54 protein-coding genes, 2 tRNA genes and 2 pseudogenes (1 of these 58 running past the window's edge) are annotated in these 57671 nt (G+C 48.8%); 37 read left to right on the forward strand and 21 right to left on the reverse strand.

Annotation, left to right across the window (positions count from 1 at the left end):
* Positions 1 to 42 precede the first annotated feature (42 nt).
* Positions 43 to 119, forward strand: a tRNA-Asp gene (locus MES37_RS01745).
* Positions 120 to 295: 176 nt separating this feature from the next.
* Positions 296 to 1099, forward strand: coding sequence for a 2,5-didehydrogluconate reductase DkgB (gene dkgB / locus MES37_RS01750; RefSeq protein ID WP_237929999.1), 804 nt, complete (start codon positions 296 to 298; stop codon positions 1097 to 1099).
* Here dkgB and yafC read toward each other — a convergent pair.
* Positions 1099 to 2009 (reverse strand): annotated as a pseudogene (yafC, locus tag MES37_RS01755) (DNA-binding transcriptional regulator YafC); the annotation flags it as partial. The gene dkgB and the pseudogene yafC sit on opposite strands and share 1 nt — an antisense overlap.
* Positions 2010 to 2113: 104 nt before the next feature.
* Between yafC and MES37_RS01760 the strand changes: the two are divergent.
* From MES37_RS01760 to MES37_RS01770, 3 genes are all read left to right on the forward strand, one after another.
* Positions 2114 to 3289, forward strand: a complete 1176-nt coding sequence (locus tag MES37_RS01760; protein WP_121814262.1) for an MFS transporter — start codon at positions 2114 to 2116, stop codon at positions 3287 to 3289.
* 150 nt (positions 3290 to 3439) lie between these two features.
* The gene (locus MES37_RS01765; RefSeq protein WP_064549333.1) at positions 3440 to 4243 is read left to right on the forward strand and encodes an endonuclease/exonuclease/phosphatase family protein; all 804 of its coding nucleotides are present in this window, start codon (positions 3440 to 3442) and stop codon (positions 4241 to 4243) included.
* Positions 4244 to 4314: 71 nt separating this feature from the next.
* On the forward strand, positions 4315 to 5082 hold the full coding sequence (locus MES37_RS01770; RefSeq protein WP_237930000.1) for a class I SAM-dependent methyltransferase: 768 nt from the start codon (positions 4315 to 4317) through the stop codon (positions 5080 to 5082).
* Positions 5083 to 5132: 50 nt separating this feature from the next.
* Here MES37_RS01770 and mltD read toward each other — a convergent pair whose 3' ends face one another.
* Complete coding sequence (gene mltD, locus MES37_RS01775; protein WP_064549329.1) at positions 5133 to 6491, reverse strand: murein transglycosylase D; 1359 nt, start codon at positions 6489 to 6491, stop codon at positions 5133 to 5135.
* Positions 6492 to 6561: 70 nt separating this feature from the next.
* Positions 6562 to 7317 carry a hydroxyacylglutathione hydrolase gene (gene gloB, locus MES37_RS01780; protein ID WP_064549327.1) on the reverse strand — a complete coding sequence of 252 codons (756 nt, stop codon included), beginning with the start codon at positions 7315 to 7317 and terminating at the stop codon, positions 6562 to 6564.
* Positions 7318 to 7353: 36 nt separating this feature from the next.
* Between gloB and MES37_RS01785 the strand changes: the two genes are divergently transcribed.
* A complete protein-coding gene (locus MES37_RS01785) occupies positions 7354 to 8121 on the forward strand; it encodes a class I SAM-dependent methyltransferase (protein WP_074388609.1) in 768 nt (255 codons plus the stop codon).
* On the opposite strand, the gene rnhA is transcribed toward MES37_RS01785, so the two are convergent.
* Positions 8069 to 8644: a ribonuclease HI gene (gene rnhA / locus MES37_RS01790; RefSeq protein ID WP_162303012.1), complete on the reverse strand. Its 576-nt coding sequence runs from the start codon at positions 8642 to 8644 to the stop codon at positions 8069 to 8071. The two genes, MES37_RS01785 and rnhA, sit on opposite strands and share 53 nt — an antisense overlap.
* On the opposite strand from rnhA, the gene dnaQ reads away from it, so the two are divergent.
* Positions 8598 to 9329, forward strand: coding sequence for a DNA polymerase III subunit epsilon (gene dnaQ, locus MES37_RS01795; protein WP_064549323.1), 732 nt, complete (start codon positions 8598 to 8600; stop codon positions 9327 to 9329). The genes rnhA and dnaQ overlap by 47 nt on opposite strands.
* A 133-nt stretch (positions 9330 to 9462) precedes the next feature.
* Positions 9463 to 9539: transfer RNA gene (locus MES37_RS01800), tRNA-Asp, on the forward strand.
* Positions 9540 to 9591: 52 nt separating this feature from the next.
* Here the strand turns inward: MES37_RS01800 and MES37_RS01805 are convergent.
* Positions 9592 to 11079 (reverse strand): NCS1 family nucleobase:cation symporter-1, encoded by a 1488-nt coding sequence (locus tag MES37_RS01805; protein ID WP_064549321.1) that lies wholly within the window; start codon positions 11077 to 11079, stop codon positions 9592 to 9594.
* Between the two features lie 225 nt (positions 11080 to 11304).
* Here MES37_RS01805 and hpxA point away from each other — a divergent pair, with 225 nt between their 5' ends.
* Together hpxA and puuE are read left to right on the forward strand one after the other, a co-directional pair.
* On the forward strand, positions 11305 to 12042 hold the full coding sequence (hpxA, locus tag MES37_RS01810) for an allantoin racemase (RefSeq protein ID WP_074388607.1): 738 nt from the start codon (positions 11305 to 11307) through the stop codon (positions 12040 to 12042).
* A 31-nt stretch (positions 12043 to 12073) separates the two neighbouring features.
* Positions 12074 to 13030 (forward strand): allantoinase PuuE, encoded by a 957-nt coding sequence (gene puuE, locus MES37_RS01815; RefSeq protein WP_064549319.1) that lies wholly within the window; start codon positions 12074 to 12076, stop codon positions 13028 to 13030.
* Positions 13031 to 13071: 41 nt separating this feature from the next.
* On the opposite strand, the gene hpxZ is transcribed toward puuE, so the two are convergent.
* From hpxZ to MES37_RS01835, 4 genes are read right to left on the reverse strand one after another with little or no spacing between them, the layout of a single operon-like run.
* Positions 13072 to 13455, reverse strand: coding sequence for an oxalurate catabolism protein HpxZ (hpxZ, locus tag MES37_RS01820; protein ID WP_064549318.1), 384 nt, complete (start codon positions 13453 to 13455; stop codon positions 13072 to 13074).
* A gap of 10 nt (positions 13456 to 13465) precedes the next feature.
* The gene (locus MES37_RS01825; protein ID WP_237930001.1) at positions 13466 to 14845 is read right to left on the reverse strand and encodes an AtzE family amidohydrolase; all 1380 of its coding nucleotides are present in this window, start codon (positions 14843 to 14845) and stop codon (positions 13466 to 13468) included.
* Entirely contained in the window at positions 14842 to 15030 is a 189-nt protein-coding gene (gene hpxX / locus MES37_RS01830) for an oxalurate catabolism protein HpxX (RefSeq protein WP_064549314.1), read from the reverse strand. Before hpxX ends, MES37_RS01825 begins: the two co-directional genes overlap by 4 nt.
* 10 nt (positions 15031 to 15040) lie before the next feature.
* Positions 15041 to 16627: a gamma-glutamyltransferase family protein gene (locus MES37_RS01835; protein WP_064549312.1), complete on the reverse strand. Its 1587-nt coding sequence runs from the start codon at positions 16625 to 16627 to the stop codon at positions 15041 to 15043.
* 115 nt (positions 16628 to 16742) lie between these two features.
* On the opposite strand from MES37_RS01835, the gene MES37_RS01840 reads away from it, so the two are divergent.
* The 5 genes and pseudogenes from MES37_RS01840 to uraH all read left to right on the forward strand — a co-directional run bounded on the left by MES37_RS01840 (position 16743) and on the right by uraH (position 21183).
* Positions 16743 to 17582, forward strand: coding sequence for a MurR/RpiR family transcriptional regulator (locus MES37_RS01840; protein WP_064549348.1), 840 nt, complete (start codon positions 16743 to 16745; stop codon positions 17580 to 17582).
* A gap of 273 nt (positions 17583 to 17855) precedes the next feature.
* The gene (locus MES37_RS01845) at positions 17856 to 19097 is read left to right on the forward strand and encodes a pyridoxal-phosphate-dependent aminotransferase family protein (RefSeq protein ID WP_064549310.1); all 1242 of its coding nucleotides are present in this window, start codon (positions 17856 to 17858) and stop codon (positions 19095 to 19097) included.
* Positions 19097 to 20350 (forward strand): annotated as a pseudogene (gene hpxK, locus MES37_RS01850) (allantoate amidohydrolase); the annotation flags it as partial. The gene MES37_RS01845 and the pseudogene hpxK, both read left to right, overlap by 1 nt.
* A complete protein-coding gene (uraD, locus tag MES37_RS01855) occupies positions 20333 to 20851 on the forward strand; it encodes a 2-oxo-4-hydroxy-4-carboxy-5-ureidoimidazoline decarboxylase (protein ID WP_237930012.1) in 519 nt (172 codons plus the stop codon). The pseudogene hpxK and the gene uraD, both read left to right, overlap by 18 nt.
* A complete protein-coding gene (uraH, locus tag MES37_RS01860; protein WP_064549308.1) occupies positions 20848 to 21183 on the forward strand; it encodes a hydroxyisourate hydrolase in 336 nt (111 codons plus the stop codon). The genes uraD and uraH overlap by 4 nt, the downstream gene beginning before the upstream one ends.
* A 2-nt stretch (positions 21184 to 21185) precedes the next feature.
* On the opposite strand, the gene MES37_RS01865 is transcribed toward uraH, so the two are convergent.
* Complete coding sequence (locus MES37_RS01865; protein WP_064549306.1) at positions 21186 to 21953, reverse strand: amidohydrolase; 768 nt, start codon at positions 21951 to 21953, stop codon at positions 21186 to 21188.
* A 109-nt stretch (positions 21954 to 22062) separates the two neighbouring features.
* Positions 22063 to 24507, reverse strand: a complete 2445-nt coding sequence (fadE, locus tag MES37_RS01870; RefSeq protein WP_121814252.1) for an acyl-CoA dehydrogenase FadE — start codon at positions 24505 to 24507, stop codon at positions 22063 to 22065.
* A gap of 213 nt (positions 24508 to 24720) precedes the next feature.
* Between fadE and lpcA the strand changes: the two genes are divergently transcribed.
* Positions 24721 to 25302 (forward strand): D-sedoheptulose 7-phosphate isomerase, encoded by a 582-nt coding sequence (gene lpcA / locus MES37_RS01875; protein ID WP_064516752.1) that lies wholly within the window; start codon positions 24721 to 24723, stop codon positions 25300 to 25302.
* A 169-nt stretch (positions 25303 to 25471) separates the two neighbouring features.
* Positions 25472 to 26239: a class II glutamine amidotransferase gene (locus MES37_RS01880; protein WP_064549303.1), complete on the forward strand. Its 768-nt coding sequence runs from the start codon at positions 25472 to 25474 to the stop codon at positions 26237 to 26239.
* Here MES37_RS01880 and dpaA read toward each other — a convergent pair.
* The gene (gene dpaA, locus MES37_RS01885) at positions 26210 to 26947 is read right to left on the reverse strand and encodes a peptidoglycan meso-diaminopimelic acid protein amidase (RefSeq protein WP_064549301.1); all 738 of its coding nucleotides are present in this window, start codon (positions 26945 to 26947) and stop codon (positions 26210 to 26212) included. The genes MES37_RS01880 and dpaA overlap by 30 nt on opposite strands.
* A gap of 486 nt (positions 26948 to 27433) precedes the next feature.
* Here dpaA and MES37_RS01890 point away from each other — a divergent pair, with 486 nt between their 5' ends.
* The 8 genes from MES37_RS01890 to dinB all read left to right on the forward strand — a co-directional run bounded on the left by MES37_RS01890 (position 27434) and on the right by dinB (position 34677).
* Positions 27434 to 28777, forward strand: coding sequence for a Na(+)-translocating NADH-quinone reductase subunit A (locus tag MES37_RS01890; RefSeq protein WP_237930002.1), 1344 nt, complete (start codon positions 27434 to 27436; stop codon positions 28775 to 28777).
* 3 nt (positions 28778 to 28780) lie between these two features.
* Positions 28781 to 30019 (forward strand): NADH:ubiquinone reductase (Na(+)-transporting) subunit B, encoded by a 1239-nt coding sequence (locus MES37_RS01895; protein WP_237930003.1) that lies wholly within the window; start codon positions 28781 to 28783, stop codon positions 30017 to 30019.
* Positions 30012 to 30806 (forward strand): Na(+)-translocating NADH-quinone reductase subunit C, encoded by a 795-nt coding sequence (locus MES37_RS01900; RefSeq protein ID WP_237930004.1) that lies wholly within the window; start codon positions 30012 to 30014, stop codon positions 30804 to 30806. The genes MES37_RS01895 and MES37_RS01900 overlap by 8 nt, the downstream gene beginning before the upstream one ends.
* The gene (locus tag MES37_RS01905) at positions 30799 to 31437 is read left to right on the forward strand and encodes an NADH:ubiquinone reductase (Na(+)-transporting) subunit D (protein WP_081908371.1); all 639 of its coding nucleotides are present in this window, start codon (positions 30799 to 30801) and stop codon (positions 31435 to 31437) included. The genes MES37_RS01900 and MES37_RS01905 overlap by 8 nt, the downstream gene beginning before the upstream one ends.
* A gap of 6 nt (positions 31438 to 31443) precedes the next feature.
* Positions 31444 to 32040 (forward strand): NADH:ubiquinone reductase (Na(+)-transporting) subunit E, encoded by a 597-nt coding sequence (gene nqrE / locus MES37_RS01910; RefSeq protein ID WP_064549293.1) that lies wholly within the window; start codon positions 31444 to 31446, stop codon positions 32038 to 32040.
* Between the two features lie 12 nt (positions 32041 to 32052).
* Positions 32053 to 33276, forward strand: coding sequence for an NADH:ubiquinone reductase (Na(+)-transporting) subunit F (nqrF, locus tag MES37_RS01915; RefSeq protein ID WP_064549291.1), 1224 nt, complete (start codon positions 32053 to 32055; stop codon positions 33274 to 33276).
* Between the two features lie 11 nt (positions 33277 to 33287).
* The gene (nqrM, locus tag MES37_RS01920; RefSeq protein ID WP_064549290.1) at positions 33288 to 33512 is read left to right on the forward strand and encodes a (Na+)-NQR maturation NqrM; all 225 of its coding nucleotides are present in this window, start codon (positions 33288 to 33290) and stop codon (positions 33510 to 33512) included.
* 109 nt (positions 33513 to 33621) lie between these two features.
* Complete coding sequence (dinB, locus tag MES37_RS01925) at positions 33622 to 34677, forward strand: DNA polymerase IV (protein ID WP_064549288.1); 1056 nt, start codon at positions 33622 to 33624, stop codon at positions 34675 to 34677.
* Positions 34678 to 34768: 91 nt separating this feature from the next.
* Here the strand turns inward: dinB and pepD are convergent, their stop codons facing one another.
* Entirely contained in the window at positions 34769 to 36226 is a 1458-nt protein-coding gene (gene pepD / locus MES37_RS01930) for a cytosol nonspecific dipeptidase (protein WP_064549287.1), read from the reverse strand.
* A 265-nt stretch (positions 36227 to 36491) separates the two neighbouring features.
* Between pepD and gpt the strand changes: the two genes are divergently transcribed.
* The 3 genes from gpt to crl all read left to right on the forward strand — a co-directional run bounded on the left by gpt (position 36492) and on the right by crl (position 38769).
* Positions 36492 to 36950, forward strand: a complete 459-nt coding sequence (gpt, locus tag MES37_RS01935; RefSeq protein WP_064549286.1) for a xanthine phosphoribosyltransferase — start codon at positions 36492 to 36494, stop codon at positions 36948 to 36950.
* Positions 36951 to 37062: 112 nt separating this feature from the next.
* Complete coding sequence (gene frsA, locus MES37_RS01940; RefSeq protein WP_064549285.1) at positions 37063 to 38310, forward strand: esterase FrsA; 1248 nt, start codon at positions 37063 to 37065, stop codon at positions 38308 to 38310.
* A gap of 57 nt (positions 38311 to 38367) precedes the next feature.
* On the forward strand, positions 38368 to 38769 hold the full coding sequence (gene crl / locus MES37_RS01945; RefSeq protein ID WP_064549283.1) for a sigma factor-binding protein Crl: 402 nt from the start codon (positions 38368 to 38370) through the stop codon (positions 38767 to 38769).
* Positions 38770 to 38815: 46 nt separating this feature from the next.
* On the opposite strand, the gene MES37_RS01950 is transcribed toward crl, so the two are convergent.
* The gene (locus MES37_RS01950) at positions 38816 to 39916 is read right to left on the reverse strand and encodes a porin (RefSeq protein WP_064549281.1); all 1101 of its coding nucleotides are present in this window, start codon (positions 39914 to 39916) and stop codon (positions 38816 to 38818) included.
* A gap of 294 nt (positions 39917 to 40210) precedes the next feature.
* Here MES37_RS01950 and proB point away from each other — a divergent pair, with 294 nt between their 5' ends.
* From proB to MES37_RS01970, 4 genes are all read left to right on the forward strand, one after another.
* Positions 40211 to 41314, forward strand: coding sequence for a glutamate 5-kinase (gene proB / locus MES37_RS01955; protein ID WP_064549280.1), 1104 nt, complete (start codon positions 40211 to 40213; stop codon positions 41312 to 41314).
* 10 nt (positions 41315 to 41324) lie between these two features.
* Complete coding sequence (proA, locus tag MES37_RS01960) at positions 41325 to 42578, forward strand: glutamate-5-semialdehyde dehydrogenase (protein ID WP_064549279.1); 1254 nt, start codon at positions 41325 to 41327, stop codon at positions 42576 to 42578.
* A 492-nt stretch (positions 42579 to 43070) separates the two neighbouring features.
* On the forward strand, positions 43071 to 45911 hold the full coding sequence (locus MES37_RS01965) for an autotransporter outer membrane beta-barrel domain-containing protein (RefSeq protein ID WP_064549276.1): 2841 nt from the start codon (positions 43071 to 43073) through the stop codon (positions 45909 to 45911).
* Between the two features lie 150 nt (positions 45912 to 46061).
* Complete coding sequence (locus tag MES37_RS01970; protein WP_064549274.1) at positions 46062 to 46682, forward strand: helix-turn-helix domain-containing protein; 621 nt, start codon at positions 46062 to 46064, stop codon at positions 46680 to 46682.
* Between the two features lie 33 nt (positions 46683 to 46715).
* Here MES37_RS01970 and ampH read toward each other — a convergent pair whose 3' ends face one another.
* Both ampH and MES37_RS01980 read right to left on the reverse strand, forming a co-directional pair.
* Positions 46716 to 47873 (reverse strand): D-alanyl-D-alanine-carboxypeptidase/endopeptidase AmpH, encoded by a 1158-nt coding sequence (gene ampH / locus MES37_RS01975; protein ID WP_121814247.1) that lies wholly within the window; start codon positions 47871 to 47873, stop codon positions 46716 to 46718.
* 171 nt (positions 47874 to 48044) lie between these two features.
* Positions 48045 to 48332, reverse strand: a complete 288-nt coding sequence (locus MES37_RS01980; protein ID WP_064549271.1) for a hypothetical protein — start codon at positions 48330 to 48332, stop codon at positions 48045 to 48047.
* Positions 48333 to 48765: 433 nt separating this feature from the next.
* On the opposite strand from MES37_RS01980, the gene lpxP reads away from it, so the two are divergent.
* From lpxP to sbmA, 3 genes are all read left to right on the forward strand, one after another.
* A complete protein-coding gene (gene lpxP, locus MES37_RS01985) occupies positions 48766 to 49692 on the forward strand; it encodes a kdo(2)-lipid IV(A) palmitoleoyltransferase (RefSeq protein WP_064549268.1) in 927 nt (308 codons plus the stop codon).
* A 56-nt stretch (positions 49693 to 49748) separates the two neighbouring features.
* Entirely contained in the window at positions 49749 to 50270 is a 522-nt protein-coding gene (locus MES37_RS01990) for an isochorismatase family protein (RefSeq protein WP_064549265.1), read from the forward strand.
* Positions 50271 to 50366: 96 nt separating this feature from the next.
* Positions 50367 to 51584 carry a peptide antibiotic transporter SbmA gene (gene sbmA / locus MES37_RS01995; RefSeq protein ID WP_064549263.1) on the forward strand — a complete coding sequence of 406 codons (1218 nt, stop codon included), beginning with the start codon at positions 50367 to 50369 and terminating at the stop codon, positions 51582 to 51584.
* Between the two features lie 36 nt (positions 51585 to 51620).
* On the opposite strand, the gene MES37_RS02000 is transcribed toward sbmA, so the two are convergent.
* The 3 genes from MES37_RS02000 to MES37_RS02010 are packed head-to-tail and all read right to left on the reverse strand — an operon-like array spanning position 51621 to position 54821.
* Entirely contained in the window at positions 51621 to 53156 is a 1536-nt protein-coding gene (locus MES37_RS02000) for a DHA2 family efflux MFS transporter permease subunit (protein ID WP_121814246.1), read from the reverse strand.
* 10 nt (positions 53157 to 53166) lie between these two features.
* Positions 53167 to 54345, reverse strand: a complete 1179-nt coding sequence (locus tag MES37_RS02005; protein WP_064549258.1) for an efflux RND transporter periplasmic adaptor subunit — start codon at positions 54343 to 54345, stop codon at positions 53167 to 53169.
* A gap of 20 nt (positions 54346 to 54365) precedes the next feature.
* Positions 54366 to 54821: a MarR family transcriptional regulator gene (locus MES37_RS02010; RefSeq protein WP_064549254.1), complete on the reverse strand. Its 456-nt coding sequence runs from the start codon at positions 54819 to 54821 to the stop codon at positions 54366 to 54368.
* A gap of 195 nt (positions 54822 to 55016) precedes the next feature.
* Here MES37_RS02010 and MES37_RS02015 point away from each other — a divergent pair, with 195 nt between their 5' ends.
* Entirely contained in the window at positions 55017 to 56126 is a 1110-nt protein-coding gene (locus MES37_RS02015; protein WP_064549251.1) for a DUF1615 domain-containing protein, read from the forward strand.
* Positions 56127 to 56174: 48 nt separating this feature from the next.
* On the opposite strand, the gene MES37_RS02020 is transcribed toward MES37_RS02015, so the two are convergent.
* Positions 56175 to 56498 carry a DUF2755 family protein gene (locus MES37_RS02020; protein WP_064549248.1) on the reverse strand — a complete coding sequence of 108 codons (324 nt, stop codon included), beginning with the start codon at positions 56496 to 56498 and terminating at the stop codon, positions 56175 to 56177.
* 273 nt (positions 56499 to 56771) lie between these two features.
* Between MES37_RS02020 and MES37_RS02025 the strand changes: the two genes are divergently transcribed.
* Positions 56772 to 57002 carry a DUF2754 family protein gene (locus MES37_RS02025; protein WP_064549245.1) on the forward strand — a complete coding sequence of 77 codons (231 nt, stop codon included), beginning with the start codon at positions 56772 to 56774 and terminating at the stop codon, positions 57000 to 57002.
* 3 nt (positions 57003 to 57005) lie between these two features.
* Here the strand turns inward: MES37_RS02025 and ddlA are convergent, their stop codons facing one another.
* Positions 57006 to 57671 carry the 3' portion of a D-alanine--D-alanine ligase gene (ddlA, locus tag MES37_RS02030; protein ID WP_121814243.1) on the reverse strand. The gene runs 435 nt beyond the window's last position, so 666 of the gene's 1101 nt are visible here — the last part of the coding sequence; its start codon lies beyond the right edge, outside the window; it ends in the stop codon at positions 57006 to 57008.

Here is a 57671-nt window from a genome sequence, read left to right on the forward strand (position 1 = left end):
AAAGCCAGACTGTGACATCTGGTGGTAGTAAAGAAATTCGGTGGAGCGGTAGTTCAGTCGGTTAGAATACCTGCCTGTCACGCAGGGGGTCGCGGGTTCGAGTCCCGTCCGTTCCGCCACTTATTAAGCCCTGAGTCTTTTGGACTCAGGGCTTTTTGCCGTCTAAAATTCACTGGAAATTTTCTTATTATTGTTAATTTCGCAAATATCTTCTGCATTTGGATCTCTTTTTTAGCAAAGTAATCACCTCCATAATCCTCGTATAACAAATATATATCCCCCAACGAGGTAAAAAATGACAATTCCTGCATTTGGTTTAGGTACTTTTCGCTTAAAAGACGACGTTGTTATCGCATCGGTAAAAACTGCTCTTGAACTGGGATACCGTGCCGTAGATACAGCTCAAATCTATGACAATGAACCTGCAGTCGGCCAGGCGATTGAAGAAAGTGGAGTGGGGCGTGATGAACTGTTTCTCACCACCAAAATTTGGATTGAGAATCTTGGCAAAGACCAATTAATTCCAAGTCTGAAGGAAAGTTTGCGTAAACTGCGTACGCCATACGTTGATATGACACTTATTCACTGGCCTTCACCGAATAATGCTGTTTCGGTAGAAGAATTCATGCAGGCATTGTTGGAAGCAAAAAGTGAAGGCTTGACTCGCCATATTGGTGTTTCTAACTTCAATATTGACCTGATGCAGAAGGCTATTGATACCGTTGGGGCTGAAAATATTGCAACTAACCAGATTGAGCTTTCACCTTACTTACAGAATCGCAAGGTAGTTGAATGGGCACAAGTGCAGGGGATTCATATAACGTCATATATGACGCTTGCCTATGGCAAGGCTCTGAAAGACGAAGTGATTAGCCAGATTGCACTGAAACATAATGCGACTCCGGCCCAGGTTATTTTAGCGTGGGCAATGCAGTTGGGTTACGCAGTCATTCCTTCTTCGACTAAGCGCGAGAATTTGCAAAGTAATTTACAAGCACAGGCTGTGCTTCTCGATACTGAAGATATGACTACTATTGCTGCTCTGGATTGCAATGACCGGCTGGTTAGCCCAGAAGGTTTGGCTCCTGAGTGGGATTGATTACCCATTACAGCCCCTGCGGGGGCTGTTGAACATGTTCACTCAGAAAATCAATGAACGCCCGTATCCGACTACTCACGGCCCGATCACTGTAATACACCGCGCTAAATGGCATCTCTACCGGCAGTAACTTATCAGCCAGTAATTCGACAAACTTCCCCTCAGCAATTTCCCTGTTAATCATATAGTCAGAAAGGCAGGCTATCCCATTCCCATTCAGGCAAAGTTGCTTGAGAGTCTCACCACTGTTTGAGGTTATTCCTGGTGTTATGTCATACCGTAACCCATCAGACTGTGCGACAGGCCATTTATTCAAACTCTCCGTCTCAGAAAAACCCAGGCAAATATGATCCTGAAGATCTTCTGCACATTGTGGTAAGCCATGCTGCGCTAAATATTCTGGTGATGCGATAATTTTACGGCGGCTGGTAAAAAGCGGTCTGGCTCGTAGAGTTGAGTCAGTCAAAGTACCTGCGCGTATAGCAACATCTACTTTGCGCTCAATCAGATTTATGAATGTTTCTGATGAAATGAGAGAAAGTGTCACATCCGGGTAACGTTCACGGAATGGTTTAATCAACGGCATTAAAAGATGTAGCATTACTGGTGTGGCAGCATCGATACGCAGTAAACCACGCGGGCTTTGTCTGGTTTCCATCAACTCATTTTCTGCGGTGGTCATATCTTGCAAGATCTGCTGTACGCGGCGGAAATAGCGCTCACCTTCCTCAGTCAAGCTCAACTGGCGCGTTGTACGATTAAGAAGTGTCACACCCAACTTCATCTCTAGTTTCTTTACCGAACGACTCACAGCTGAATTTGCTTGTTCGAGTTGCACTGCCGCACGACTGAAACTTCCGTTTTCCACAACGGCGACAAAAATTGCCAGTTCTTCAGAGGTGGCTTTCATTATTGCTCCTGAGACAAAATTGTATTGAGATTTTGCATATTTTTGTTATTTAACCACCTTGCCATACTGCGTGCCATCAAAAGACACCTGCTATGGAGTAAATCATGCCACTGGCACTATGGGCACTGACTATCAGTGCATTTGCTATCGGTACTACCGAATTCGTTATTGTTGGGTTGGTGCCAACAATTGCCGATCAACTTTCAATTTCACTACCTTCTGCTGGGTTACTGGTTTCAATTTACGCATTGGGTGTTGCCGTCGGAGCACCGGTATTAACTGCTCTGACAGGAAAACTCCCACGCAAACAGCTGTTGGTAGGTTTAATGGCACTTTTCACTGCAGGCAATTTGTTAGCCTGGCTGTCACCAAACTATGAAACATTGGTTGTTGCTCGTCTGCTGACGGGTCTGACACACGGAGTGTTCTTTTCAATTGGCTCCACGATTGCAACAAGCCTCGTACCTAAGGAGAAAGCTGCCTCAGCGATAGCGATTATGTTTGGTGGTTTAACCGTTGCCCTGGTGACAGGTGTTCCACTTGGGACGTATATCGGCCAGCATTTCGGCTGGCGTGAAACCTTCCTTGCGGTATCTGTTATCGGAGTTATTGCCTTAATTAGCAGCACTATTCTGGTTCCTAAAGATATCCCGATGCGAGCAGTCGCTAGCCTTAAAGATCAATTAAAAGTGATGACCCATCCTCGCTTGCTGATCATTTATGCGATCACTGCGCTGGGCTATGGCGGTGTGTTTACCGCATTCACCTTCCTGGCTCCGATGATGCAAGACCTTGCAGGTTATTCACCGGCGGCAGTAAGTTGGATTTTATTGGGCTACGGCGTTTCTGTTGCGATTGGCAATATCTGGGGAGGTAAACTTGCAGATCGCCATGGTGCAGTACCGGCATTAAAGTTTATTTTTGCTTCACTTGCTGTATTACTTTTAGTGTTTCAATTTACCGCGAGTTCACATGTTGGATCGTTAGTCACAGTGCTGATTATGGGGGTTTTTGCCTTCGGAAATGTGCCTGGTTTGCAGGTCTACGTGGTGCAGAAAGCAGAGGAATATACCCCAAATGCGGTAGATGTTGCCTCTGGACTAAATATTGCCGCATTTAATATTGGGATAGCATTAGGATCGATTATTGGCGGACAAACAGTGCAAAGCTTTGGTTTGGAGCAAACCCCATGGATCGGGGCGGTTATTGTCGCTGGTGCATTACTGTTAATTAACTTCAGTGGTCGGCTTGATACACGCCGTGAAATTGCTATCGGTTAACCTACGCGAGCCAGATTGTTAGCAATTACTTACGGTCTTGTTCAGCAATGGTTTGAATTGGTCGTTGAAACTCGACTCTAAAGTCCCTATAACTGAAAGACAGCCTTCGATGTGGAGGCTTCTTTGGTTACAGGAGTCATTAGTAAAAACGTGCGCAAAAATACTTATGCCATGAGATATGTTGCCGGTCAGCCAGCAGAACGCATTCTGCCTCCTGGCTCATTTGCGACTATAGGTCAGGCATTGCCGCCCGGAGAACCCCTGCCGAGTGAGGCATCATTAAAAGTATTGGTATGGAACATCTTCAAGCAACAGCGCGCAGAATGGCTTTCAGTGCTGCAAAATTTCGGGAAAGATGCCCACCTGGTTTTATTGCAAGAAGCGCAAACTACGCCTGAACTGGTTAGATTTGCCACCAGTAATTATCTGGCGGCAGACCAGGTACCGGCTTTTGTATTGCCTCAACATCCTTCAGGCGTCATGACGTTATCTGCGGCACATCCTGTTTATTGCTGTCCATTACGCGAAAGAGAACCGATTTTACGTCTATCTAAATCCGCATTAGTGACAGTTTATCCATTACCTGATGGGCGGCTGTTGATGGTCGTTAATATTCATGCTGTGAACTTTAGTCTCGGCGTGGATGTGTACAGCAAACAACTTGGTCCAATTGGCGACCAAATTGGTCACCATAACGGCCCAGTTATCATGGCAGGGGATTTCAATGCCTGGAGTCGCCCACGTATGAATGCGCTTTACCGCTTCGCTCGTGAAATGACATTACGCGAAGTGCGCTTCACTGATGATCATCGCCGTCGTGCATTTGGGCGCCCACTCGATTTCGTGTTTTACCGTGGTTTGAACGTCACAGAAGCCTCTGTTCTGGTGACTCGCGCATCTGACCATAACCCTCTACTAGTCGAATTCCGTCCCGGCAAACCTGAGCTGAAGTAAGGTTAGTCAGGTCTGCCATCGGGCAGACCTATGTGCTGCCCTTTCTTATCATCAACTGCAAGGACAAGACAATGACAACACAATCTCACCATGACAAAGTCGATCAGCAATTTGGCTCACAGGCTAGTGCCTATCTGACCAGTGCGGTTCATGCTTCTGGTCGTGATCTCGAACGCCTCAGTGAACGCCTGGTGGCATTTCCACAGGCTCGATTACTCGATATGGGATGTGGGGCCGGGCACGCGAGCTTTATTGCGGCAGCGCAGGTGAGGGACGTTGTTGCTTATGATCTCTCAGAGCAAATGCTGGCTGTGGTGAATGAAGCGACTAAAGCTCGTGGGATCAATAATGTTGAAACTCAGCAGGGTTACGCTGAAGTCTTACCTTTCGATGATTGCTCATTTGATGTTGTGATAAGCCGTTATTCAGCCCACCACTGGCATGATGTCGGTAAAGCGTTGCGTGAAGTAAGGCGCGTATTGAAACCTGGCGGTGTTGTCATTTTCATGGATGTGATGTCTCCGGGACACCCTGTGTTAGACATCTGGTTGCAAACGGTAGAAGCATTACGCGATACCTCTCACGTGCGTAATTATTCTAGTGGCGAATGGTTGAGTCTGTTTAATGACGCAGGGCTGAGCTCACAAAATCTGTTGTGCGACCGCTTGAATCTGGAGTTCTCAAGCTGGATTGCGCGGATGAGAACACCTGCAACACTTGCTGACGCTATTCGGATGTATCAGCAAAGTGCATCAGATGAAGTGCGGCGCTACTTTGAATTGCAAACGGACGGTTCGTTCACAAGCGACATTATCATGCTTGAAGCTAAACGAGTGTAAGTGATAAATAAAAAAGGCACCTAAAAGGTGCCTTTTTCTTTGATTAACAATCACGTATCAGGTGTAGAGTTGTTGCCAACGTACAGTGTTAGCTGATCGCCAGGTTTCAGATCGTCAGTATCATCGTTCCAGCGCAATACATCTTTAATGTTCACGCCGTGACGTTTTGCAATACTCGACAATGAATCACCCTTACGAACCTTGTAAGTGATGCTATCGTTTTTCGCTAAACGCTCATCGCCTTTTTTGACGCTAAGTGTTTGACCAACTTTGATATGTGCGCCGCGGATGCCGTTCCAGCTTTGCAAATCTTTAGAGCTCACGCCTAAGCGTGTAGCAATGCTCGATAAGGTATCCCCTGAACGAACACGATAAGATTTGTTGCTGCCTGCATTAGCTCTGTTATCAGCGACTAACGTAGGTTGCACTGCTGCAATTTCACCTGCAGCCAAAGAGGCTTTAAGCTTATCAGCATGCTTTTTAGGTACCATTACATAACGCTGATTTTTGCCTATCGTCGAAGTTTTAACCCCAGCGTTGAACGTTTTCAGCGTACTTAATGATATCCCGGCCATTTCGGCAACCTGCGTAAGCTCAACCGGATCACTCACTTCTACACGTGCTAATGCACGGCTTTCGTCAGTGGTCGGCAGGCGTACACCGTACTTTTGGCTGTTCTTGAGAATATCACTCAAAGCCAGCATTTTAGGTACGTAAATCTTGGTTTCCCGTGGCAGTGAAAGCGACCAAAAATCTGTGGGCAAGCCACGCGCTTTATTCGCTTTCATTGCCTTCAGTACACGACCTTCGCCGCTGTTATACGCCGCCACGGTTAACAACCAGTCGCCGTCAAACATCTTGTTCAGACGTTGCATCATATCGAGTGCAGCAGTGGTTGAAGCCACTACATCACGACGTGCATCGTATGCTTTGGTCTGTTTTAAACCATAATTTCGACCCGTGCTCGGTACAATCTGCCAGATGCCAGCGGCATTCGCAGATGATGTAGCGTGGGGGTCAAAAGCGCTCTCCACTATGGGTAGCAGTACTAGTTCCATTGGCATGTTGCGTTTCTTAACTTGCCCGGCAATCCAGTACATATACGGCTCTGCCCGTAATGTTACATCGTGGAGATAGCTCTTATTCTTAAGGTACTTCTGTTTCTGTTCGCGGATCCGGGTATTTTCCGGTATCCCCATCTTTAGCTCGTCGCCAATGAAGTTCCACAAGTTTTGGTTATCTGCGAGATATGTCCCATCGTCCATCCATCGCGTACTTGTGTACTTACCTGCTTCACCTTGACCAGCTGCAGACAGACTCTGTGCGTGCTGTTGGATGTTGCCGTCATACTTTGACGCCTGGCACCCCACAAGCAGGACAGAGGCGAGTAATATCGCTTTTGCCTTCATGTGTGTGTCAATAGTTGCTTAAAAGACGAGCAAGAATACCTTCAGCTTTCCAACAACACAACCAGAAAATTCAGAAAGAGTCTTTCTTTGTCCGTAACCAGGCAAATATTTGCTGTGGTTGTTGCAAGTTTGTTTCTTTAGAAATTTTTTCTTTTAAATCAAGGTCATTTGTTTTTAAAAATAAATTTATATTACGCTCAATTGCCAGGGAACTGGGTAAGGTTGAGTGGTTTTTTGCGCGTAACTCCTTAACTTTTCGACAATAACGGTTTAACTCATCATCGTCAGGCAAGATAGATAAGGAAAATTTCATATTTGAAAGCGTGTACTCATGTGCACAACAAATTAACGTATCAGCAGGGAGTTTGTTAAGCTTTTGAAAAGAATCATACATATTCTCGGCGGTACCTTCAAAAAGTCTGCCACACCCCCCGGAAAACATCGTGTCGCCGCAAAAAAGATAAGGTTTACTATAGAAACAGATATGTCCTAAAGTGTGACCGGGTGTAGCAATAACGCTAAATTCACACTTCAAAATATTGACCTTATCGCCCTCTCTGACTACCCGGTTCGTTCCCTTATCTTGTGTCTCTTCGGGCCCATATACCACAAGGCCTGGGTACTTTTTGAGAAGTTCTTTTACACCACCTACATGATCGTTGTGATGGTGTGTCAGTAAAATGGCTTCTGGCTGCCAGTGATTCTCTTCAATCGCTTTTAGCACCGGTTGAGCCTCACCAGGGTCCACAATGATACATTTACCCTGCTCATCATTCAGAACCCAGATGTAGTTATCCTGGAATGCGGAAATACTGTTAAGATTCATAATTCGACCTCTTTGAATTGCGCTAAGAAGGTAGTGATGAAACCGGCAAGGATACCTGAAAATTTCATTTCACCGCATCATTGGGGAGAACTCCCGTGGGGCGAGTACTACCGTGAGGCACTGGAAACTCAACTCCAGCCCTGGCTTGCTAAAATGTTTGGTTTCCATCTATTGAAGATAGGCAACCTAAGCGCTGAAATTAACACTGAAGCTTGCGCTATTTCACATCAGGTTAATGTCGCACTTCAGGGCGACAGGCTTCAGGTTAATGCCGATCCACTTCATTTACCCTTTGCGGCGAAATCTGTAGATGCTTGTATGTTGGCCCATACATTGCCCTGGTGCCAGGATCCTCACGGATTACTGCGTGAAGCCGATCGAATATTAATTGATGACGGATGGTTAATTCTGAGCAGCTTCAACCCGATGAGTTTGTTAGGTTTGGGCAAAACAGTGCCATTTATGCGCAAGCGCACGCCGTATCATTGCCGAATGTTTACGCCGATGAGGATTTTCGATTGGTTGGCATTGCTGAATTTTGAAGTCATGCACCAGCGAAGTTTCCAGGTTTTACCCTGGAGTAAACAAGGCGGAAAAATGCTGAGTACTCACTTGCCAGCGCTGGGCTGCATGCATGTCATAGTGGCGCGTAAGAGGACCTTGCCACTTACGCTTAACCCAATGAAAAGCCGAAAAGCGAAAACGCAAATCCGCTCGGCAGTTGGCGCTACCAGGCAGTTTCGGAAAACGACTAAAGTTTCGTCACCTCTGGTTGATAACCAACATCCTCAAGAGTTGGATTAGAAGCGGCAACGCGTGCCAGTTCATCGCAGCGTTCGTTTTCAGGGTGGCCGGCATGCCCTTTCACCCATTCCCAACTGATTTTGTGCTCGCTCAAAGCCGCATCAAGACGCTGCCATAGGTCGACATTTTTCACTGGTTTTTTATCGGCAGTTTTCCAGCCGCGCTTTTTCCAGTTATGGATCCATTGGGTAATTCCCTGGCGAACATACTGACTGTCGGTGCTGAGCACAATGTCACAAGGCTCGATTAACGCCTCAAGAGCAACAATAGCGGCCATCATTTCCATGCGATTATTCGTCGTCAAACGATAACCGACACTAAAAATTTTTTCGTGTTGTTTGTACCGTAGAATGGCGCCGTATCCACCTGGCCCTGGGTTACCGAGGCAAGAGCCATCGGTGAAAATTTCTACCTGTTTACGCATCTCTGGTAGACTTCCTGTGATTAAAAAACCAAGTCTGACATAAACGAGCGCCATGAGCACAGCAATTACACGACAGATCGTTCTCGATACTGAAACCACCGGTATGAACCAAATCGGTGCTCACTACGAAGGGCACCGCATTATTGAAATCGGTGCGGTTGAAGTGATCAACCGCCGCCTGACAGGCAATAACTTCCATGTCTACTTAAAGCCAGACCGGCTGGTGGACCCGGAAGCATTTGGTGTCCATGGAATTGCCGATGAGTTTCTGGCGGATAAACCAACCTTTGACCAGGTTGCTGATTCGTTTATGGATTACATCCGCGGTGCAGAACTGGTTATCCATAACGCATCGTTTGATATCGGGTTTATGGACTACGAGTTCAGTAAGCTCAAGCGCGATATCCCAAAAACCAATACTTTCTGCAAAATCACGGACAGCCTTGCACTCGCACGTAAGATGTTCCCTGGCAAGCGTAACAGCCTCGATGCTCTTTGCTCGCGCTACGAAATAGACAACAGTAAACGAACGCTGCACGGCGCATTGCTCGATGCCCAAATCCTGTCTGATGTCTATTTAATGATGACCGGTGGGCAAACCTCTCTGAAGTTTGCTATGGAAGGGGATGTTCAACAGCGTAGTGGAGACAACGGTATTCAGCGTGTTGTCCGCCAGAGTTCGGGCGTACGCATCATTCGGGCCAGCGATGCAGAATTGGAAGCACATGAGTCGAGACTTGATTTGGTAGAAAAGAAGGGTGGAAGTTGTCTGTGGCGCATGTAAAAACAGCATTGATGGATTAAAAATAACCGTTTGGGTGAAAATAGCGGCAAGCGATTAGATTTATAAGAAAAAACATTGACGCTCATGAGTGCAATACGTAATATCTGCCTCGTTCCCGACGGGGAACAAACGCGGAGCGGTAGTTCAGTCGGTTAGAATACCTGCCTGTCACGCAGGGGGTCGCGGGTTCGAGTCCCGTCCGTTCCGCCACAATCAGAAAGCCTGAATCAGAAATGATTCAGGCTTTCGTCGTTTCTGAAGCCTAATCTTTTGAAGCAACAACCTGTCCGTTATATCCCGCCACTTCACTCTCTATTTCCGCACGTGCCAGCCAGCGGTAACAACCTGCACTCAGGAATGCACCGATAAACCAGCTAAAGTTAGCTACTTCATGCAGCGATGGAATAAAGCTGATGGTCAGGCAAACGGCGACTGAGGGCAGTAGTGCCAGAATCGCTTTGGGATTGAAGCCACTTTTGTACCAGTAACGCCCTTTTGATGTGTCATCAAACAGATCCTCGACATAAATTTTGCTGCGTTTAATGATATAGAAATCAGTTAACAAAATGCCGAACAGCGGTCCAATGAACGATCCCAGCACATCGAGCGTGTAGTGAATAAGTTCTGGCGACTGGAACAAATTCCACGGGGTCAGCAGTACTGAGCCTACTGCCGCAATCATGCCACCGGTACGGAAGCTGATTTTCTGTGGTGAGCAGTTAGAGAAATCGAAAGCCGGTGACACGAAATTCGCCACGATATTAATACCAATGGTGGCGGTGATCATGGTCAGCAAACCAATTGCCATTGCGAGGCTGTTACCAACGTGGCTGACGGTTTCGATAGGGTCGGTAATCATTTTGCCGAACAGCGATTGTGTCCCGGAGACAATGATCACGGTAACAATAGAGAACAGTAAGAAGTTAAATGGTAGCCCCCAACGGTTACCACGGCGGATCTCTTTCATACTCTTGCCGTAACGCGAGAAGTCACCGAAGTTCAGCAGTGGGCCGGAGAAGTACGAAACCACCAGAGCGATTGCAGTCAACATCTGCCACGCTTGCTCACCAGAAGTCAGTTGTTTGCTGGCAAGCGTAAATGAAATGCCATCAAAGCCTGTCTGATACAAAATCCAGCCAGCCAAAGCCATCATCACGATGTAAACCGCAGGCCCGGCGATATCAATAAAGCGCTTAATCGCGTTCATACCGTGCCAGAACACCATCGCCTGCAGCACCCACATAATGCCGAAACAAATCCAGCCGAGATGTGAAAGCCCGAGGAAGTGCCCGGTGGTCATGGGTGCCAGTGATGGCCAGAATTTCAGCATAACCAGCATCAGGGCGTTGGCTGCCAGCCAGGTTTGTATGCCGTACCAGGCGAAGGCGATTAACCCACGAATTACCGCCGGAATATTGGCTCCGAACACGCCAAATGCCTGACGGCAAATCACTGCGTAAGGTACACCAGCCATTTGGCTTGGTTTGGCCACCAGGTTCGCACAAAGCTGAACGATGCAAATCCCGACTAACAGGCAAAGCAAAACTTGCCAGCTCGCCAGCCCCAAGGTGAAGAAGCTGGCGGCGACCACGTAGCCGCCCATACTGTGGACATCGGACATCCAGAAAGAAAAAATATTGTACCAGGACCATGTCTGGTTGCGCGTCGGCGCCAAATCTTCATTGCATAAACGTGGGCTATAACCGGCGTTATCGTTCATGGCTGTCGTGTTGTGTTTAATACCTGGCATGATATCTGCTCCCTAATAAAAACAGATGCTGACGGATTGTCTGAAACCTTTGTTGCAGGAACCAGGCCAGGTTTGATTTTTTAGCAGCAAGACGCAAACCGCGGACTACGAAAGCAGAAAATGAAGAGCATCCAGGAATGACGCGCCTTTTCATGGTGCAGATGTTTAATTTTTTGCCCAGAAGTGGTGCTAATCACTGGGCTAACGGAACCAAAAGGAGTGAACGTGAAGAAACATTTGATTCAGGTGGTCAATCCCAACACCAATGTGGCGATGACCCACACTATCGCCGAAGCGGCTCGCAGCGTAGCCGCAAACACCAGCGAGATTATTGCTGTCTGCTCCTCACAGGGTGTGGAATCTATAGAAGGACATTTTGATGAAACGATTGCTGCTATCGGAGTTCTTGAGCAAATCAAACGCGGTAAAGAGCAGGGAGTCAGCGGCCATGTGATTGCCTGTTTTGGTGACCCCGGTTTGCTGGCCGCGCGTGAACTGGCAACTGGGCCGGTAATAGGTATTGCCGAAGCTGCGATGCATACCGCCACAATGGTTGCCACGCGCTTTTCTATTGTCACCACTTTGCCGCGAACGGTGATTATTGCCCGTCATTTACTTCGGCAGTATGGGTTTGAGCATCATTGTGCCGCGCTGCACGCCATCGATTTGCCGGTTCTGGCATTAGAAGATGGCACGGGTCTTGCTCAGATGAAGGTACGCGAGCGTTGTATCCAGGCCATAAAAGAAGATAACAGCGGGGCGATTGTGCTTGGCTGCGGGGGGATGGCAAATCTTGCCCGTGAGCTAACGGCCGAATTGGGTGTTCCTGTTATTGATGGCGTCACCGCTGCGGTGAAAATGGTGGAATCCCTCATCGCACTTGGACTTGGAACCAGCAAACACGGTGATCTCGCGTATCCGAATAAAAAGCCGTTATCAGGCTGTTTTGACATGCTGAGTTGATGTTCTGGCTCGGCTCATAAGGAACCGAACCATGAATGAAGTAGCGAAAAATAAGCGCTATCACTTTACCGAGAACTACCCGCGTGACATGAAAGGTTATGCGGGTAAACCACCTCATGCGCAATGGCCGAATAACGCCCGAGTCGCCGTGCAGTTTGTGCTGAATTTTGAAGAAGGCGGTGAGAACCATGTTCTGCATGGCGATGCCGGATCTGAACAATTCCTCTCCGATATTATCGGTGCCGCCAGCTTCCCCGACCGCCATATGTCGATGGATTCACTGTACGAATATGGTTCCCGCGCGGGTTTCTGGCGTATCCACAATGAGTTTCAAAAACGCGGCCTGACGATGAGTATTTTCGGCGTCGCAATGGCGCTGGCGCGAAATCCTGAAATCGTCGCCGCGATTAAAGCGGCGGATTACGACGTGGTGAGCCACGGCTGGCGCTGGATCCACTATCAAAATCTCGATGAAGCGACTGAACGCCAGCATATGCACCAGGCGATCGAAATCCTGGAGGATTTGTTCGGCAGCAAACCGCAGGGTTGGTATACCGGCCGCGATAGCCCGAACACGCGCAGGCTGGTGGCGGAAAACGGCAGCTTCCTTTACGACAGCGATTATTACGGCGACGACTTGCCATTCTGGAGTGAAGTGACCTGTAGCGACGGTTCCATCAAGCCGCATCTGGTGGTGCCATATACCCTGGATGCCAATGATATGCGCTTTGCCACCGCGCAAGGTTTTAATACCGCCGAGCAGTTTTATACCTATCTGAAAGACAGCTTTGATGTGTTGTACGAGGAAGGGGAAACCGCGCCGAAAATGATGTCTATCGGCATGCACTGCCGTTTACTGGGGCGTCCGGGGCGATTCAGGGCGTTACAACGTTTTCTGGATTATCTGCAGCAGCATGATGATGTGTGGATTTGCCGCCGTCAGGATATTGCCGAGCATTGGGTGAAGACGCATCCGTTTAAAGGCTGATTTGAGTGGCTGCGGGTAACACGAGTTTACCCGCCCACAGCTTAGCTCATGATACTGACGTGTGCGGCGACTATCCGCCAGCCATAGGGGAACTTGACCCAGGTCTGCATCTGGCGGCCAATTTTGTCACTGCCTTCGCGAGTAAATTCAGTGCTGGCCACCGCCATGTCATCACCGTAAGTTGTGATGGTGGTATTTTGCAACAGCCGCTCTAACCCCTGAGTAGAGCGGGTATTCCTGAACGCTCTGATCTCGTCGATTCCATACAGATTTTCACTGGCACCGTAGCGAACGGTGCGGGGATCGGACCAAAATAATTCATCTAATACGGCGACATCGTTGCTAATTAACGCCTGTTCGTAGCGGTAAAACGCAGCGCTTACCTCATTGACGATGGCAGGACGATCAATATTGTCACGCATCATAGTATTTACCTTACCTGGTGGGTTTTCCCATCAGCATACCCTTTATTTCAAGCTGATGGGCGGCTCTCAGGCAGATATCTTCTCGCCAGGGCGCGGCAATGAGTTGCACACCAATTGGGCTGCCATGGGCAGTGGCTAATGGCACCGTCACAACCGGCAGGCCGAGGAAGGAAATGGGTTGTGTCAGCATTCCCATACTGGATTTGACTGGAAGGTCTGCCCCGTTGATCCGCATTGTTTGCTGGCCTATCAGCGTGGCGCAGCAAGGTGTCGCGGGTGCGATGAGCAGATCGTATTGCTTGAAAAGCGGCAGTGTTTTATCACGGAACCATGCCCGAAACCTTTGTGCCTGTGTGTACCAGGCTGATGGCGTCATGGCGCCAGCCAAAAGGCGCTCGCGGGAATTCAGCTCAAACTGTTCAGCGTGCTTGCGCAATGCGGGCAAGTAATGATTTCCCCCTTCGGCAGCCGAGAGCAAAAATGCCGCCGAGCGTGCTAATTCAACTTCCGGCAATGAAATAGACTCGAGCGCCGCAAGAGAGTGAGCGACCTGAGCCACCGCCGCTTTGGCGTCGGCGTCACACCAGTCATCAAAAAAACCGCCCAGAACCGCGCAACGCAAACTTCCAGCCGGTTGCAGTTTTTCACTGGTCAGATCGATGCTGCGTATGGACTGAAAGTGATCGCTTGGATCCGCGCCCTGAAGGGCATCGTACACGCGAGCCAGATCGTCGACGTTACGCGCCAGCGGGCCAATATGATCGAGGCTGGCAACAAAAGGTTGGCTGCCGCTGCGTGAAAGCCGCCCAAATGTCGGTTTTAGCCCGAGCACACCACACAGCGAAGCTGGCACGCGAATCGATCCGTTAGTATCGGTACCCAACGTAAAGTTCACCATGCCAGCCGCGACGGCAGCCGCAGAACCGCCGGATGATCCTCCGGCAATTCGTGCCAGATCATGTGGGTTGCGGGTCGCGCCGTAATAGCTATTTTCGGTGGTGAAACCGTAGGCGTAGGCATCCATATTCAGTGCGCCTGAAAGCATGGCTCCGGCAGTAGTCAGCTGTTTGATGGCAAATGCATCGCTATTTGCCGGGGGTTGCGAGCTAAACAGTTCTGCGCCAGCCAGCGTCGTCACCCCTTTAATATCAAACAGATTTTTTACCGCATAAGGCACACCCGCTAATGGCGGCAGTGTTTCACCACGTGCGCACTGTTGATCAATGGCTTCGGCTTCTTGTAGCAGACGCTGCGCGGTCACTTCAGTAAAAGCATTAATCTCGGGATTAGCCTGTGTGATTTTTTCCAGTGTAAGCCTGGCCAATTCGTGAGCTGAAAACTCGCCGCTGGCTAATCCTTGCTGAATATCGCGAATGGAAAGTTCGCTCATAATTTATAGACTCCGGAGACTTCCTGGCGTTGCGGTAGCGGAAAATCCATTAACGGTTCTGCCAGGGTCTCCATGCGAGCCAGTTGTATTTCAAGTTCTTTACGGCGTGCTTCATCGAGTGGAACGTTGAGAAGTTGTTCCATGACTTTGATGTACGCGGGCCAGTCGATAGAATTTAATGTCATTTTTACCTCCTTAAAATCCTGCCGCGCTGCCGTTGCTGCGCGGGTCGTAAGCCCCTTCAAGCATGCCATTGGTATGGCGCACAATTGCACCCGCATGGCCGACGGCTTCACTAAAATCTGGCAGAGACTCAACCTCATGCCCTAACTGGCGCAGGGTGTCGAAAGTCTCTTGGCTAAATCTGGCTTCTAATTTCAGGCTGTCTGAGGCTTGCCCCCAGGTTCTGCCCAGTAACCAGCGCGGGGCGCTAACGGCTTCCTGTAACGGCATACCCTGAATCACATGGCGGGTAAAAATGGCTGCCTGGGTTTGCGGTTGCCCGTCGCCGCCCATCGAGCCATACACCATCGTCCGTCCATCAGCCAGGCGGGCCGCTGCCGGATTCAGGGTGTGAAACGGCTGTTTACCGGGCGCAAGACTTAACAGACTATCGGGGTTGAGGCTGAAAGCTGCGCCACGGTTTTGCCAAAGCACACCGCTTTTTGGCAGAACCACGCCGCTTCCGAACTCGTGATAAATGCTTTGAATAAACGAAACGGCCAGGCCGCTGCTATCAATCACGCCCATCCAGACTGTGTCGCCAGGGCCTTTTCCGGTTCCCCAGTTTGCGGCTTTACCGTCATCAATTTCTGCGGCCAGCGCCGCAAGTGGCGCGGGATCTAACAGGCTTTGGATTGATGTCGTGATATGACGAGGATCGGTGATGTATTTGTCGCGCAGGGCGAAGGCTTTTTTAGTGGCCTCGACGATACGGTGAACCGTTTGGGTTTCGTTGGCTTGCGCCATCTCTAAATGGTCGGTGATCCCCAGAATCGCCAGTGAAACCAGGCCCTGAGTTGGCGGCGTCATATTATAAATCTCACCCTGCTGGTGGTGCAGATGCAGCGGAATACGGCGTTTTGCACGCTGGGCGGCGAGGTCCTGTAAGTTAATCGGCATCCCTAAATCAGCGAGTTCTTCGGCAAGCAGTGTGGCTAATGGCCCGCGATAAAAGCTATCAAGCCCTTCAACGGTCAGGCGTGTCAGCGTTTCGGCCAGCCGTGGTTGAGTAAACCGGCTGCCCGCGCGTGGGATTTCGCCTCGTTCCAGAAAGGTTTCGGCAAAACCGGTGATGTTAACCAGTTCGTCATATTTACTGTGTGTGGCGAGCGCCTGAGATTGGGTCACCGGAATACCATCTGCCGCATAGCGGATGGCGTCAGCCAATAAACGCGAGAGAGGTAATTGCCCGCCACCGAGTTGCCCGGCAATTTTTAGCGCTTCGTCCCAACCACTTAGCGTGCCAGGTACGGTTAATGCCGCTTTTGGGCCACGATGTGGGATTGCGTTTTCACCGGCGTAAAACTCCAGTGAGGCAAGCGAACCTGCTGCACCGCTGGCATCAATGGCAATCGGTTCGCCTTCTGGCGGCACGATCAACCAAAAGCCATCCCCGCCAATACCATTCATATGCGGATAAACTACGGCGATAGTTGCCGCCGCCGCGACCATCGCTTCGATGGCGTCCCCCCCGTGGCGTAGCACGGATAATGCGGATTCACTGGCCAAATGGTGCGGAGTCACCGCCATGCCGGAAGGTGCCATATTGCTTTGCATCATCGTGTTATCTCTCAGAATGGAAGACGGGGTTATCTTTAAGCAAAAGATGTTCCAGGTTGACGCGGTTGATTTCACTGTGCCAGGCTCGAGTGAAACAAAAGTTACAGAGGTCATAATGAAACAATTAGATGAGCGTTTAAGAGCGACATATGAGCAGCTTTCTCCGCAAGAACAACGTGTTGCCACATTTATTTTCGATCATTTTGACGACCTGATTAGCTACAACAGCGCGGAACTTGCTCGCCTTTCTGGCGTATCAAAAGCCACGGTTAGCCGTTTATTTAAGCGTTTGGGCTATGACCGTTACAAAGATATGCGTGAAGAGTTACGTACCTTGCGCCAGAGCGGAATGCCGCTGACAGAAAACCGTGATGCAGTGCAGGGAAACACCTTATTAGCACGACATTATAAGCAAGAAATGGCCAACCTGACGCAGTGGGTTAGCCTGCTGGATACGCAGCAATTTGCCGATGTCGTGAGTGCGATTAATACCTCAAAACGTATCTTCATCATTGGCTTAAGGAATTCATGGCCAGTGGCGACGCATTTGCGCCAACAGTTATTGCAGACTCGCAACGATGTCTGGTTACTGCCGCAACCGGGCCAGACGCTGGCAGAAGAAGTGGTGGATATCAGTGAGCAGGATTGCGTTATTGCTATCGCGTTTCGCAGAAGGCCGAGAATTATCAAGCCATTGCTGGCAAACCTGCATAAGCGCCAGATACCGTTGCTGGTAATGAGCGAAGCGCAAGGCTCAGGTCTTACGCCATTCTGCCGCTGGCACTTTGCAGCACCGCTTGATAGCGTTTCAGCTTTTGATAGCTATAGCAGCGCGATGAGCCTGGTGAACTTGTTGTCTAATGCGGTACTCCACGAGGCGCTAACCACCGGTCGCCAGCGTATTCATCATATTGCTGAGTTGTATTCCGAACTGGATGAGCTGGAACAACGGTAATGCACTTTAGTGGTGCATTTGCACGCATCATGGGAACCATTCTGGTTCAGAGATGAAGAGTCAGTGAACGGGTTTTTGTAGGGTGGATAAGCGGCAGAGTCATCCACCATTTTCGCCGCTTTTGTCGGATGACGCTGCTGCTTATCCGACCTACGAAGAGGTATGTCATCTGTCTCTTTTCTTCTTTTGTCTTTCACAAAAATTGGTGGCACATTAGTTGCAGAATATTTCAATAAAGAATCTTTTGTTTCACGCAGAATAAAAGGAAATGCCATGTTCGATATTCAGCACTTCACACAAATTAATCCACCTCATCGTTTATTGATGGGGCCGGGACCCATTAATGCCGATCCGCGTGTATTACGCGCCATGGCGAGCCAGTTAATTGGGCAATATGACCCGGTCATGACCGGCTATATGAATGAAGTGATGGTGCTGTATCGCGAGCTTTTCCGTACCCAAAACCGCTGGACGATGCTGGTAGACGGCACTTCCCGTTCCGGCATTGAAGCAATTCTACTTTCGGCTATTCGGCCTGGTGACAAAGTGCTGGTGCCGGTGTTTGGGCGTTTTGGTCATCTGCTATGTGAAATTGCCCGCCGCTGCCGCGCTGAAGTTCACACCATTGAAGTGCCGTGGGGCGAAGTGTTTACGCCTGACCAAATCGAAGATGCTATCAAAAGTGTTAAACCCCGTTTACTGCTGACCGTTCAGGGCGACACTTCTACGACTATGTTGCAGCCATTGGCTGAACTGGGCGAAATCTGCCGCCGCCACGGCGTGTTGTTCTATACCGATGCGACCGCTTCGTTTGGCGGTAACGCGCTGGAAACCGACGCATGGGGATTAGATGCCGTTTCGGCGGGGCTGCAAAAATGCCTTGGCGGCCCATCTGGTAGTTCTCCCATCACTCTCAGCCCGCAAATGGAACAAGTGATTCGCCGCCGTAAATGTATCGAAGAAGGGATCCGCACCTCTGCGCATCAGGATGGCGATGACGAAATGATCTACTCGAATTATTTCGATCTTGGCATGGTGATGGATTACTGGGGACCGGAACGTCTCAACCACCATACTGAAGCCACCAGCATGCTGTTCGCCGCACGTGAATGCGCGCGCATTATTCTCGAAGAAGGTCTGGATGTGGGCATCGCTCGCCACGAGTTGCACGGACGTGCGCTGGTGGCCGGGATTCAGGGCATGGGTCTGGAAACTTTCGGCGATCTGCAACATAAAATGAATAACGTACTGGGCGTGGTGATCCCATCTGTCGTCCACGGCGAAGAAGTGCGCAAAATGCTGCTGGATGATTTCCATATCGAAATCGGCACCTCATTTGGCCCGCTACAAGGCAAAATATGGCGCATTGGCACCATGGGTTATAACGCGCGTAAAGATTGCGTGCTGCAAACGCTGACCGCGCTTGAAGCCGTCTTGAATCGCCTCGGTTTTAAAACGACGCAAGGGGCTGCAATGCAGGCGGCGTGGGATGTCTATTCTCAGGAAAATCGCTGATGGTAAAACTTGCGATGAATGCCGCACAGGCAAGTCTGGCCGCGAAACGCGTCATGCAGCGAGCAGATGAGCTGGCGCAAATTAGCGAAACCCCGGGCCAGTTAACGCGTGTCTACCTTTCAACCGAACATTTACGTGCCAACCATTTGGTCGCCAGTTGGATGGAACAGGTCGGAATGACCACCTGGCAGGATGCGGTAGGGAATATTTGCGGGCGCTACGAAGGTGCAAGAGAAGGTGCTCAGGCGATTTTGCTAGGGTCACATCTGGATACCGTGCGCAATGCCGGGCGTTTCGATGGCATGTTAGGGGTGTTAAGCGCACTGGAAGTTGTCGCCTTCTTGTATCAGCACGATCTCCAGCTTGAGCAGGCGATTGAAATCGTCGGCTTTGCTGATGAAGAAGGGACGCGTTTTGGTATCACGTTGTTGGGGAGCCGTGGGATTACCGGAACATGGCCGGATAATTGGCTAGCCTGTGAAGATGCAGCGGGAATCAGTGTTGCTCAGGCGTTAGTGAATGCAGGTATTGATCCGTCGCGGATTCACAGTGCGGCACGCCGCCCGGAAGAATTCAGCGCTTATCTTGAGTTACACATTGAGCAGGGGCCGGTGCTGGAGCGTGAAAACCTGGCACTTGGCGTGGTAACAGCCATCAACGGCGCTCGTCGTTTAAAGTGCCGCTTCACGGGTGAAGCAGGGCATGCAGGCACGGTGCCAATGGTGATTCGTAAAGATGCGCTTGCGGCGGCGGTGGCCTGGATGACCTTCGTTGAAAGTGCAGCGCGCGCTTATGCCCCAGACATTGTCGCCACTATCGGGTCGCTACAATGTTTACCCGGTGCGGCGAATGTCATCCCCGGTGAAGTTCAACTCACTCTGGATATCCGCAGCCCGCGAGATTCTGACCTCGAAGCGTTGCTGGAAAATCTCTTAAACGAGGCCGATAAAATCGCCGCCTCGCGTGAAGTTGCGTTCAGTGCTGAAACCTATTATTCGATTCCGGCGACGCCATGTGATGTTCATTTACAGCAGCAGCTAAGTTCCGCAATTACTACGGTGCAAGGCCGCAGTTTGTCGCTACCAAGTGGGGCAGGGCATGATGCCATTGCGGTTGCTGAATGCTGGCCTTCAGGCATGTTGTTTGTGCGTTGTGACCGCGGGATCAGCCACCATCCGGCTGAGTCGGTGATGGAAGCGGATGTGATGCAGGCAGTGCAGGCTTATACGCAAACGGTGATCGCGCTGGCTGCGAAAAATGCTTTGGCAGAATTTAACGAAGCGCCAGAGCATGAAGCGCTTAGCCTTATCACGCCATGCGTTGCGATACCCGCGTGGGCTGAGCATTTAGTGGCTGCGCGGCCATTTTCAGCCATCGACGTGTTGCAGCATTATGCTGCGCAATTGACCGAGGATTGGGGAACGACTGAGCTGAATCAGGCGCTGAGCGCCCATCCACGGATTGGCGAAAAGGCGCAAGGCAACAGCAAAGAAGCGGCGCTTTCAAAAAATGAACAATCCGTTGTTGATGGACAAAACAGCGCGTTAATTGTGGCTCTGGCGCAGGGAAATTCCGAATACGAAGCGCGGTTTGGGCGCGTGTTTTTGATTCGCGCCAAGGGGCGCTGCGGTGAAGAAATTCTGGGTGAACTCTACCGCCGCCTGAAAAACTCCGCCGTGGAAGAAGAAGTGGAAGCTCTGGAACAACTACGCCAAATCACCTTGTTGCGTCTGGAAGGAGTGTTTGCACAATGAGCCAATTGAGTACGCATATTCTGGATACTGCGTTGGGAAAACCGGCGGTCAATGTGGTGATTCGCCTGGAACAACAGGACGCAGAAACCTGGGTAATTATCGCTCAGGGTGTTACGGATGTTGATGGGCGTTTGAAGGATTTCACTCAATCGCCATTAGCGGCAGGGCGCTATCGTCTGACTGCAGAAATCGGCCAGTATTTTGCGGCGACGAACAGAGAAACGTTGTATCCCTCCGCGCAAATCGATTTCGTGATTACGCAAAATGGCGGGCATTATCACCTGCCATTTTTGATTTCCCCGTGGTCGTGGTCGACGTATCGGGGAAGCTAATACTAGAGGATAAACGGATCGGCATCCTGCCAGGCAGGGAATTTCTCACGGTATTCCTGCAAGGCAATCAGCGACAAATCGGCATCCAGGCGCATCGCTTTATGGGCTTCACCATTTGCCAGAATGTCGCCTTGCGGGTTAATAATTTTGCTGTCGCCACGGTAATGATGCCCGTTTCCATCAGTGCCGACACGGTTACAGCCAGCAACATACGCCTGGTTTTCAATCGCACGAGCGATCAGCAAACTTTGCCAGTGCAGCGAACGCGGTGCTGGCCAGTTTGCGACATACAGGGCTAAGTCATAATCGTTGCGATTGCGTGACCATACCGGGAAACGCAAGTCATAACAGACCTGCGGCAAAATACGCCAGCCACGCCATTCGACCACAACGCGCTCTTCACCCGCCTGATAATGATGATGCTCATCCGCCATGCGGAATAAATGACGTTTATCGTAGAAATGGACTTTGCCGTCCGGCTGAACAAGAAGAAAGCGGTTCACCGGTCCGCGTTCAGTTTGCAGCGCTGCGCTTCCGGCAATCATCGCCTGCGTTTGCTGGGCTTTAAACTGCATCCAGTCAATCACTTCCTCTTCGGCGAGCGACTGAGTGGCGGCTTCCATGGCAAAACCGGTGGTGAACATTTCCGGCAAGACAATCAGGTCACGGCCATGAATGCCATCTAACAGCACATCGAACTGACGTAAGTTGGCTGCGCCATCCATCCAGACTAGCGGTTGTTGCAGAACGGTAATTTTCAAACCAGACACAATCGGAAGCCTCATGATAAACAGTCTTTCATTCACTTTAGCATGAGTTAACTGCCTTTTGTTGGGCAATAAAAAACCCCGCGAACGGGGTTTTTTAAACTATCGAGTGTTATGCGGCTTCAATCTTACGATGCTTTTCCGGCACCTTTACTGGCATGGTTGCCAGCTCCTCCGGTTCGAACTCATCGACATTAATACTGCGCAGACGGCTTGCTTCGGCTTTGGTAAGGATCGCCGCTTCGTCTGCGTTGATTTTGCCTTCCGCCAGCCACTGTTTCGCTTGTTCATCCAGGCGAGTGAATGGCAGGTTATGCCCGGTTTCTTTGCAGATGCGCAGATGGATTGGCTCGGCAGCCATTACGTCCATCAGTGCTTCTTCCAGCAGACCTGCCGGGTTGAACTCGCTTGGCGTCAGATACTGACCGCGACCAATGCGTGAACGTGTCGCTGATGGGATCTGCATGATCTTCGCCAGTTTATGATCCAGCTTGTCCGATGGTGCATCGTAACGGCGGCCAAGTGGGAAGATAACCACACGCAACATGCCAGCCACGAACGCATTCGGGAAGTTACGCAGCAGATCGTCAATCGCCTGTTCTGCCTGATACAACGCATCCTGAACGCCCCAGTGAACCAGCGGCAGATCCGCTTCGTTACGGCCTTCGTCGTCATAACGTTTCAGTACTGAAGAAGCGAGGTACAGCTGGCTCAGAATATCACCCAGACGAGCCGAGATACGTTCACGGCGCTTCAGGCTACCGCCTAACACGGCCATCGATACATCAGACAGCAACGCCAGGTTGGCACTCAGCCGGTTCATATACTGATAGTAGCGTTTGGTTGAATCGTTAGTCGGTGTGGCGCTGGTCAGGCCGTTGGTCAGACCCAGCCACAGGCTGCGCATTTTGTTACTGCCGACGTGGCCGATATGTTTGAACAACAACTTATCGAACGCGTTAACGTCATTGTTTTGCGCCGCCGTCATTTCATCCAGAACATACGGATGGCAACGAATAGCACCCTGGCCGAAGATAATCATGCTGCGAGTCAGGATGTTTGCGCCTTCCACGGTAATGGCGATAGGTGCGCCCTGATAAGCTCGTGCCACAAAGTTAGAATTGCCCAGCATAATGCCTTTACCGCCGACAATATCCATCGCATCCAAAATGGCGCGTTGGCCACGATGGGTACAGTGATACTTCACGATGGCAGACAGAACCGCTGGTTTTTCGCCAAGCATGATGCCGTAGGTCACCAGTGAAGCGGCTGCATCCATCACATACGCGTTACCCGCGATACGTGCCAGTGGCTCTTCAATCCCTTCCATTTTGCCGATAGAGATTCTGAACTGACGGCGGATATGAGCATAAGCACCCGTTGCCATCGCCACAGATTTCAAACCACCGGTAGAGTTGGAAGGCAGTGTAATACCGCGGCCAACGGACAGACATTCCACCAGCATACGCCAGCCCTGACCGGCCATTTTCGGACCACCGATGATGTAATCAATCGGTACGAAAATGTCTTTACCGCGAGTTGGACCGTTCTGGAATGGCACATTGAGCGGGAAGTGGCGTTTACCAATTTCCACTCCCGGAGTGTGAGTTGGAATTAACGCACAGGTAATGCCTGGTTCTTCTTCATCGCCCAGCAAATGGTCCGGATCCGACAATTTAAATGCCAGCCCCAGAACAGTGGCAATAGGTGCCAGCGTGATGTAGCGCTTGTTCCAGGTCAGACGCATGCCGAGAACTTGCTGACCTTGCCATTCGCCCATGCAAACCACGCCGGTATCAGGAATCGCGCCTGCATCAGAACCGGCTTCTGGGCTGGTTAATGCAAAGCAAGGGATTTCTTGCCCACGAGCCAGGCGTGGCAGGTAATGATCTTTCTGTTCTTCAGTACCGTAATGTTGCAGCAGTTCGCCTGGACCTAATGAGTTAGGCACACCTACGGTAATCGCCAGAATGCCGGAAACACCAGACAGTTTTTGCAGTACGCGAGATTGCGCGTAAGCAGAAAACTCCAGGCCGCCGTACTCTTTCTTGATGATCATCGCGAAGAAGCGATGTTCTTTTAAATAAGCCCACAACTCTGGCGGTAAATCTGCCATTTCGTGTGTGATTTGGAAGTCATTCGCCAGACGGCAGGCTTCTTCAACTGGGCCATCGATAAAGGCTTGTTCTTCTTCAGTCAGTTTTGGCTGCGGGTAGTTATGCAGTTTTTCCCAGTCTGGTTTACCGCGGAACAAGTCACCTTCCCACCAGGTTGTACCGGCGTCGATAGCCTCTTTTTCGGTACGTGACATTGGCGGCATGACTTTACGGAAGCTACGGAATACCGGAGCGGAAATTAAAGATTTACGCATTGGTGTAAAGACGAACGGCACCAGAATTATCGCCAGCGGAACGAGCACCCAGATTGACCAGATACCGGCGAAACCAAGCGCTGCCGTCCACACCAGCAAAATTGCGCTACTGAGCAGTAAATTGACCTGGTGATAGAAAAGCACACCGAGGAGAACAACCGTTGCAACAATACTCAAAATCAACATATAGGAAACTCCCTTGCTTGTAGGAGGTCTGACCACTTGGATGTATTGGTTTTAGTTCATGTGGTTTTTTTTAGCAATATGTTCACAAAATAATTACAACCTTGCTCACATTGTTACCGCACAGAACTGCAAAAGAAGGAGGTTATGGCGCTTCTCGCGCTATCCGGTAAACTGCTTGGGTTAATCAATCGAAAAATGCTGAAGGACATCCTCATGTACCAGGATCTTATTCGTAACGAATTGAATGAAGCAGCAGAAACACTGGCTAACTTCCTGAAAGATGACGCTAACATTCACGCGATTCAGCGTGCAGCAGTACTGCTGGCTGATAGCTTCAAAGCAGGCGGCAAAGTGCTGTCATGCGGTAACGGCGGCTCACATTGCGATGCAATGCACTTTGCTGAAGAACTGACAGGTCGCTACCGTGAAAACCGCCCAGGCTACCCGGCAATCGCTATTTCTGATGTCAGCCACATCTCTTGTGTGAGCAACGATTTTGGCTACGAGTATATATTCTCTCGTTACATTGAAGCGGTTGGGCGTGAAGGCGACGTGCTGCTGGGGATCTCCACTTCAGGTAATTCCGGCAACGTGATTAAAGCCATTGAAGCTGCGCGTGCGAAAGGCATGAAAGTCATTACCCTGACCGGGAAAGACGGTGGCAAAATGGATGGCACTGCGGATGTTGAAATTCGCGTTCCGCACTTTGGTTACGCTGACCGCATTCAGGAAATTCACATTAAAGTGATTCACATCCTGATCCAGCTTATCGAAAAAGAGATGGTTAAAGCTTAAGTTCTGCCTGATCTTGTTCCCTCTCCATCAGGGAGAGGGTTAGGGTTAGGGTGAGGGTGAAAAGATGGCACCTGAATATTGAGTTTGTCCTCAGGTTCGGGTCGCCCTCATCCCTGCCTTCTTCCCAGGGAGAAGGTGAAAACAAAAGAATGAGTAGTGGGAGGTTAATATGTGCGAACTGCTCGGGATGAGCGCCAACGTACCAACGGATATTTGCTTTAGTTTTACTGGGTTGGTACAGCGTGGCGGTGGAACAGGGCCACATAAAGATGGCTGGGGAATTACCTTTTATGAAGGTAAAGGCTGCCGCACGTTCAAAGATCCGCAACCCAGCTTTAATTCACCCATTGCTAAACTTGTGCAGGATTATCCGATCAAATCCTGTTCAGTAGTCGCACATATTCGTCAGGCAAACCGCGGTAAAGTGGCGCTCGAGAATACCCATCCGTTTACGCGTGAACTATGGGGCCGTAACTGGACTTATGCCCACAATGGCCAGCTTAAAGGACATCGCTCTCTTGATACCGGGCCGTTCCGTCCAATCGGTGAAACTGACAGTGAACAAGCATTTTGCTGGCTGCTGCATAAGCTGACACAACGTTATCCACGAACGCCTGGCAATATGCAGGCAGTGTTCCGTTACATCACCGAACTTGCGGGGCAATTGCGCGAGAAAGGTGTGTTTAATATGTTGTTGTCGGATGGGCGCTACGTGATGGCGTTCTGTTCCACGAACCTGTACTGGATAACCCGACGGGCACCCTTTGGCGTGGCAAAACTGTTGGACCAGGATGTGGAAATCGATTTTCAGGAAGAGACCACACTCAATGATGTGGTCACGGTCATCGCGACTCAACCTCTGACAGGAAACGAAACCTGGCACAAGATTGCACCAGGTGAGTCGGAATTATTTTGTCTCGGGGAGCGCGTAGTTTGATGCCAGCTGTGGTTGTGTCGTTGGCACAACCGGCTTACTAATCACGTAATTACCGCTGATAACAGAAACGCCTGGTGGCTGGTGATTTGCCGTAAAGTAGTCATAGCCCGGCTTCAGTTGTTTCCAGAAGTTGATGTAGTACGAATACTTGTGGCGTTCCATATTGGCGTCAGTCATGCGGAACGGATAAATGCTAACTTGCACGCTTGGCTGGCCGAACACCAGTGCCCCGGTAACAAACTGGAAAATCTCATCAATGTTGCTGTCAGTCATGGCATAGCAGCCAACAGACACGCAAGCACCGTGAATCATCAGATATTGGCCTTGATAACCATGTGAGCGATCAAACTCATTTGGGAAGCCGATGTTAATGGCTTTATAAAAGCGGCTATCAGGTTTGAGCTGGTTGCGGGTCACGTTATAAAAACCTTCAGGACTCTTAAAATCACCCTGACGCTGTTTTGGACCTAACCCACCGGAATAGTTACAGATGCTATAGCTGTCGAGCAGTTGGAACTGTTCGCCCATCTTTACGTATAGCTCTAGTGTGCGCTCTTCCTTAAATATCTGAATATAAACAGGAGAGCCCATAAGTTGTTGCTTGAATTCTTTGCTGACAGGCGTGGTTGACGTATTGCCGCTCAATAAGCTGGCAAACGACATGCACGGTATCAGAAGCATCGCAATAATGAGTGCGATCTTACGCATACTGCTTTATTCCTTGATAAGACTTATACCAAATGCCAGGACGGCAAAATAAGAGACCCGAAATCAGAATGCTCTGGATTAGGAGCGCTCAACATTAGCACCGTTATGAATTTTCGCAAGCTTGATACGAAGCATTTAGCAACATATCTAACGTTTATCTGATAATAGATAAACCCTGTAAGTTAACTTTTTGCGTAACAGCTCGCATTGCTGCATATCGGAGTGTCGATTTCTCGCCATTCCAGACCCTATTGATGCTAAAATCCCCCGCGAATGTTGACCTGCGGATTAGAACGGAAACTATCCATAAGTCAGTTGTCCCGATCATAAGGGCGACTTAGCACTCCCTCTCGCAATAGTGAACGGATGCGTTTCCATTTTTAATCTGCCTTATGTGTCGCATCGGTTGAACCCTGTTTCGACCCATCCGTTGTCGGCTACAGTTTTTGTCGGTATGTTTAAGCCAATTTTAAACGTGATAACCTTATGATAAAAATCAAAAAAGGTCTGGATTTGCCTATTGCCGGTTTGCCGGAACAGCAAATTCATGACGGCCCAGCGATACCCTTAGTGGCCCTGCTCGGTGAAGAGTATGTGGGCATGCGTCCTTCTATGCTGGTGCAAGAGGGCGACAAGGTATTGAAAGGCCAGCCACTCTTCGAAGATAAAAAGAACCCAGGCGTACTCTTTACTGCACCTGCAAGTGGAACGGTAAAAGCGATTAACCGTGGCGAGCGTCGAGTGCTGCAATCTCTGGTTATTGAGGTTCAAGGTGATGAGCAGGTCGTTTTCGAACGTTTTGCACCAGACAACCTTGCCAAACTGCCGCGTGAGACCGTTCAGTCGCAATTATTAGCTTCCGGTTTGTGGACTGCGCTGCGGACTCGTCCATTCAGCAAAGCCCCACAACCCGCAAGCGTTCCTGCCGCCATTTTTGTCACCGCAATCGACACCAATCCGCTGGCGGCTGACCCACAACCCATTATTCGCGCCCACCGCGAAATGTTTGACGCCGGTTTAACCCTGCTATCCCGATTGACGGATGGCAAAGTCCACGTCTGTCAGGCGGGGGGCGGTAAGCTCGGTGGTCATCCTGTTGGGCAAGTGACTTTCAATGAGTTTGCTGGCCCTCATCCCGCTGGGTTAGTGGGCACACACATCCACTTCCTCGAACCGGTTAGTTTGCAAAAAATGGTCTGGCACCTGAATTACCAGGATGTGATTGCCATTGGCAAATTGTTCGTGGAAGGCGAGCTGTGGACCGAACGCGTTATTGCGTTAGCTGGCCCGCAGGTTAAAAAGCCGCGCCTGATTCGCACATGCCTGGGTGCTTCGCTCGATGTGCTTACGGCGGGTGAGCTGGAAGAAGGCGAAAACCGCGTTGTTTCGGGTTCGGTGTTAAGTGGAACAATGGCTGCTGGTCCGCTAGCCTGGCTTGGTCGTTTCCACCTGCAGGTTACTGTGCTGAAAGAAGGGCGTGAAAAAGAGCTATTTGGTTGGGTTATGCCGGGTGCTGATAAATATTCAATTACCCGTACCACCGTCGGCCACTTCCTGAAGCGGAAACTCTTTAACTTCTCAACAGATACCAATGGTGGTGAGCGCTCAATGGTGCCAATCGGCAACTATGAACGTGTGATGCCGCTGGATATTCTGCCAACGATGTTATTGCGCGATTTACTGGCGGGGGATACCGACAGCGCTCAGGCGTTGGGGTGTCTGGAGCTGGATGAAGAAGATTTAGCGCTTTGTACCTATGTTTGCCCTGGGAAGTATGAATACGGTCCAGTGCTACGCGAGGTGTTAACCCGCATCGAGCAGGAAGGATAAGTCATGGGCTTGAAGCATTTATTTGAAAAACTAGAGCCGCATTTCACTCAAGGCGGAAAGCTAGAAAAATACTACCCACTCTTTGAAGCTACGGCGACATTGTTCTATACACCAGGCATCGTTACGCCTGGAGCTTCCCATGTTCGTGATGCTATCGATTTGAAACGCATGATGATCCTGGTGTGGTTTGCGGTATTCCCAGCCATGTTCTGGGGCATGTACAACGTCGGGCTACAAACCATTCCCGCACTGAACAAAATGTACGGTGCAGAACAGCTCCAACAGGTGATTTCATCTGACTGGCATTATGTTGTTGCCCAATGGCTCGGAGTGAACTTTACGCCGGATGCTGGCTGGCTCAGCATGATGACCCTCGGGGCGGTCTTCTTCCTGCCAATCTACATCACTGTATTTTTGGTGGGTGGTTTTTGGGAAGTCATGTTTGCGATCATCCGCAAACATGAAGTTAACGAAGGCTTTTTTGTCACTTCTATTCTGTTTGCGCTGGTGGTTCCTCCAACGCTACCACTTTGGCAAGCCGCACTCGGTATCACTTTCGGTGTGGTTATCGCTAAAGAGATCTTCGGTGGAACAGGCCGTAACTTCCTAAACCCGGCATTAGCTGGCCGCGCCTTCCTGTTCTTCGCATACCCTGCGCAGATTTCAGGTGATTTGGTGTGGACTGCGGCAGATGGTTTCTCAGGTGCAACTCCTCTTTCCCAGTGGGCGAACGGCGGTAGCGAAGGCCTGGTGAATGTAGGAACCGGTCAACCTGTCACATGGATGGATGCTTTCCTTGGCAACATTCCTGGTTCGATTGGTGAAGTTTCAACACTGATGATTCTGATTGGCGGTGCGATTATTCTGTTTGGCCGCGTGGCTTCCTGGCGCATTGTCGCGGGGGTAATGCTCGGCATGATTGTGACAGCCACCCTGTTTAACTTCATCGGTTCTGCAACTAACCCGCTGTTTGCTATGCCGTGGTACTGGCATATGGTGCTGGGTGGTTTTGCCTTCGGCATGATGTTCATGGCGACCGACCCTGTTTCTGCCTCGTTTACCAACAAAGGTAAATGGTGGTACGGGGCACTCATCGGGGTGATGTGTGTCTTGATTCGTGTCGTCAACCCAGCCTATCCAGAAGGGATGATGCTGGCGATCTTGTTCGCCAACCTCTTTGCGCCACTGTTCGATTACCTGGTGGTGCAGGCCAATATCAAGCGGAGGAAGTCGCGTGGCTGAAGTGAAAAGTAACGATAGCATCGGCAGAACACTGCTGGTGGTGCTGGTGCTTTGCCTGGTGTGTTCCGTCGTGGTGGCAGGCTCGGCTGTAGGGCTTAAAGCTCGCCAGCAAGAGCAGAAAGCGCTCGATAAGCAACGTAACATCCTGGATGTTGCAGGCTTAGCAACACCCAAAATGACCGGCGAAGATGTCAAATCAATCTATGAGTCACGCATTACACCGCGCTTGTTAGACCTAAAGAGTGGTGAACTACTGGATAAAAATTCCTCAAAATTTGACCCGGCTGCAGCACTCCGTGATCCAACACAGAGCATCACGCTTGATTCAAGTGACGACCGTGCCGGGATAAAGCAGCGCAGCAATATCGTCGAAATTTATCTGGTGCGTGATGAGCAAAATAAAGTGCAGGAAGTCGTGTTGCCAGTTTATGGCAAAGGCTTGTGGTCGATGATGTATGCCTTTGTTTCTCTGCAAACCGATGGCCGTACGGTAAAAGGCATTACTTACTATGATCAGGGTGAGACCCCAGGTCTGGGTGGTGAGGTTGAAAACCCGAACTGGCGTGCGCAGTGGATTGGTAAAAAACTGCTTGATGACAATGGGCAGCCAGCGATCCGCTTAGTGAAAGGTGGTGCACGTCAGGGGGATGAGTATGGGGTAGATGGTTTATCCGGTGCCACACTGACGGCAAACGGGGTACAACACACTTTTGATTTCTGGATGGGTGAACTTGGTTTTGGCCCGTTCCTGAAACACGTTCGTGAAGGAGCGCTCAACAATGGCTGATATTTCAGACATGAAAGAGGTCAAACGGGTACTGGTGAGTCCTTTGGTGGATAACAACCCGATTGCCTTGCAAATACTCGGGGTCTGTTCGGCGCTGGCAGTGACCACGAAACTGGAAACTGCATTCGTTATGACCATCGCAGTAACCGTGGTAACGGCATTTTCCAGCATGTTCATTTCGATGATCCGCAATCTGATCCCAAACAGTGTGCGAATCATCGTGCAGATGGCGATCATTGCTTCGTTGGTTATCGTTGTGGATCAGATTCTGCGTGCTTACGCCTACGAGATTTCCAAGCAGCTTTCGGTCTTCGTCGGCCTGATCATCACTAACTGTATCGTTATGGGGCGTGCTGAAGCTTACGCCATGAAGTCGCCACCGTTGGCAAGCTTCATGGATGGCATCGGTAATGGCTTGGGATATGGTGTGATATTGCTGCTGGTTGGCTTCCTGCGTGAACTCATTGGTAGTGGAAAATTGTTTGGTATCACGGTACTGGAAACGGTGCAGAACGGTGGTTGGTATCAGCCAAACGGTATGTTCCTGCTCGCGCCAAGTGCGTTCTTTATTATCGGCCTGCTTATCTGGGCCTTGCGTACGCTTAAGCCTGCGCAACAGGAAAAGGACTAACTGATTATGGAACATATGATTAGTCTGTTTGTTCGCGCAGTGTTTATTGAGAACATGGCGCTCGCGTTCTTCCTTGGTATGTGCACCTTCCTGGCGGTGTCTAAGAAAGTCTCCACTGCATTCGGTTTGGGTGTAGCGGTGACCGTTGTTTTAGGGATTGCCGTTCCGGCGAACAATCTTGTTTATAACCTGATTCTTCGTGACGGCGCACTGGTCGAAGGTGTTGACCTTAGCTTCCTTAACTTCATTACCTTCATTGGTGTGATCGCCGCTCTGGTACAAATCCTCGAAATGATCCTCGATCGTTTCTTCCCGGCTCTCTACAACGCGTTAGGTATCTTCCTGCCGCTCATCACCGTTAACTGCGCGATCTTTGGTGGCGTGTCGTTTATGGTGCAGCGTGACTATAGCTTCGGTGAATCAATTGTTTATGGTATCGGCTCAGGTGTGGGTTGGATGCTGGCAATTGTCGCGATGGCAGGGATCCGCGAGAAGATGAAATATGCCAATGTGCCCGCAGGATTGCGTGGCTTAGGAATTACCTTTATCACCACTGGATTGATGGCACTGGGCTTTATGTCATTCTCCGGTGTGCAGCTATAAGGGCGAAAACGTATGGAAATTATTCTTGGCGTGGTGATGTTCACGCTAATTGTTTTGGCTCTGGCGCTGTTGATTTTGTTTGCCAAGTCAAAGCTCGTTAACTCCGGCGATGTGCTGATTGAGATTAACAACGAAGCAGACAAACAGTTTCATGCACCCGCGGGTGATAAGCTGCTCAACACACTCTCAAGTCAGGGGATTTTCATCTCCTCGGCTTGTGGTGGCGGTGGTTCTTGCGGGCAATGCCGCGTGACCGTAAAAGAGGGCGGTGGTGATATTCTGCCTACTGAGCTTTCGCATATCACCAAGCGTGAAGCGAAAGAAGGTTGCCGTCTTGCCTGCCAGGTTGCTGTTAAGCAGGACATGAAAATTGAGCTGCCAGAGGAGATCTTTGGTGTTAAGAAATGGGAGTGTGAAGTTATCTCTAATGATAACAAAGCCACCTTCATTAAAGAGCTCAAACTGCGTATCCCTGATGGTGATGTTGTGCCGTTCCGTGCTGGTGGCTATATCCAGATTGAAAGTCCACCGCATGAGGTTAACTACCAGGACTTCGATGTTCCTCAGGAATATCGTGGCGACTGGGATAAGTTTAATCTGTTCCGCTTCAAGTCGGTGGTTAAAGAGCCATGCGTTCGCGCTTACTCAATGGCTAACTATCCAGATGAGAAAGGCATTATCATGCTGAACGTGCGTATCGCTACGCCGCCGCCGAATGTGCCTGATGCGCCTCCGGGGATTATGTCCTCATATATATGGTCGTTAAAAGCGGGCGACAAAGTGACAATATCCGGTCCATTTGGTGAGTTCTTTGCTAAAGAGACGGACGCTGAAATGGTGTTCATCGGCGGTGGTGCAGGTATGGCACCAATGCGATCACACATTTTTGACCAGCTTAAACGTCTTCATAGCACGCGAAAAATGAGTTTCTGGTACGGTGCTCGCTCTTCGCGTGAGATGTTCTACGAAGAAGAGTTTGAAAAACTGGCTCAGGAAAACCCGAACTTCACGTTCAATGTGGCGCTCTCAGATCCGCAACCAGAAGACAACTGGACTGGTTACACCGGCTTCATCCACAACGTATTGCTTGAAAACTATCTTCGTAGCCATCCGGCACCAGAAGATTGTGAGTTCTATATGTGTGGGCCGCCTATGATGAATGCCGCGGTTATCAAAATGCTCAAAGATTTGGGTGTTGAGGATGACAACATCATGCTAGATGACTTTGGCGGCTGACAGGAGCGTTTATGCTGACAGTATTTTTAGCCACCTTCGTTATTTTTCTACTGGTGATCTTTGGAATGTCACTGGGCGTTATTGTGAAGCGCAAATCGCTTCAGGGTAGCTGTGGTGGTATTGCCGCGTTAGGCATGGAGAAAGTTTGTAACTGCCCTGAACCCTGTGATGCTCGTAAGAAGCGTATCGCAAGGGCTGAGCGGCAAGCAAAACTTCAGCAGAACCGCATCCTGTAAACCAGTAAAACCTCCCGCATCGTCGGGAGGTTTTCTTTCCATTGAAGACTTTCCTCCTTAATTATTTTAACTGTATACTTATCCAGTAATATAACTGGTGCGAACAAGTATGCGTAAAATCATTCATGTCGATATGGACTGCTTTTTTGCCGCCGTAGAAATGCGTGATAACCCAACTCTGCGGGATATTCCGATAGCTATTGGAGGTAGTGCGAAAAGGCGCGGTGTCATTAGTACGGCAAATTATCCCGCTAGAAAATTTGGTGTGCACAGCGCGATGTCGACTGCAATGGCTCTCAAGTTATGCCCACATCTGACACTGCTTCCTGGACGTTTTGATGCTTACAAAGAAGCTTCAAATCATATCCGGGAAATTTTTAGCCGCTACACAACGCTTATCGAACCGCTGTCACTTGATGAGGCTTATCTGGATGTCACTGATAGCCCGAACTGCCATGGTTCTGCAACTCTCATGGCCAGGGAAATTCGCCAGACTATTTCAGATGAACTTAATCTCACCGCATCGGCTGGTATTGCACCGGTTAAATTCCTCGCCAAAATTGCCTCTGACCTCAATAAACCTAACGGGCAGTTCTTGATCACTCCCGAGGAGATTCCAGCATTTTTGCAAACCTTACCGCTTGGAAAAATCCCCGGCGTAGGGAAAGTTACAGCGGGCAAACTGGAAAGCCTTGGGTTGCGCACCTGTGCCGATGTGCAGAAAACGGATTTAGCTTCGTTACTCAAGCGGTTTGGCAAATTTGGCCGTGTACTGTGGGAGCGTAGTCAGGGTATAGATGAACGCGAGATTAACAATGAGCGGCAACGTAAATCTGTCGGAGTTGAAAAAACACTCGCGGAAGATATTCATCAGTGGCAGGAGTGTGAGGCTATTATTGAGCAACTCTATCCTGAACTTGAACGCCGTTTGAAAAAGGTAAAACCTGATTTATTGATTGCCCGCCAGGGTATCAAACTTAAGTTTAATGATTTCCAGCAAACGACTCAGGAACATGTCTGGCCTCAGCTGAATAAAGCCGATTTAATCGCTATTGCGAAGCAAACGTGGGAAGAACGGCGAGGAGGGCGGGGAGTCAGGCTGGTGGGGTTACATGTGACTTTACTGGACCCGCAGATGGAGCGCCAATTGGTGTTGGGGCTATAAAAAAAGCCCTCATCCCGGCGTTCTCCCTCAGGAGAAGGAGAAAACCAAACAAGTTCCCTCTCCTGGGAGAGAGGGTGAGGGCGTTTAGAACTTACTTAACTGGAATAGCTTTCAGCAATTCTGTCAGCAGAATCCAGTATTGGCCTACGCTTTCGATATGAACTTGTTCATCCGGAGAGTGTGGACCTGTGATGGTCGGCCCAATAGAAACCATATCCATATCCGGGTAAGGTTTTTTAAACAGACCACATTCCAGACCCGCATGGATGACCATGATGTTAGGGGTCTTGTTGAACAGTTTTTGGTAAGTCTCACGCACCAGGTGCATTACCGGTGAGTTTGCATCCGGCTGCCAGCCAGGATAGCTGCCTTTGGCCACGGTTTGTGCGCCAGCAAGCTGACCCAGAGCGTGAAGCATGCCAACGACATAGTCTTTGCCGCTATCAATCAATGAACGAATCAGGCAGATGATTTCTGCACTTTCATCATTCATTGTGACCACACCCACGTTCAGTGAGGTTTCCACAACACCTTTAACTGCGTCGGAATTACGGATGACACCGTTTGGCGTGGCGTTCAGCAGGCTCAGGAAAGTGTCACGGCTTTTCGCTGTCAGTGCTTTCTTGTCTGTGGTGACTGAATCCAGCAGTACAGTGACGTTTTTCTCGACTGCCGCCAGTTCATTTTTCAGAATCGACAGGAATTCATCTGACAACGACTTCAGCTGTGCAGCTTTGTTTGCCGGAACAGCCAGAGTAGCAAAGCCTTCACGTGGAATCGCGTTACGCAGTGTACCGCCGTTCAGATCAATCAGACGAGCATCCAGTTCTGCTGTGTGAGCAAACAGGAAGCGAGCCAGCAATTTGTTTGCATTGCCCAGACCCAGATGGATTTCACCACCGGAGTGACCGCCTTTCAGGCCTTTGATGGTCAACTTAAATGTTTCGTAACCGGCAGGAATCTCTTCGCGTTGCAGTGGCAGCGTGGAGATAAAATCAATCCCACCTGCACAGCCCATATAGATCTCACCTTCTTCTTCAGAGTCGGTGTTGATCAGAATATCAGCTTGTAACCAGCCCGCTTGCAGACCAAAAGCCCCATCCATTCCCGCTTCTTCGGTCATGGTCAGCAGAACTTCTAATGGGCCATGAGATACCGAATCATCGGCCAGCACTGCCAGTGCGGACGCCATACCAATACCATTATCAGCGCCCAGCGTCGTACCGCGTGCTTTGATCCACTCACCGTCAATATACGGTTGAATCGGATCTTTGGTGAAATCATGGACAGTGTCGTTATTTTTCTGCGGCACCATATCCAGGTGAGCCTGCAGGACCACCGCTTTACGGTTTTCCATGCCCGCTGTCGCAGGTTTACGGATCAGGATATTACCGACCTGGTCACGCTCTACATGTAGGCCTTTTTCTTTTGCCCAGGACAGAATATGTTCCGCAAGTTGTTCTTCATGATAAGAAGGGTGCGGAATGGAACAGATTTTGGCAAAAATATCCCACAGCGGTTGCGGAGATAATTGAGACAATTCAGACACGATAAGTCTCCTTGACATCGACTCTGCAGACCATATTGGTTAACAGAGACCAGGATTGATCTAAATGAAATACACCACAAGTAAGCATTGTGTGCTGGCCTGAGAATACCACTTTAACTAACGTTATGACGATCAAAAGCACCTAAAAACGAAAGCGGCGAGCCTACAGCACTGGTTTTTAGTGCGCCAGATCTCTATAATCTCGCGCAACCAAAACCCCTTTGAACATTTTTAAGCCGTTAATAACTGGCTGGGATAATTTCACATGAGCGAAAAATACATCGTCACCTGGGACATGTTGCAGATTCACGCGCGTAAGCTGGCAAGCCGTCTGCTTCCTGCTGAACAGTGGAAAGGCATTATTGCCGTTAGCCGTGGTGGCCTGGTTCCTGGCGCACTGCTGGCACGTGAACTGGGGATTCGTCATGTTGATACCGTTTGCATCTCCAGCTATGACCACGACAACCAGCGTGAACTGACCGTGCTGAAACGTGCTGAAGGTGACGGTGAAGGCTTCATCGTTATTGATGACCTGGTTGATACCGGTGGCACCGCAGTGGCTATCCGTGAAATGTATCCAAAAGCGCATTTCGTTACGATCTTCGCTAAGCCTGCTGGCCAGCCGTTGGTTGACGATTACGTCGTTGATATCCCTCAGGACACCTGGATTGAGCAGCCGTGGGATATGGGCGTGGTGTTTGTACCACCGTTGGCTGGTCGTTAATAGCCTGAGAATATGCACTGATTTACGCCCGGCATCGCCGGGCGTTTGTGTTATTTAGTTGCCGACAGAGTACAATAGCTGCATTCCTGACGTTTGTATGGAGGCAGAAGCGATGGTACAGGCCAATCTTAGCGAAACGCTATTTAAACCCCGATTTAAACATCCCGAGACGTCGACTTTAGTTCGTCGTGCTCAACATCAAACTGCCCCCGTTATCCAGTCTGCGCTGGATGGTAAATCTGTCCCTCACTGGTATCGAATGATTAACCGCCTGCTGTGGGTATGGCGTGGTGTCGATCCACGCGAAATCCTTGAGGTGCAAGCTCGCATTACGGTTAATACAGCAGAACGTACCAATGACAGTCTGTTTGATACCGTGGTCGGTTATCGCAGCGGCAACTGGATTTTTGAATGGTCGAAGCAAGCAATGCTTTGGCAGCAGCGGGCCAATCAGGAAACAGATATAGTTCTTAGTGGAAAATATTGGCTACAGGCTGCCAATCTTTACAGCATTGCCGCCTATCCGCACCTGAAAGGCGACCAACTGGCAGAACAGGCGCAAGTTCTGGCAAACCGTGCCTATGAAGAAGCTGCGCCACGTCTTTCCGGCGGCTTGCGTGAATTGGAGTTTGCTATTCCAGGTGGTGGTGCAATCACTGGGTTCCTCCATGTTCCTAAAGAAGGTGACGGTCCATTCCCGACGGTGCTAATTTGTGGAGGTTTGGATGCGCTGCAAAGCGATTATTACACGTTGTTTGAGAAATATTTTGCACCTGAAGGTATCGCGATGTTAACCATCGATATGCCGTCGGTCGGATTTTCTTCAAAATGGAAACTGACTCAGGATTCTAGTCTTTTACACCAGCATGTTTTAAAAGCTCTACCCAACATCCCCTGGATTGACCACACCCGTGTGGCGGCGTTCGGTTTCCGATTCGGTGCAAATGTTGCAGTGCGTTTGGGGTATATCGAAGCACCTCGTTTGAAAGCCGTCGCATGTCTTGGGCCGGTTGTTCACAGTTTATTGAGTGATGCATCACGCCAGGCTCAGGTTCCAGAGATGTATATTGATGTGCTGGCGAGCCGCCTGGGAATGCACGATGCATCTGACAACGCGTTACGTGTGGAGTTAAACCGCTACTCGTTAAAAACACAGGGTCTATTGGGGCGTCATTGTCCAACACCGATGTTATCTGGTTACTGGGCGAATGATCCGTTCAGCCCGGAAGACGATTCCCGATTAATTACTTCGTCATCTGCGGATGGTAAGTTGTTAGCTATACCGTTTAACCCGGTGTATCAAAACTTTGACAAAGCTCTGAAAGAAATTACCGGATGGATCAAGCAGAGATTACGTTAATGATTTGCTAAATTTCATTGGTTTGGTAAAACAGATGCTTCACAACAGGAGATCGGAATGACGTTACCAAGTGGACACCCGAAAAGTAGATTGATTAAAAAATTTGCCTCGCTTGGCCCATATATCCGGGAAGAGCAATGTGAAGATAACCGTTTCTTCTTCGATTGCCTGGCTGTGTGCGTCAATGTGAAGCCTGCACCAGAGAAACGTGAATTCTGGGGCTGGTGGATGGAGTTGGAAGCTCAGGAAAAACAATTTACCTATACCTGGCAGTTTGGTCTGTTCGACAAAGACGGTAAATGGACTGCGACGGCCGCGAAAGATAAAGAAGTGGATGAAAGACTTGAGCAAACACTGCGTGGTTTCCATGAGCGCTTGCGTGAGTTATTAAGTACATTGGGTCTTGGATTAGTTCCGGCACAAGATTTTACGGAAAAACCGGTAAAGTTATCAGCATAAAAAAAGTCCCCACCGGCCAGGTGGGGACTTTTTTTTTACCCGAATCTTAGAACTGATAAACTAAACCTAATGCGACAACATCATCGCTGTTCAGATTTAGGGCATTGTCGTCGCTCAGTTGGTTAATTTTGTAATCAACAAAAGCTGACATGTTTTTATTGAAGTAATACGTGGCACCAATATCAATATATTTAACCAAATCCGCATCACCCACACCTTCAATATCCTTACCTTTAGACTGGACATAACCCAAAGAAGGGCGTAGACCAAAGTCAAATTGATATTGTGCAATAACTTCGAACGCCTGGTTTTTATTTGCGAAACCACTAATGCTTCTGTTTACACCATTAATAGATGCAGTGCCGGAAATGGGTGTCATATTACGTGTTTCTGCATACATTGCTGCCAGATAAACATTGTGATCATCGTATTTCAAACCAGTGGTCCAGGCTTCGGCATTATCACCAGTGCCCACGGCCAGGTTTTTCTGTGCCAAAGTACGGTTGGAGTTAGAGTAACCCGCACCAATAGTCAGGCCAGTATCAGCAATGTCATAAGATAAGGAAGTACCAAAACCGTCACCGTTTTGCTTACTGGTAGCACGCCCGTCATTCTCGTTTTTCCCCTGGTACTGCAAGGAAAGTTTCAGGCCATCAACCAGACCAAAGAAGGTGTTATTACGATAGGTTGCCACACCGTTTGCACGGCCCGTCATGAAGTTATCGGTTTTAGTGTAAGAGTCATCACCAAACTCAGGCATCATATCGGTGTAAGAGGCGATGTTATAAAGAACGCCGTAGTTACGGCCATAATCGAAGGAACCAATATCACCTGCTTTTAACCCTGCAAACGCCAGGCGAGTTTTGGTTGTATTCGCATCACCTTCAATTTTGTTAGCAGCAACTTGATATTCCCACTGACCAAAACCCGTTAATTGGTCATTAATTTGTGTCTGACCTTTAAAACCGATACGTACATAAGACTGATCGCCATCTACAGACTTGTTATCACTTAGATAGTGTTCAGCTTTTACTTTTCCGTAAAGGTCGAGTTTGTTGCCATCTTTATTATAAATTTCCGCTGCATGCGAATATGTTGATGATGCCAGAAAACCCAATACCATTACTGCCAATGTGCTTTTCTTCATTTTTCATCCCAATAGTGTATTCGCGCTAAAATTTAATCGGAAAGTATTCCGTTAAAAAACGCAGAGAGTTTTATCGTTTGGAGATGAAAGATTTATGACAAAGTAAGAGAAAGTTTAAATAATGGTAATTATTTGTATTTGTCATAAAAATGACAAAATTGGCCGCTACGTTTATGGATCACTTTACATCCAAATCGCTGTTTTCCTTCTGAGCCTGTTGGCAAGCCGCGTCACTCCTGCTACAACGTCATCTGGTATTTTAATTTTCCAATTTCGTTGAAACGGCAGAGAATCATGAGTGAAAGCCAGACGCTGGTGGTAAAACTAGGCACTAGCGTATTAACCGGTGGCTCGCGCCGCCTGAATAGAGCTCATATTGTTGAGCTGGTGCGTCAGTGCGCACAACTTCACGCCTCCGGGCATCGCATTGTTATTGTGACCTCTGGGGCAATTGCTGCGGGTCGCGAGCATTTAGGTTATCCCGAACTGCCCGCAACCATTGCATCCAAGCAATTACTGGCAGCCGTTGGTCAAAGTCGATTGATCCAGCTCTGGGAACAACTGTTTTCTATTTATGGCATTCATGTTGGGCAGATGCTGCTGACGCGTGCCGATATGGAGGATCGCGAACGTTTCCTTAATGCTCGTGACACTTTACGTGCACTGCTTGATAACAACATCGTGCCGGTAATCAATGAAAACGATGCCGTTGCAACCGCAGAAATCAAAGTTGGTGATAATGACAACCTGTCTGCGCTGGCAGCCATTTTGGCTGGTGCAGATAAACTATTACTGCTGACTGACCAACAAGGGTTATTTACTGCTGATCCGCGTAATAACCCTGAAGCTGAACTCATTAAAGAAGTTCACGGCATTGACGACGCACTGCGAGCAATAGCTGGTGATAGCGTGTCTGGCCTGGGAACTGGCGGCATGGGGACGAAATTGCAGGCTGCTGATGTCGCTTGCCGCGCAGGTATCGACGTAGTCATTGCGGCTGGCAGCAAACCCGGGGTGATTGGTGATGTTATGGCGGGTACGCCAGTGGGGACTCGTTTCCATGCTCAACAATCACCATTAGAAAACCGCAAACGTTGGATATTTGGTGCGCCTCCTGCAGGTGAAATCACGGTCGATGATGGCGCGCTTGCGGCGATTCTTGAACGCGGAAGCTCTTTATTGCCAAAGGGTATCAAAAACGTCACTGGAAACTTTTCCCGCGGTGAAGTTATTCGCATTCGCAGCCTTGAAGGCCGCGATATTGCCCATGGTGTTTGTCGCTACAATAGTGACGCTTTGCGTCGTATCGCAGGTCATCACTCTCAACAGATCGGTGAAATTCTTGGCTACGAATATGGCCCAGTAGCCGTTCATCGTGACGATATGATAGTTAACTAAGGAGCAGGCAATGCTGGAAAAAATGGGTAAAGCAGCTAAAGCTGCCTCTTATCAGATGGCTCTGCTCTCCAGCCGCGAAAAAAACCGCGCGCTGGAATGTATCGCAGATAATCTGGAAGCTCAGGCTGCAGCTATTTTGGAAGCCAACGAAAAAGACCTGGCCGAAGCAAAGGCCAATGGCCTAAGCGAAGCGATGTTAGACCGATTACAACTCACTCCTTCACGTCTGAGTAGCATTGCGAATGATGTTCGTCAGGTATGCAATTTGGCAGATCCAGTGGGTCAAATCATTGATGGCGGTGTGCTGGACAGTGGTTTACGTCTTGAGCGTCGGCGTGTTCCATTAGGTGTAGTTGGTGTGATTTATGAAGCTCGTCCTAATGTTACGGTTGATGTTGCTTCACTGTGCCTGAAAACAGGAAATGCAGCGATTTTGCGTGGCGGGAAAGAAACCTGGCGCACTAATGCCGCAACGGTCAAGGTTATTCAACAAGCGCTGACGGAGTGTGGCCTACCTGCGGCAGCGGTTCAGGCGATAGAAAGTCCCGATCGCGCACTGGTGAATGAGCTGCTACGCATGGATCGTTATGTAGACATGCTGATTCCTCGTGGTGGCGCAGGCCTACATAAACTCTGTCGCGAGCAATCAACGATTCCAGTTATTACCGGTGGGATTGGTGTTTGCCATATCTTTGTGGATGACAGTGCTGAATTTGAGCCGGCACTGAGAATTATTGTTAATGCCAAAACTCAGCGTCCAAGTACCTGCAATACAGTAGAAACCTTACTGGTCCATCAAGGAATAGCAGCAAACTTCTTGCCTGCGCTAAGCCAACAAATGGCTGAATCTGGCGTAACATTGCATGCTGACGAAAAGGCTCTGCCACTGTTACAGAATGGGCCTGCGGAAGTACTGCCTGTAAAAGCAGAAGACTATGATGACGAGTGGTTGTCACTGCATTTGAATGTGAAAGTTGTCGCTAATATTGATGACGCTATTGACCATATCCGGGAACATGGCACACAACACTCTGACGCGATTTTGACTCGTACACTGCGTAATGCGAACCGCTTTGTGAATGAAGTTGATTCCTCTGCCGTCTATGTGAATGCTTCAACACGTTTCACCGATGGCGGCCAGTTTGGCCTTGGTGCCGAAGTTGCGGTAAGTACGCAGAAACTTCATGCTCGTGGCCCTATGGGGCTGGAAGCGCTCACGACTTATAAATGGATTGGATTCGGCGACGATACAATCCGAGCGTAATTGAACCAAAGGTAATACGTCTTTCTGGAAACTATAAGGTTATACGTGTTACCTACCCTTCTTTATTTACTATTACCCTGAAGCCTCAAGTGATCTATTAAAACAATCCGCCTTAATAAGTTTTAATTAATTCCAATAAATTTAATGTTAATCGTTAATATGGCATTGTCTTATATGTTACCTCTGTTTTTATTTGTTTGTTGAATGATACTTTGTATTTAAGTGAGCTGTGAAATTTATGCGTTATTTATATGTGTTGTGCTTTTTTTAATGAATGTCATTGATGTTTAAAATGTTTCTCCATTTTGTATGAAATAACACTTTTTAGGTATAAATCTGTTTTCGTACTTACAGCAGAAATTAATTGAACGATTTGCTATTGGAACATAATAATCCTCTCACTAATAACGTTACATGTATTAGTGGTTACCGCTTACTGCATTGACTATTGATGGACCAACATAAGATCTAGTCCCTGAGGAGGGATGATAAATGCACTCTTGGAAAAAGAAACTCGTTGTATCACAACTAGCATTAGCCTGCACTTTGGCAATTGCTTCTCAGGCAAATGCTACTACTTATAACACTTTCGGTTATCACGATGACGCGACCACCGCTTTTAGCTGGAGCGATTGGGAAAATGCCGATAAGCTTAACTATATTACTTATGATGGTTATATCTATAACAATGCGGCAGATGGCGCTTATGATCAAACCTTCAATAACGATGTAGTAAACGGCGTTATCTCTACTTACTATCTGAATAATGATTACGCAGATGGTGATGCTAATACGCTGAACATTTCCAACTCAGTCATTCACGGTATGGTTACCTCTCAAAAAGTTTACGACCATGATGGTTATGGCTGGACGAACGGTACTGCTGTTGATTATAAGTGGGTTGATGGAGATGTATTCACTCTGAATATCGCTAATTCTACAATTGACGACGATTACGAATATTTCTATTTTACTGACAGTTATTTGAATGCTGATGCTATAGCAGCATCAGAACAGTATCGCACCGCTGATTATGCCTATTTGGGCGCAGCAGTAACGCTAGATGTTGAAAGCAATATCAACATTAGTGATAACTCTCGTGTTGCCGGTATTGCACTGTCTCAAGGGGACACCAGCAATACAGATTACGCCACAGAATATCGCACCTGGGACAACAACATCTCTGTTGTTAACTCTACAGTGACTTCAGGTGCTTACACCCCACTGGAAGGCGACGGTTTCTATGGTAACTCTGAGGAACCAAGTGACTATAACGGTGATGGTAGTGTAAACGACATCGCAATGTCTTTTGCTGATAGTTCAGCATCAAATTATGCGATGAAAAACAATGTAAGATTCGACCATTCTACCCTGATGGGCGATGTTGCGTTTGCCAGCACCTGGAATGCTAATTTCTATCCAAGTGGTCATGATTCTATCGATAATGGTGTTCTTGATACCAATGGCGGTTGGGCTGACGATAGTCTGAACGTTGACGAACTGAATATCACCCTGGATAACGGTAGTAAGTGGGTTGGTGCAGCTGTATTCAGCTATGACGCTATTGGCCCTGCAAGCATGTACGATGTTGCAGTCAACAGCCTTGAGCCAAACTCTACTTATGATCATTGGGGTAATGTTGTCGATGATCAGACTTTCCAGAGCGGTGTGTTCAACGTTGCACTGAACAACGGTTCAGAATGGGATACAGTCAATAATTCCAATATTGATACACTGGCCGTGAATAATGGTTCTCAGGTTAACGTAGCCCAAGATTCTTCTCTGCTGTCAGACTCAATTACTCTGACCAACGGTTCTACGATGAACCTGAGTTCTGGCGGTGAAGTGGGCACTGACCATCTGACTGTTGATAGTTACAGTAAAGTCGATCTTACTGATGAAACCACCTACCTGCGTGCTAACACTGTTACCGTTTCTAACGGTGGCGAATTTAGCATTGGTGCTGGTGATTTCGATGCCAACCTGTTTAGCACTGATAGAATGGAACTGACTAATGGTGGTGTATTCAACATCAATAGCAGCGACTATGTATTAGATGCTGACTTAGTGAATGGTCATACTAATACCTCGAATACTCAAGATGCGACTTATGGTTATGGCGTAATTGCTATGAACTCTGACGGACATCTGACCATTAATGGTAACGGTAATAGTAACAATGCTGATCAAGAATTCAGTGTAGATGATACCAACGATGGAACAGTAGCGGCTGCTGGTAACTACAAAGTGCGTATCAATAATTCAACGGGTGCAGGTTCTGTTGCTAACTATAAAGATAAAGAAATTATCTATGTTAACGATGTGAACAGCACTGCAACTTTCTCTGCTGCTAACAAAGCTGATTTGGGTGCTTACACCTATCACGCTGAGCAGTATGGTAATACCGTTGTGCTCAAGCAGGGTGAGCTGACTGACTACGCTAACATGGCGTTGAGCATTCCTTCTGCAAATACCAATATCTGGAACCTGGAGCAAGACGCGCTGGCAACCCGCCTGGCAAATGGCCGTCATTCTGAAGGTGATACTGGCGGTGCATGGGTCACTTACATCGGTGGCGGTTTCTCCGGTGACAATGGCGTGTTGAACTATGACCAGGATGTAAGTGGTATCATGGTTGGTCTGGATAAACAGATCGAAGGCAATAGTGCTAAGTGGACTGTCGGTGCAGCAGCAGGCTTTGCGAAAGGCGATATCAATGATAACAGCGGTAGCGTAGATCAAGACAGCCAGTCTGCTCGTATCTACTCTTCGGCTCGCTTCCAGAACAATATCTTCTTTGATTCAAGTCTGAGCTATAGCCATTACAGCAATGACCTGACTGCAACCATGAGCAATGGCGCAGCAGTAAGTGGCGATGCTTCATCCGATGCCTGGGGCTTTGGCTTGAAACTGGGTTACGACTGGCAGCTCAGCAAGGAAGGTTATCTGACCCCTTATGCTTCTATTTCTGGTCTGTTCCAGGATGGCGACAACTACCAACTTAGCAATGATATGAAAGTGGGTAGCCAGTCGTATGACAGCATGCGTTATGAGTTAGGTATGGACGCTGGGTATACCTTCGACTACGGTGATCAAGCTCTGACTCCTTACTTCAAGCTGGCGTACGTCTATGACGATTCTAACGGCAATAGTGCTGATGTGAATGGTGACAATATTGACAATGGGGTGGAAGGTTCTGCGGTACGCGTAGGACTTGGTACTCAGTTCAGCTTCACTAAAAACTTTGCAGCCTATGCTGACACTAACTACCTTGGTGGTGGTGATGTTGACCAAGATTGGTCGGCAAACGTGGGTGTTAAATACACTTGGTAATAAGATAAATAATTATACGACTCACAGAATATAAGGTTTTTGCCTCCCCTTAGTATTCTCTTCAAAGTGAATCAAGTGATTATAAAGATGCCTGTCTCGAATAGAGACAGGCATTTTATTGAGCTATCATTAGATAAAAGAGTATCTATTATGATTACAAAACCATTAACCCCGCTCGAAGCTATTCGTAGCAGGTTGGTGGAGGTTGGCAATAAATTCACCTTGCCAGCAGACAGTGAATTAAGTATGTTTAATGAACATAATGAACCATTAATCTGGTTTTTTAGCGAAGGGAGTATTATTTTACACAGGGAAACAGACGAACTTTTGATGGAGCTCGTATCTGCTCCCACTCTGCTAGGTTTGGCAAATATATTCCAAACGACTCCAATTAAATATCGCTTGGTTACGCAAACTGATTGCCAAGGGTTCACCGTTCCCGCACATCTTGCATCTGAAATTATTGAAAAAAATAGATTGTGGCAACAGGCATGTCACTGGACAAGCTATGTTGTTCGTGGGCTTGAAAGGCGTGATTCTCGTTTTATTGGTACAACAACCTATTCTCAGATTCGGGTGACGTTGCTCATTATGGACTCATGGAGTTTTGATTTACGTGCGCGTATTGGGGTCATTAGTTTTATACAAAAAAGAACTAAAATATCACGCTCTGTAATTGCTGAAATATTGTCTGCGCTACGCAAAGGTAATTACATTGAGATGGATAAAGGTAAGCTGGTTTCTGTTGGTCGTCTGCCGACCAGTTATTGAGAAAGCAGGTCGAAACATCGACCTGCTTTTCTATCAGGACGCAGGGCCGGCTTGAGACGTGGAACCACTTAGTTCAGAAACTAAATCATTTACACCATCACTCATATTCACAAAACGAGTTAATGGTGAGCGTGTGATGACAACAAACACTCCCACATTGCTTTGCGGAACCATTGCCATATACGTGATAAATCCGCCACCGCCACCTGTTTTTTGCACAATGCCAGGACGACCATTCTTTGGTGCCATATACACCCAGCCCAGTCCCAAAGCATCGGCTTTTCCTGGAACATCCATACCAATAACTTTGGTGAGTTGTGTGCGTTGATAGATAAGCGTCTGCATTCTGTCAGCTTGAGTATTACGACGATGAAAATCAGAACTCAAAAACTGCTGCATCCAGCGCATCATGTCGTCAGGTGTCGAATAAACGCCGCCACTGCCAATCGCTGCGAGTGTATTATCGCAAGGACTGGCACCTTTTTCTGCCACCATCAGGCGCTTGCACTGGTCAGGTGAAGGAGTAAATGTTGTGTCCTTCATACCCAATGGGCGGGTGATTTGTTCTTCGAACAATTGAGGGTAAGGTTTGTTTGCAGCCCGGGCTAGCGCATCGGCGAGAAGATCAAATGCGAGATTTGAATAAGAGGCAATTGTACCTGGTGCGCTTTTTAAACTTGCATTGGCGAGCCAATTCCAGCGTTGATCACGCGTCGGCCAGGTAAACACAGTTCGATGCGCGGCACCACCAGGTTGCTCACGAGGTAATGCGCTGGTGTGAGTCGCCAGATTCACCAGTGTAATGGGTTTGCCATTATAAGTAGGGACTCTGACTCCGCCAGGGGCATACTTGCTTAATGGATCATTGAGCTGAACCTTGCCCTGATCCAACATTTTTACCAGCATTTCACTGGTCATGAGTTTGGTTAGCGAAGCAATACGGATAACCGAGTCAAGTTGCGGGCGAACGTTATTACCTGGTCGTGTCTCACCAAAACTTTTGAAAGCGCGCTGGTTACCATCAATCACGACCATTGCCATTCCTGTAGCACCGCTGCCATAAAAAATATGATTGGCATAACGATCTGCTATTTCAGAAGCAAAAACAGGATCGGGAGAAGTTTGAGCAAAACTCATAATTGGCAGTGCAGCAATGACGAGTACTGCGAGACGTGGGAGACGAATTTTCAACGCGGATAACCCATAAACGAAGTGAAGCGATATTGATCGTATTTATACTACTCTATGGCGCTACGCAAACGCGGAAAATGAGGATTGTGATGAGAAAAAGCGTAACGCGGCATTTCAGGGGGATTATCGGTTAGTAAAGCACCACAGTTTGAGGCTGCGGTGCAATTTGCATTAATTTGTCTTTTGTACATCTTTCTGCGTTACTTCGTCAGTTGTCCCGCCTTTCTTAAGCATTTTATCGTCACTTTTATGCTCAGAACGCATCTCGTGTCCTGATTCGCAGCCTTTCTTGTTTTCATTTCCAGCGGCACGGCAGTCATCAATAATATGACCAGGGTTACTGAGTTGTTCCTTTTCTGCCTGCATTCCCGATGTGCTGGTGGCTGGGTTCTCGGCAAAGGCGCCGGCGCTTGCGAATAGAAGAGTGCTGGAAAGTAACGCTAAAGTTAGTTTTTTCATTGTGCCAGGTTCCTGAAGATTGTAGGGAAATCCCAATAAGTATTAGTCCAGAAATTGATTTTCGACAGCGGAAAAGACTAAAATTTATCCGTTAGAAATCACAATTTTAGCTTCGTGTTTTCACCGTCTATTGAGGTACTGGCAAATGCAACATTCTCTCCTGGTAAATCGTCGAAACATGTTTTGAATCGTCTATTTTTTAAACTAAAATGGGTGCGTAACTCCTAATCCTGACGCAATGAAGCGAAATACGTAAAAAAACTGACAACATCTATATATGGCTTGATCAGAAAATGCGTATTATCGGAGTCACTTTGATTTCACTGCTGCAACTATTACCGCCGAGTGGCGTCATAGTACGAGCACTATGCTGTACCGCTAATGAGTGACTTCTTTATGCGATACACACCCATTACGCATACAGAAGCTGATAATGTCTAGTAAACCGCGCTTTCGAACTGAACTCCTCCACCCTCGCTACTGGCTGACCTGGTTTGGTATGGCTATTTTGTGGTTGTGGGTGCAATTGCCTTACCCTGTGCTACTGAAAATGGGCGACTTCATTGGTCGCGCATCCATGCGTTTTCTCAAACGACGGGTTTCCATTGCCCGCCAGAACCTTAAATTATGTTTCCCGCATTACACCGATGAGCAGGTTGACGCCATCGTGGTACAGAATTTCTCGTCGCTAGGAATGGGTTTAATTGAAACCGGTATGGCCTGGTTCTGGCCGGATGCACGGGTACGCAAATGGTTCGAAGTGCGTGGGCTTGAACATATCACTGCTGCTTGTGATAAAGGGCAAGGTGTCATGGCTATCGGTGTGCATTTTATGTCGCTGGAATTGGGTGGCCGCGTGATGGGGCTCTGCCGTCCGATGATGGCGATGTACCGCCCACACAACAATAAAGCGATGGAATTTATCCAAACGCGCGGCCGTTCTCGCTCCAATAAAGCGATGCTAGATCGTCGTAATCTGAAAGGCATGGTGAAGGCTCTTAAAGCAGGCGAAGCTGTATGGTTCGCACCCGATCAGGATTATGGTCCGAAAGGCAGTTCATTTGCGCCATTTTTTGCTGTGCAAAAGGCTGCGACAACCAACGGAACTTACACCATTGCTCGTCTGGCAAAACCTGCGATTCTGACCATCGTGCTAATCCGTAAGCAAGATGGAACAGGTTATCAACTGGTTATTGAGCCCGAGTTTGAAGATTATCCATTAGATGACGAACAGGCCGCAGCGGAGTACGTGAACCGGAAGATCGAACGCGAAATCATGCGTGCGCCAGAGCAATACTTATGGCTGCATCGTCGATTCAAAACACGGCCAGAGGGTGAGCCTAAACTTTATACAGTTTAAAGCCAAAACAGGTATGTGGTACGCTCCGCAATTCCTCGTTTGATGAGAGCTCAATCATGCCTGCCCAACGTGTACTGATGGTTATTGATATGCAGAATGGGGTCTTTGAAGCCCCTCGTATTAACCGGGACATCTGCACGACACGTATTAACCAACTGATTAACGCCGCTGATAAAGTCATTTTCATCCAACATACTGAACAGGGGTTGGAGCAGGGGACTGCGGCGTTTGATCTTTTAGCCGAGTTAATACAACCCATTGATGCGCTTTATGTTACCAAAACAGCGTGCGATGCGTTTTACCGTACTGAGCTTGATGAAGTCCTCAATCGCCACCAAATAAAAGAATTTGTGGTATGCGGTTGTGCAACGGATTATTGCGTGGACGCTACTATTAAAAACGGAGCCAGTCGCGGTTATGCCATGACTGTCGCTGCAGACGCGCATACAACAGCAAATCGTCCGGCTGCGCTTGCCGAAGTGTTGATCGAGCATTACAACGATGTCTGGCGTAACTTTACGATTCCGGGAAACACGCTGCGGGTAAAATCTACCGCGGAGATTCTCGAACAGTGGTAAAGCAGTAAACCTGACATCTCTTGATACAACATTCAGTGAGCCTTATTGAGTCGTGATGGTCATAACAATAAGAGTTTGTTTTCAGGAGTGTTGTAGATGTTTAAATCGTTTTTCCCACGCCCGACAGCGTTTTTTCTGTCGGCTTTTATTTGGGCGATGATCGCCGTTGTCTTCTGGCAGGCAGGCGGAGGCAACTGGGTAGTGCGTATTACCGGTGCGACGGGGGAAGTACCTATCAGCGCCGCCCGTTTTTGGTCGATGGGCTATCTGGTGTTTTACGCTTATTACGCGCTTTGTGTGGGGGCGTTTGCGGTTTTCTGGTTTATTTATAGCCCGCACCGTTGGCAATATTGGTCGATTCTCGGCTCCTCGCTGATTATTTTCGTGACCTGGTTCCTGGTCGAAGTCGGGGTCGCAGTGAATGCGTGGTATGCCCCATTCTACGATCTAATCCAGACGGCACTCAGTTCGCCTCATAAAGTCACGATTGAGCAGTTCTATCATGAAGTTGGCGTGTTCCTGGGAATTGCATTAATTGCAGTCATTGTCGGGGTGATGAACAATTTCTTTGTCAGCCACTATGTATTCCGTTGGCGCACAGCGATGAACGAATACTACATGGATAACTGGCAGTTACTGCGTAATATCGAAGGTGCCGCGCAGCGTGTGCAGGAAGACACCATGCGTTTTGCTTCCACACTGGAGGATATGGGCGTCAGTTTTATTAACGCTATCATGACGTTAATTGCATTCCTGCCGGTGCTGGTCACTCTTTCTGCTCACGTTCCAAATTTGCCGATAGTCGGGCACATCCCATACGGGCTGGTCATTGCTGCGATTATTTGGTCCTTGCTTGGTACAGGATTATTGGCTGTCGTCGGGATTAAATTACCCGGTCTTGAGTTCAAAAATCAGCGTGTCGAAGCGGCTTATCGTAAAGAGCTCGTCTATGGCGAGGACGATGCTTCTCGTGCGTCTCCACCAACCATAAAAGAGCTATTTGACGGCGTGCGCAGAAACTATTTCCGGCTGTACTTCCATTACATGTACTTCAACATTGCACGTATTCTGTATCTGCAAGTCGATAACGTGTTTGGCCTGTTCTTGTTGTTCCCATCGATTGTTGCGGGGACCATTACTCTTGGACTCATGACGCAAATCACCAACGTGTTCGGTCAGGTTCGCGGCTCGTTCCAGTATTTGATTAGCTCGTGGACCACACTCGTTGAACTGATGTCTATCTACAAACGTCTGCGCAGTTTTGAGCGCACGTTGCAGGATATTCCAGTGGAAGCGGCAGGTGAGTCAGTCTAAGAATAAAAGTCTGGCGGGGAAACCCGCCAGATTCTATTAATGCCCCGCAGCCGGAGCGCCAGGTGCGCCAGAGCGGATAAACGGCGGTCGCGCGAACCAGATAATCACAATCAGCCCCATAAATCCCCAGCCCAAAATCCAGAAGTAGTCGATGGTCGACATCATGTAGGCCTGTTGTTCGATAGTTTTATCAACCCACGCCAGATGCTGTTGCGTCGCGCCACCCATTTTATCCAGATAATCCACCGCAGACGGGTTATAAATCGACACGCTTTCGGTCAGATTGGCATGATGGAAAACTTCACGACGTGACCAAATCCAGGTTGTCAGTGACGAAGCGAATGAACCACCCAATACGCGGAAGAACGTGGCTAAGCCAGAACCTTCCGCCACTTCAGCACCATGAAGATTCGACAACACAATCGTTGTTAACGGCATAAAGAAGAATGCCACGCCGATACCCATAAACATCTGCACCTCAGCAATAGTGCGGAAATCTACGTTGGTATTGAACTGCGCGCGGAACAAGCAGGACGCGCCCATAATCAGGAACGACATTGACGCCAGAATTCGTAAATCCACTTTGCTGGCATAACGGCCAACAATCGGCGTCAGTAACAGTGGCAAGAAACCCATCGGTGCCGCGGCAAGTCCGGCCCAGATCGCGGTGTAGCCCATCTGTGTTTGCAGCCACTGCGGCAGGATAATGTTGATAGCGAAGAAAGCCGCATATCCCAGCATTAATGCCGTGGTACCAATCGCAAAGTTGCGTTCTTTAAACAGACGCAAATTCACAATGGGGTGGCGCTCGCCCAACTCCCAAATGACAAAAGCCACCAGACCAATCGCCGAAATCACCGACATGATGATAATTTCTGGTGAGGCGAACCAATCAAGATCGTTGCCCTTATCCAGCACTACTTGTAACAGCCCTACACCGATTACCAGCAATCCGATGCCGATATAGTCAATCGGTGATGTAGTGGTAGTTTCTTCGCGCCCACGCATCTGTGTCCAAACTACAATCGAGGCAAAAATGCCGATTGGCACGTTGATGTAAAAAATCCATGGCCAGGAGTAGTTATCAGTAATCCAGCCACCGGTAATTGGCCCAACGATGGGAGCGACGACCGTCACCATCGACAACAGCGCCAACGCCATCCCACGTTTCATCGGCGGGAAGATAACCAACAACAGTGTCTGGCACATCGGGAACATGGGGCCGGCGAAAAAACCCTGCATGGCGCGGAAGATTATCAGCTCGGTCATACTGTGGGCAAAACCGCACAGGAATGAGGTGAGGGTAAACATCACCACCGATCCGATAAAAAGTTTCAGTTGACCAAAGCGTCGGGTAAACCAACCGGTGAGCGGCAAAGCAATAGCGTTACACACTGCAAACGAAGTGATAACCCACGTGCCTTGATCTGCACTAACACCCAGATTGCCGGCAATCGTCGGCAATGCGACGTTTGCAATGGTTGAGTCCAGCACCTGCATGAAAGTTGCCAGCGACAGTGCGAGCGTCGCGAGCAGCAGACTGGGTGGCGTATACGCCGCCTTATCTTGCATAACTTCTCTCTTAATGGGCGCTTGACGCTACCGCATTGCTGTTGTCATGAAGGATTTTCGTCACCAGTTTGTCTGCCGCTTCCAGTGAGTCTTGATAGACATCAGTGGTAAAGCGAGGGGCGCTGACAGTTTTTTGTGGCAGCAGGTGACCCTCTTCATTGCGAATATCCACACGTGCATTCATCGACAACCCAACGCGCAGCGGGTGCTTGCGCATATCATGTGCATCGAGCGTGATACGTACTGGCAGACGCTGAACGATTTTGATCCAGTTACCGCTGGCATTCTGCGCTGGCAACAACGAAAACGCGCTGCCAGTGCCAATCCCAAGGCTTTCAATCGTTCCGTGGTATTCAACATCATCACCGTACAGATCGGCGTTAAGCGTCACTTTCTGGCCCAGACGCATGGTTTTCATCTGGCTTTCTTTGAAGTTAGCATCCACCCACACTTCATTGAGCGGCACGATGGCCAGCAAAGTGGTGCCAGAAGTGACCTGCATCCCCAATTGCACGGCGCGTTTGGCGACATAGCCACTTACCGGAGCCACAATAGTGGTACGCGAGTTATCCAGATAACGCTGACGAAGTGTTGCAACAGCAGTTTTGATTTCCGGATGGCTCTCGATAACGGTGTCATCCACCATCGCCAGGTTGGTACGCAATGCTTGTTGTGCAGCAGCCAAATCGCTTTGTGCGCTGGTGACGGCATCGCGATAATGCGCGAGGTCTTCTGCGGCAATCGCACCAGTCGAGAATATTTTCTCGCGGCGCGCATAGTCATTTTGAGCCGTTTGCAGGGCGACCTGTTTAGCGGCGACTTGCGCACGGTAATTATCCGCTGTGCTGTATAAACCGCGCACCTGGCGAACGGTGTTTGCCAGGCTGGCTTCTGCTTGTTGTAGCGCAATCTGAGTATCGCTTGGGTCAAGTAATACCAGCGGTTGACCTTTCTCGACGAAATCCCCTTCGTCTGCGGTGACCTGAGTCACTGTGCCGTTAATTTGCGGGGTTAGCGCGACCTGATTACCATTCACGTAGGCATCATCTGTTGACTCATAAAAACGAGCATACAAGAAATACCATGTGAGACAGCCGGCGGCGGCCAGCACAAGAATCAGGATAAAAATAATAAAATTACGTTTGCGCTTACTGGATCGCTGAACGTGTTCTTCTGGAGTGGTTTCCATCTTTTGGCCTTTAAACGGTGTTAGCGATGTGGCGCGGTGATGTCATCCGGCAGCATTTTGGTAATTAATGCCACCAGTTGTTGAGATTCATCCTGCGTCAGGCGTGCGGTGAGAGAGGCAATAATTGAAGCGAGCGCTTCATTCTGAAAACGATCGCAAATCAACTGGCCCTTGTCTGTCAGAGCCAGAATCACCTGGCGCTTATCTTGTGGATTGGGATGGCGAACAATCAGTTCGCGCTTGACCATGCGGCCAACCATACGGCTCATCGCGCCAGCATCCATCACCAGGTTTTTGCTGATGACAACAGGGCTGGTCACGCCTTTATAAATATTAATCAGTACCTTAAATTGCGCTGCGGTGATATCCGCACCAGAGAAATATTGGCTGATCAACTGATCTTTAAACTGGTTCGCGAGGTGGATAAGCAAACCGAGATGAAGCTTGTTATCGATAATACCCGGATTGTTCGTCATGATAGTTGCCTGGTCAGTAATTACAGTTGAAATTACTGACCAGGCAATTAACTGTCAAGTTTGTGTCAAGATAAGCGCACTTTTTGTCAGCGCGCCGAATGCTCCCTGGCATTTATCAGCCAATCTCTGATAAACGCCAGATTGCAGAACTGTTATTGTTTATCCAGCCTTACAAAACAATTACAACGGAACGTTATGACTATAGTGACTTTAAGCAGGCAACAAGGACTTTTCGCACTCAGCCTCGGTGCCATTTTGGTGCTGGCGGGTTGTACCACTAAAACCACGCCTTCTGTTTCAGAAACCGCAAAGCCGGTTGATGTCGAAACGGTGGTAAAGCAGAAAATCCCCGCTAGCGTAAAAGACCGTAACAACTGGGCGAAAGATTTAGCGAGCACTTTTAAGAGCCAGGATATTGCGCCAAGCGAGGAAAATATCTGCTCGGTTTTGGCGGTCGCGCAGCAAGAATCCAATCTGGTTGCCGACCCGACCGTGCCAAATCTGAATAAAATTGCCTGGAAGGAAATCGACCGTCGCGCCGAGAAAATGCATATTCCAGTGTTCCTGGTTCACACCGCGCTGTTAATCAAATCGCCGAATGGCAAGAGTTACAGTGAACGTCTGGATAACGTGAAAACGGAAGGGCAGTTGAGCGCCATTTTTGATGATTTCATCGATATGGTGCCGATGGGGCAGAAATTATTCGGCAATCTGAACCCGGTTCATACCGGCGGCCCAATGCAGGTGAGTATCGCTTTTGCTGAACAGCACACCAACGGCTATCCATGGAAAATGGAAGGCACCGTGCGGCAGGAAGTGTTCACGCGTCGCGGTGGCTTGTGGTTTGGCACGTATCATTTACTGAATTACCCAGCGAATTACACAAAACCACTCTACCGTTTTGCGGATTTCAACGCCGGATGGTACGCCAGCCGCAACGCCGCATTCCAGAGCGCCGTCAGCAAGGCCAGCGGTGTCAAACTGGCGCTGGATGGCGACTTAATTTTGTATAACACCGATAAAGCAGGCAACACCGAACTGGCTGTCAGGAAGCTGGCGAAAACACTTGATATGAGTGAAAGCCAGATTCACCGTGCACTGCAAAAAGGCGACAGCATCGACTTTGAGAAAACTGATTTATATCAGCAGGTTTATGCGATAGCGGAGAAGAAAACCGGTAAGAAGTTGCCACGAGAAATGTTGCCAGGCATTACGCTCGAAAGTCCAAAAATCACCCGTAATTTGACGACAGCCTGGTTTGCTAAGCGAGTGGATGAGCGGCGTGCTGCGTGTATGAAATTGTAAGTCGGAATTCGCAGGCGGATAAACGAAATGTTATCCGCCAAAACAGGTTTAAAAATAATGGCGTTGATGGAATTTCAGCGCCAGGCAAATGACTCCGACTAATGCACAGCCTGCAAGAAAGGGGACCAGACCAAAAACAGTGCTAACTGCAAAACCCATTTCAATGCGCGGGCGCGAGGCATCATTACCCTGGGCGAGATGTTCAAGTACGCCAGGGGCGTGAACCATCAAACTCAGGATTTGCGCCCCCACCCAGAAGCAGAACAAAATGAATGCGGCATAAGCCAGATTACTCCGGGTAGATCTCTCTGTTTTCGTTGTTGAAACAAGGCCTACCGGAACAACCTGTTTCGACAAACTTATATCAGTCATCACGACCTCCCATGCAACAGTAAAACGATTCAGGCATTGGCCCGATAAATCAATTGCGCTGAGTTTGGCAGGTCATATTGTTTGTCAATATCAGATTGTTGGTAATTTAGGGGGCGGAATAGTCCTGGTTTGCGATTATATGTCTGAGATCACATATTCGTAACTTAGGTGAAATTTTCGTAACATTATGCTGTTTAGCCCGCATCAACGTGCGGTTTATCGCCGCAGGCTATGCCACAATAAGTCCTCTTTTTTGTCCTGACGGGTTGCACCATGTCTGCGAAAACATTGTCTTTAAAAATGCGCCGTGACTGGCACTATTACGCCGTAGCGATTGGCATGATCTTTATTTTGAATGGTGTGATTGGCTTGCTGGGATTTAAAACCGAAGGCTGGCAGAACTATGCAGTCGGGTTGGTGACGTGGGTAATTTGCTTCTGGTTGGCTGGGTTGATCATTCGCCGCCGTCCAGAACCAGAAGAACCGGCGGCAGCGAAAGAGTAGAACTTAAGCTGTAATCGAACTTTTCAGAGCGCTATCTTGCTGGTGGCGCTCAAGAGCCAACTCAATCAAACGCGTAATCAACGTTTGGTAATCTAAGCCGCTTGCTTGCCAGAGTTTTGGATACATGCTGATGTTGGTAAAGCCAGGCAGCGTGTTGATCTCATTGATAATAACTTCATTATCAGCGGTCAGGAACACATCCACCCGCGCCATCCCACTGCATTCCAACGTCTGATAAGCACGTACCGCAATTTCACGGATTTTATCGTTGATATCAGCCTCGATCGCCGCAGGTACCACAACTTGCGCGCCTTTATCATCAATATATTTGGTGTCGTAAGAGTAGAAATCGCTGTTAACAACCACTTCACCGCAAGTGCTGGCTCGTGGTTCATCGTTACCCAACACCGCACATTCAATCTCGCGGCCTTTAATACCAGTTTCCACCACGACTTTACTATCAAATTCGAAAGCTAATGCCACTGCCGTTTCGTACTGCTCAGCGGAGCTGACTTTACTGACACCGACGGATGAACCCTGATTAGCAGGTTTAATAAACAGCGGCAGGCCGAGTTTAGCCTGGATTTCGGCAAAGCTAGTTTTGTTACGGTTCGCTCGGGTCAGTGTGATAAACGGAGCGATGTTCAGCCCGGCATCTCGCAGCAGACG

Origin of the sequence: Buttiauxella sp. S19-1, assembly GCF_022134725.1 — a bacterium.
Lineage (GTDB): Bacteria > Pseudomonadota > Gammaproteobacteria > Enterobacterales > Enterobacteriaceae > Buttiauxella > Buttiauxella ferragutiae.

Coding starts and splice junctions, on each gene's coding strand:
- fadE (WP_121814252.1), bottom strand. CDS start 24,507: ATGTTGATTTTGAGTATTGTTGCAACGGTTGTTCTCCTCGGTGTGCTT.
- MES37_RS01770 (WP_237930000.1), top strand. CDS start 4,315: ATGACAACACAATCTCACCATGACAAAGTCGATCAGCAATTTGGCTCA.
- sbmA (WP_064549263.1), top strand. CDS start 50,367: ATGTTTAAATCGTTTTTCCCACGCCCGACAGCGTTTTTTCTGTCGGCT.
- MES37_RS01965 (WP_064549276.1), top strand. CDS start 43,071: ATGCACTCTTGGAAAAAGAAACTCGTTGTATCACAACTAGCATTAGCC.
- MES37_RS01880 (WP_064549303.1), top strand. CDS start 25,472: ATGTGCGAACTGCTCGGGATGAGCGCCAACGTACCAACGGATATTTGC.
- MES37_RS01905 (WP_081908371.1), top strand. CDS start 30,799: ATGGCTGATATTTCAGACATGAAAGAGGTCAAACGGGTACTGGTGAGT.
- MES37_RS01845 (WP_064549310.1), top strand. CDS start 17,856: ATGTTCGATATTCAGCACTTCACACAAATTAATCCACCTCATCGTTTA.
- dnaQ (WP_064549323.1), top strand. CDS start 8,598: ATGAGCACAGCAATTACACGACAGATCGTTCTCGATACTGAAACCACC.
- MES37_RS02005 (WP_064549258.1), bottom strand. CDS start 54,345: ATGGAAACCACTCCAGAAGAACACGTTCAGCGATCCAGTAAGCGCAAA.
- MES37_RS01950 (WP_064549281.1), bottom strand. CDS start 39,916: ATGAAGAAAAGCACATTGGCAGTAATGGTATTGGGTTTTCTGGCATCA.
- frsA (WP_064549285.1), top strand. CDS start 37,063: ATGGTACAGGCCAATCTTAGCGAAACGCTATTTAAACCCCGATTTAAA.
- proA (WP_064549279.1), top strand. CDS start 41,325: ATGCTGGAAAAAATGGGTAAAGCAGCTAAAGCTGCCTCTTATCAGATG.
- MES37_RS01825 (WP_237930001.1), bottom strand. CDS start 14,845: ATGAGCGAACTTTCCATTCGCGATATTCAGCAAGGATTAGCCAGCGGC.
- gpt (WP_064549286.1), top strand. CDS start 36,492: ATGAGCGAAAAATACATCGTCACCTGGGACATGTTGCAGATTCACGCG.
- MES37_RS02025 (WP_064549245.1), top strand. CDS start 56,772: ATGTCTGCGAAAACATTGTCTTTAAAAATGCGCCGTGACTGGCACTAT.
- MES37_RS02015 (WP_064549251.1), top strand. CDS start 55,017: ATGACTATAGTGACTTTAAGCAGGCAACAAGGACTTTTCGCACTCAGC.
- MES37_RS02020 (WP_064549248.1), bottom strand. CDS start 56,498: ATGACTGATATAAGTTTGTCGAAACAGGTTGTTCCGGTAGGCCTTGTT.
- hpxX (WP_064549314.1), bottom strand. CDS start 15,030: ATGACATTAAATTCTATCGACTGGCCCGCGTACATCAAAGTCATGGAA.
- MES37_RS01970 (WP_064549274.1), top strand. CDS start 46,062: ATGATTACAAAACCATTAACCCCGCTCGAAGCTATTCGTAGCAGGTTG.
- hpxZ (WP_064549318.1), bottom strand. CDS start 13,455: ATGATGCGTGACAATATTGATCGTCCTGCCATCGTCAATGAGGTAAGC.
- MES37_RS01895 (WP_237930003.1), top strand. CDS start 28,781: ATGGGCTTGAAGCATTTATTTGAAAAACTAGAGCCGCATTTCACTCAA.
- MES37_RS02000 (WP_121814246.1), bottom strand. CDS start 53,156: ATGCAAGATAAGGCGGCGTATACGCCACCCAGTCTGCTGCTCGCGACG.
- proB (WP_064549280.1), top strand. CDS start 40,211: ATGAGTGAAAGCCAGACGCTGGTGGTAAAACTAGGCACTAGCGTATTA.
- mltD (WP_064549329.1), bottom strand. CDS start 6,491: ATGAAGGCAAAAGCGATATTACTCGCCTCTGTCCTGCTTGTGGGGTGC.
- nqrE (WP_064549293.1), top strand. CDS start 31,444: ATGGAACATATGATTAGTCTGTTTGTTCGCGCAGTGTTTATTGAGAAC.
- MES37_RS01990 (WP_064549265.1), top strand. CDS start 49,749: ATGCCTGCCCAACGTGTACTGATGGTTATTGATATGCAGAATGGGGTC.
- dinB (WP_064549288.1), top strand. CDS start 33,622: ATGCGTAAAATCATTCATGTCGATATGGACTGCTTTTTTGCCGCCGTA.
- MES37_RS02010 (WP_064549254.1), bottom strand. CDS start 54,821: ATGACGAACAATCCGGGTATTATCGATAACAAGCTTCATCTCGGTTTG.
- MES37_RS01840 (WP_064549348.1), top strand. CDS start 16,743: ATGAAACAATTAGATGAGCGTTTAAGAGCGACATATGAGCAGCTTTCT.
- uraH (WP_064549308.1), top strand. CDS start 20,848: ATGAGCCAATTGAGTACGCATATTCTGGATACTGCGTTGGGAAAACCG.
- MES37_RS01805 (WP_064549321.1), bottom strand. CDS start 11,079: ATGCCAGGTATTAAACACAACACGACAGCCATGAACGATAACGCCGGT.
- MES37_RS01760 (WP_121814262.1), top strand. CDS start 2,114: ATGCCACTGGCACTATGGGCACTGACTATCAGTGCATTTGCTATCGGT.
- MES37_RS01890 (WP_237930002.1), top strand. CDS start 27,434: ATGATAAAAATCAAAAAAGGTCTGGATTTGCCTATTGCCGGTTTGCCG.
- gloB (WP_064549327.1), bottom strand. CDS start 7,317: ATGAATCTTAACAGTATTTCCGCATTCCAGGATAACTACATCTGGGTT.
- dkgB (WP_237929999.1), top strand. CDS start 296: ATGACAATTCCTGCATTTGGTTTAGGTACTTTTCGCTTAAAAGACGAC.
- nqrM (WP_064549290.1), top strand. CDS start 33,288: ATGCTGACAGTATTTTTAGCCACCTTCGTTATTTTTCTACTGGTGATC.
- lpxP (WP_064549268.1), top strand. CDS start 48,766: ATGTCTAGTAAACCGCGCTTTCGAACTGAACTCCTCCACCCTCGCTAC.
- lpcA (WP_064516752.1), top strand. CDS start 24,721: ATGTACCAGGATCTTATTCGTAACGAATTGAATGAAGCAGCAGAAACA.
- MES37_RS01785 (WP_074388609.1), top strand. CDS start 7,354: ATGAAACCGGCAAGGATACCTGAAAATTTCATTTCACCGCATCATTGG.
- nqrF (WP_064549291.1), top strand. CDS start 32,053: ATGGAAATTATTCTTGGCGTGGTGATGTTCACGCTAATTGTTTTGGCT.
- puuE (WP_064549319.1), top strand. CDS start 12,074: ATGAATGAAGTAGCGAAAAATAAGCGCTATCACTTTACCGAGAACTAC.
- dpaA (WP_064549301.1), bottom strand. CDS start 26,947: ATGCGTAAGATCGCACTCATTATTGCGATGCTTCTGATACCGTGCATG.
- crl (WP_064549283.1), top strand. CDS start 38,368: ATGACGTTACCAAGTGGACACCCGAAAAGTAGATTGATTAAAAAATTT.
- MES37_RS01835 (WP_064549312.1), bottom strand. CDS start 16,627: ATGATGCAAAGCAATATGGCACCTTCCGGCATGGCGGTGACTCCGCAC.
- MES37_RS01980 (WP_064549271.1), bottom strand. CDS start 48,332: ATGAAAAAACTAACTTTAGCGTTACTTTCCAGCACTCTTCTATTCGCA.